This is a genomic window from Arthrobacter sp. NPDC057013, assembly GCF_042674585.1.
GTDB lineage: Bacteria > Actinomycetota > Actinomycetes > Actinomycetales > Micrococcaceae > Arthrobacter.
Map to the genome: position 1 here is coordinate 1 of NZ_JBHUSE010000008.1, position 55541 is coordinate 55541.

Sequence of the window (55541 nt, forward strand, 5' to 3'; positions counted from 1 at the left end):
GTCGAGATCGGCACGGTCGGCGGCGAGGAAGACGGTGTGGAGCACGAGATCAACGAGAAGCTCTACACCACGGTCGAGGACGCGCTGGCCACCATTGACGCCCTGGGCGCCGGGGAGAACGGCCGCTACATCACGGCGCTGACGTTCGGGAACGTGCATGGCGTGTACAAGCCGGGCGGGGTGAAGCTGCGTCCGGAGATCCTGAAGGACATCCAGGCCCAGGTGGGTGCCAAGATCGGCAAGGAGAACCCGTTCGACCTGGTGTTCCATGGCGGGTCGGGGTCCTCGGACCAGGAGATCGCGGACGCTGTCTCGTATGGCGTGATCAAGATGAACATCGACACGGACACCCAGTACGCGTACACGCGTCCGGTGGCGGACCACATGTTCCGCAACTACGACGGTGTGCTGAAGGTCGACGGCGAGGTGGGCAACAAGAAGACCTACGACCCCCGCGTCTGGGGCGCCTCCGCCGAAGCCGGCCTCGCCGCCCGCGTTGTCGAGGCAACCCAGCAGCTCGGCTCCGCCGGCAAGACCTTCTAATCATGTCCGACGAGTTCCGCAAGAACCTGCTGGGCCCCGAGCCCACGCTCCTGCCTGCCGAGACCGAGGTGTACCAGCACCTCGCGCTCGGCGCTGAGGCGCTGGACCTCGTGGAAAAGCACCCCACTTCGTCCCTGTTGTGGGCTGTCCTGGCCGAAGAGGCGTGGGCGGAAGGCCGCACCATCGATTCGTACGCCTACGCCCGCGTCGGCTACCACCGCGGCCTGGATTCGCTCCGCCGCAACGGCTGGCGTGGGGTGGGGCCCATCCCGTGGGAGCACGAGCCCAACCGCGGCTTCCTGCGGGCGCTTTACTCGCTGGGACGCGCCTCTGCCGCCATCAACGAGGCAGAGGAGCCCGAGCGCATCGAGAAGTTCCTCAATGACTCGGACCCGGCAGCCAAGGCAGCCATCGAGGCCAAGCAGCACAACTGAGTTAAATACGACGGCGGGCGGTCACCTTCTCCAAGGAAGGTGGCCGCCCGCCTCATTCGCGCTGGGCCCACGCCCGCAGAGTTCCCTGGCCGAGCTTGCGCGGCCAGGGGCGGGTGGGGACTAGCTGGCCTTCTGCAAGCCGGTGCGGGCCATGGCATCGGCGTAGGCAACCTGCATCTCGTCGAGGTACTGCTTCTGCCGTTCGGGGGATCCGGCGAAGGAGCGGCCGCTCAGCGAACGGACCTTGTAGGTCTTCAGTCCGCGGCGCCACAGCAGCGGAACTTCGGTCTTGAGCAGCAGGCCGGCGAGGCGGTTGGCCTCGGTGCCGTGGGCCACGATGACCGAGGCGCGGGGGACCAGGGCCAGGACTTTCAGCAGCGGCTTCAGTCCGGCCTGGATCTGGTCGGGGGTGAACTTGCCGTTCGGCTCGCCCGGCGTGTGCCACGGGTGGACGTTCCACGGCATGATGTATTCCGGCCGCAGGCCCAGCTTCCACTGGAGGCCCAGCATGCGGGTGGCGGCGTCGTCGTCGCCCGGCATGATGAAGCCGGTGGGCGAGGCCGTGCCGATGTTGGAGAAGAGGCTGATGATGCGGCATTCCTCGACGTCGTGTGCGGGGTCGACGTACGGCACCTGGGTGCCCGGCTTGGCGCTCTGCAGCGTATCGCAGAGCTCATTGACAGCGGCAACGTTGGGCTCGTAACGGCGCCTCAGAAGCTGTTCATGGAAGGATTCGGTAGCCAAGGCGGTCATATGGTGCTGTGTCTCCTGCAGGTGGGTCGCTCCGCCGCGCCGGAGGTCCGGCACGCCGCAGGCATGCCGAATGCGGCGTGGTGTGAAATGAGGTGGACCGGTACCTGACCGGTCCTCCCCAGTTTAGCAAGGCGTCCGAACCACGAGGCCCAGCCCCCGCGCGTCGCCGCGGCGGAGTCGCGCAGGTAAGGGCCCGCATGGCAGCAAATGAGGGCTAAATCACTTCCAAAGCCGTTTGGTGGCGATACGAGCGCCCTGTCCGAGAGCCTCGAGTTTGGCGACGGCGATCTGCGGATGGACGCGGCCGCCGAGGCCGCAGTCGGTAGAGGCGATCACGCTCTCGCGTCCGACGAGCTTGGCGAAGCGTTCGATCCGGTCTGCCACCAGCTCCGGATGTTCCACGACGTTGGTGGCGTGCGAAACCACGCCCGGAATGATGACCTTGCCCTCGGGCAGCTGGGTGTCTTCCCACACGCGCCATTCGTGCTCGTGCCGGACGTTGGCTGCCTCGAACGAGTAGCCGCCGGCGTTGATCTGCAGGACAGAGCTGATGATGTCTGCAAACGGGATGTCAGTGGTGTGGGGGCCGTGCCAGGATCCCCAGCAGACGTGCAGCCGGATCTGCTCCTCGGGCAGGTCGCGGAGGGCCCAGTTGGTGGCCTCGACCCGGAGCTGGATGAAATTGAGGTAGTCCTCGAGGCTGGGCTCCGGGTTGATCTGGTCCCAGCTTTCCGCCAGCGACGGGTCATCGAGCTGGACGGTCAGCCCGGCGTCGATGATCGCCTTGTATTCCTCCCGCATGGCGTCGGCGCAGGCGTAGACCAGTTCCTCTTCGGTCTTGTAGTACTCGTTGGCCACCCGTGCGCAGGAGCCAGGGGAGAGCGACGCGACGAATCCTTCGGTGAGCCCGGCTGCCTCCAAGCCGGTCCTGAGGTTGGTGACGTCCGACGCCACGAGATCCTGCCCGGTGTAGGTCAGTGGGCCGGCTATCTTGGGTTGGGCCACGCTCTTGCGGTGGGCGAGGATCCCGGAGGAGGGGTCGTTGTAGGCGTCATTGAACTTCTGCCGGTCCCGGCGGTCAGGGAACGAGGTCAGGACGATGTTGCCCGGCGTGGACCGGTGTACCTCGGCATCCGCCCAGCGGTCCACATTGGTGGGCTCGAGGCCGCCCAGGCGGGCGAACGAGTAGTTCCACCAGGCGCCGTAATCGACGCTGTTGGACATGGTGTGACCGTATTCCCCGTCGTTGGGGATGTCGATGCCGAGGTCCTTTTGGCGCTTAACGATGTCCACCACCGAGGTCTCCAGCAGGTCCAGGAACTCCGGCGTGATTCCGTCGGCTTCCCTTGCTGCGTTGGCGGCGATGAGTTCCGGGGTGCGGGGCAGGGATCCGGCGTGGGTGACGCGGATGTGGTCGGTGTTCAGTGACAAGGCAGGGTTTCCTTTCCATCGGTCCTGGCGGTAGCACCTTTACGGACGGCAGGGCGGGCCGGCGCTGCCTTTCGGTGGCAAGGTTGCTGCGGCGTCAGCGATCCAGGTCTCTCCGCCGCTCGGGATGGTCCTCTCACTTAAGTCCGGGGAGAGAGTGAGTGGCAAATCGCGGGCGGAATGTGTCGACCGATGCTGCCGCACGGTCGAACGCCAAAGCCATACTTTAGTCACCCGTCCGCTAAACTTGGGTGGTAAGAGCCCCGGAACTCTTGCGTCCCTTCCCCGGTCACCGCCGCGGGTTCGGGCGACGAACTCGGGGCATTCTCATGAACGGCGCCGCTGAGGCTTTCCATTTCGGTGGAGAAACCTGGGCGGCCCGAACGAATGGGGGAGGATCCCATGCCAGCAATCGTGATCGTCGGAGCCCAGTGGGGCGACGAAGGAAAAGGTAAGGCCACCGACCTGCTTGGCGGCCGCGTCGACTACGTAGTGAAGCCGAACGGCGGCAACAACGCCGGGCACACCGTCGTCGTAGGCGGTGAGAAGTATGAGCTTAAGCTCCTTCCGGCCGGCATCCTCAGCCCCAACGCCGTACCCATTATCGGCAACGGCTGCGTCGTCAACCTCGAGGCACTGTTCCAGGAGATCGACGGCCTTGAGGCCCGCGGCGCCGACACCTCGAAACTGCGCGTCTCCGCCAACGCCCACCTCGTCGCTCCGTACCACCAGGTGCTCGACAAGGTCACCGAACGCTTCCTCGGCAGCCGCGCCATCGGCACCACCGGCCGCGGCATCGGGCCCACCTACATGGACAAGGTTGCCCGCCTGGGCATCCGCGTCCAGGACGTCTTCGACGAGTCCATCCTGCGCCAGAAGGTGGAGGGCTCGCTGCGCCAGAAGAACGAGCTTCTGGTCAAGATCTACAACCGCCGCAGCATCGAGGTGGAAGAAGTGGTCAGCTACTTCCTCTCCTTCGCCGAGCGCCTGCGGCCCCTGGTCATCGACAGCACCCTCGTGCTGAACACCGCCCTGGACGAGGGCAAGGTGGTGCTCATGGAGGGCGGCCAGGCCACGTTCCTCGACGTCGACCACGGCACCTACCCGTTCGTCACCTCCTCGAACCCGACGGCGGGCGGCGCCTCGGTGGGTTCGGGCATCGGCCCCACCCGCATCTCGCGGTCCATCGGCATCATCAAGGCGTACACCACCCGCGTCGGCGCAGGTCCGTTCCCCACGGAACTCTTCGACGAGATGGGCATGTACCTGCAGAAGACCGGCGGTGAATTCGGCGTCAACACCGGACGCCCGCGCCGCTGCGGCTGGTACGACGCCGTCCTGGCCCGCCACGCCTCCCGCGTGAACGGCTTCACCGACTACTTCGTCACCAAGCTGGACGTCCTGACCGGCATCGAACAGATTCCCGTGTGCGTGGCCTACGACGTCGACGGCGTCCGGCACGACGAAATGCCCATGACGCAGACGGAATTCCACCACGCCAAGCCGATCTTCGAGTACTTCGAAGGCTGGACCGAGGACATCACCGGCGCCCGCACGCTGGCTGAGCTGCCCGAGAACGCCCGCAACTACGTGCTCGCCCTCGAGAAGCTGTCCGGCACGCGTTTCTCCGCGATCGGCGTCGGACCCGACCGCGACCAGACCATCGTGGTCAACGATTTGATCCTTGACTAAAACCGACTGACGCCGGAAGCGTCGGGCAACAAACAGCTCCGGCAAGCAGCTCCCGACGGCGGCGGGTCACCTTACGGTGGCCCGCCGCCGTCGTCGTTAATCCGCTCTTTCCGGGGGAAGGCACGCCCGGCTGAAAAAAGTTTCCGGAACCGCGTAACCTGCCGGCCCTCCCCGGCGATTACGTATATGTAAGCGCCGGGACGGAGGTTGTCCCCCATCGGCCTCGGTCCCGGCCTTCAATCAACCAAAGGATTTTTTTCTGATGAAGAGTGTTAGCAAGACCACCAAGATTGCTGTCGCAGCCGCCATCGTCGCTGTTGGAGGGTTCTCCGGCATCGGACTGGCCAACGCCGCCCAGGTTTCCAGCTCGCAGCATGCAGAGGTGACCCCCGCTACGCCCGCTACGCCGGCCGTTCCTGCCACCCCCGAGGTCCCGGCAGTTCCCGCCGTCCCGGCCACGCCGGCTACCCCCACGGTTCCCGCCGTCCCGTCCGCAAAGGTCAAGGCTGCCGGCGAAGCTGCTGACGCAGCCGACGCCGCAATGGAAGCTGACAAGGACAACGCTGCCGCCAACGCCAACGTCGCCGCCGGTGACAAGGCCGCGGGTGCCAGGGTAACCGCAGCAATCCCCGCCACCCCCGCTGTTCCCGGCGGCGCCGGCGTTCCGGCCACGCCGGCCGTTCCCGCCACCCCGGCTGTGCCGAACGTCGCTGACCACGTAGCCAAGCCGGCCGCGCCGTCCGCCGCTGCTGACGCTGACGTCAAGGCTGACGCTGCTGCCGACGTGTCCACCGGCAAGTAGTCCTCAGCACGCGAAACAGGGCGTTCCCCGAATAGGGGCGTGAGGTGTGCGGCGGTTAGGCTTAACCGCCGCACACCCGCAGTAAAGGGAAGGACCGTTCCTTGGCAGCTCAGCTGACCGACGACGAATTGTCAGCAGCCCTGTCTGGCGACCCTTCCGGCTTTAGCGCCGTTTACAGCATCATTTCCCCCGCCGTCCTGGGTTATTTCCGGGCCCGCGGCGTGGACGACGCCGAAGCCCTCACGCAGGACGTTTTCGTCGATGTCCTGCCCAAGCTCAGCAACGTGCGAGGCAGCCACTCCGGCCTCCGGACATTCATCTTCTCCGTGGCGCACGCCCGGCTCGTGGACTACCGCCGCCGGTCAGCGCGGACGCCGCAGCTCACCGAATTCGATCCGCTCACGGATGACCGGCTGTCGAGTTCCGCCGAGGACGAGGTCCTCGGTTCGCTGGGCAGCATGACCTCTGTACTGGCCATGCTCAACGAGGACCAGCGGGAGGTGCTGGTCCTGCGGATCGTCGCCGACCTTTCGGTTGAACAGGTGGCCGCCATCATGGACAAAACCCCCGGGGCCATCAAACAGCTCCAGCGCCGCGGACTCATCGCCCTGCGCGAACTCGTCAAGGAAAAGGACCACGCAGCATCATGAGTGTCACGCCGGCAGGCCGCGAAGAAGGAGAGATCCAGGCGATCCTCCTGGATTCCGGACTCGAAGACGACGCCGATCTCCGCGCGTCCCTCGAAGAACTGCGCGGGTTCGCCCAGGATTCCGCACCGCAGCCGCGGGCCGACCTGGCCGCGCTGCTCGCTCACGGGCCGTCCGCTGCCCGTGTCCCCGCGTCAGCCGTCCCCGCTTCTGACGTGACCCCCCAAGCTATGCGGCGCGCCTCGACGCCGGACGTCGCCAGCCTCGAACTGCACCGCCGCAACCGTCAGCGCCGGATGGGCTTTGTGGTGGGTGCCGCAGTGGTCGGTGCCATGGGGCTGGGGGCCGGCGCTGTCGCAGCCTCCAGTGAGGACTTCCGCAACAGCGTGGGCCACACCATTGTCCGGATCTTCCAGCCGACCAGCGAGACCACGGCGCCAACGCAGGTGCCCACATCGCCCGCCGACATTCCAGCGGCTCCGGCACCGACCGTTGCTGCGCCCAAGCCCTCCGTCACGGAAACGGCGGCACCGCCGTCGGAACCCGCGACGCCGGCCCAGACGGGTCCGGCTTCCTCAGATGCGTCGTCCTCATCGGCCGCGAACGGTTCCGCGTCTTCCAACGGAGCGGCCAAGGCCCAGACGCCGGGCCGCCCCAGCCAGCTTCCCACGGTCCCCGGAACGGGCGTCGCGCCCAAGCTTCCGGCCAAGCCGCTGCCGGCAGTGCCCACCCTGCCGGGCGGTGTGCCCACCGTTCCGGCCAAGCCGGTCCCCGGCACGCCCTAAGCCGGCACGCCCTAACCCGGTGCACTTCCCAAGCGAAGCAGCCGAGTTTTTGTCCACTTATTGGCCTCAAATGGCCCTTTAACTCGCGATACGTGGACAAAAACTCCTAAGGGAGAGGCGCCGGCTTAAGAGGGCCACACGGGCGTCAGAAAAGTTTTTGCAAAAAGTTTGGAATCGGCGTAACCCTTTGGGGTCCCCCGTCGATTACCAAGATGAGAGTGCCGGGCTGGAAGTTTGTCCCCCATCAAATTCCAGCCCGGCATTTTTTTATGCCCTCAACCTGCTGCCGGGCGGCTCGGCCCCCGGCCAGCCCGTGGCTAGGCCAGGACCTGGCGCTTCGAGGAGATCACTCCCGTATCGAACCCGGCCAGGTGAAGCCCGCCATGGAATCGTGCGTGCTCGATCTTCACACACCGGTCCATCACCACGTTCAGGCCTGCGGCTTCGGCTTCCTGCGCGACACCTTCGTGCCATGAACCGAGCTGCAGCCACAGGGTCTTGGCGCCGGCGGCCACGGCCTCATCCAGCACCTCAGGCAGGTCATCGTGCTTGCGGAACACGTCCACGATGTCCGGGCTTTCGGGCAGGTCTGCCAGCGAGGCGTAGGTCGGCTGGCCAAGGATCTCCTTGACCACCGGGTTCACGAAGTACACCTTGTACCGTGTCGAGGACTGCAGGTAGGTGGCCACGAAGTAGCTGGCGCGCGACGGCTTGTCTGAGGCGCCCACGATGGCGATCGACTTCGCCTCGCGCAGCAGGTTCAGGCGCTCGGGCGCCGAGGGGCCGGCCCAGGTTCTTGCGGTGGCGCTCATGCCCGTGCTCCAATCGTGCAGGAATCAGCAGCTTCTTCGAGGCCGGCGGCGTCATCCGCCGCCGCGCCCTGGGCTTCCGTAAGCGCCTGGTCCAGGTCCCACAGGATGTCCTCGAGGTCCTCCAGGCCCACCGAGATGCGGACCAGATCCTCCGGAACGCCGGCGGACTCCAGCTGCTCATCGCTGAGCTGCTGGTGGGTCGTGGAGCCCGGGTGGATCACCAGGGTGCGGGCGTCGCCCACATTGGCCAGGTGCGAGGCCAGCTGCAGGGACTCGATGAACTTCTGGCCGGCAGCACGGCCGCCCTTCACGCCGAAGGAGAACACGGACCCCGGCCCCAGCGGCAGGTACTTCTTCGCCCGTTCGAAATGCGGATGGGACGGCAGTCCGGAGAAGTTCACGTACGCCACGCGCGGGTCGGCCTCCAGCCATTCGGCCACGGCCTGCGCGTTCTTCAGGTGCTCGTCCAGGCGCTGGGGGAGGGTCTCCACGCCCTGCAGCAGCTGGAACGCGGCCAGCGGGGTCAGCGCCGGGCCGATGTCGCGCAGCTGCTCGCAGCGCAGCTTGGTGAGGAAGCCGTACTCGCCGAAGTTGCCCCACCAGGAGACGTTGCCGTAGGAGGCCACCGGCTCGGTCATGGTGGGGAACTTGCCGTTGCCCCAGTTGAACCGGCCGCTCTCCACAATCACTCCGCCCAGGGTGGTGCCGTGGCCGCCGATGAATTTCGTGGCGGAGTGGATCACGATGTCCGCGCCGTGCTCGATCGGCCGCACGAGGTACGGCGTGCTCAAGGTGGCGTCCACGACCAGGGGGATGCCGGCGTCGTGCGCCACATCGGCCAGGGCCGCAAGGTCCTGGACTTCCGACGACGGGTTGGCCACCACCTCGACGAAGATCGCTTTGGTGTTCTCCCGGATGGCCGCTGCGTAGTCGGCGGGATCGGTGCCGGGAACGAACGTGGTGTCCACGCCGAAGCGGCGCAGGGTCACGTCGAGCTGGGTGACAGTGCCGCCGTAGAGCTGGGACGCTGCGACAATGTGGTCGCCGGACTGGGTCAACGCTGCGAAGGTGATGAACTCCGCGGCCATGCCCGACGACGTCGCAACAGCCCCGATGCCGCCCTCCAGGGAGGCGATGCGCTCCTCGAACGCGGCCACAGTCGGGTTGCCGATCCTGGAGTAGATGTTGCCGTACTTCTGCAGGGCGAACAGGTTGGCAGCGTCCTGGGTGTCCTTGAAAACGAAGGACGTGGTCTGGTAGATGGGCACGGCGCGCGCGCCGTGCTCGGCGTCGGGTGTGCCGCCGGCGTGCAGGGCGCGGGTGCGGAATCCGAATTTGCGGTCAGCCACTAGACAGTCACCAGCCCGGTGGCTGAGCCCGCCGAAGCCACCGGCGTCTGGGACAGGTCCAGCTCGGTGCCATGCTTGCGGGCCAGGTCGGCCTCAAGTTCCCGGACGATGGGCAGGATGTCCTGGCCGAAGGCGGCGACCTCCTCCTGGAAGTGCAGGTAGCAGGTCAGGAACAGGTTCACGCCGATCTTCTTGTACTCGACGATGCGCTCGGCGATCTGCTCGGGGGTGCCGATCAGCTGCGTTTTGAAGCCGTCGTTGTACTGGATCAGGTCCTCGAACTTGGAGTCAGCCCACATGCCCTTGCCGTCCTTGGTGGACGCGCCGGCTTCCTGCACGGCGTCCCGGAAGCCCTGGACGGCCGGCTTGTGTGCCTTCTCCACGATCTCGCGGAGCGTTTCGCGGGCTTCCTTCTCGGAGTCGCGGGCGATGACGAAGCCGTTGAGGCCAAACCTCGGGGCGTCCAGCTGGCCGTCGGTGCCGCGCTTGGTTTCACCGGAGGCGGCGACCACGCCGGCAATGTTCTCCTTGAATCCTTCGATGTCCTTGCCGTTGGAGAAGTACCAGTCGGCGACGCGGCCTGCGGTGGCCTGGGCCGCCGTGGAGTTCCCGCCGAAGAAGATCTCCGGGTGGGCGCGGCCCGGAACGTCCACGGGGGCAGGGTTCAGGGTGAAGTCCGTGATGTTGTAGTACTTGCCGGCCTGGCTGTACTCCTTCTCGGTCCACAGCCCGCGCAGCACCCTGATGAATTCATCGGTGCGGACGTAGCGTTCGTCATGCTCCAGCCATTCGAGGCCAAAGTTGGTGAACTCGTTCTTCAGCCAGCCGGAAACGATGTTGACGGCGGCTCGGCCGTTCGAAATGTGGTCGGCGGTGATGATGTACTTGGCCAGCACGCCGGGGTGCCACATGCCCGGGTGGACGGCGGCGATCACCTTGAGGCGTTCGGTGGCGGCGAGCAGGGCGAGGCTGAAGGACGTCGCCTCATGCTGCTTGTCCGCCCCGTAGGATGCGGCGTAGCGGGTCTGGGTCAGGGCGTATTCGAAACCGGATTCCTCCGCGATGCGGGCCAGCTTCTTGTTGTAGTCGAAGTCCCAGCTGGTGCGCTGCTCAATGGTGGAGACCACCAGGCCGCCGGAGACGTTCGGCACCCAGTAGGCGAACTTCAGCGGTTCGGAAAGACGGGCTACGTTGCTGATGTCATTCATGAATTGTTCCTTTACTTCTGCCCGGAGTTGGGGTTTCCGGGGACGGCGGCAGCGCGGCTGTGTAGCGCTTTCTGGATACCGGCAATGGCCGGTTCGTTCTGGAGTGAGGTGGTGTCGCCCAGCGCGGTTCCCTCGAAAAGCTGGGTCAGCAGCCGGCGCATGATTTTGCCGCTGCGGGTCTTGGGTACGTCGGGGACAACGACGATGTCGCGTGGCTTGGCGATCGGGCCGATCTCCTTGGCAACGTGGTTGCGGAGTTCGTCTGCGGTTGCTCCCGTTGAAGCGCCGCCCTTCAAGACCACAAAGGCGACGACGGCGTGCCCCGTCTTGGGGTCGGCCACCGGACAGACGCCCGCTTCCACCACCTCGGGGTGCGTGACGAGGGCAGACTCGATCTCGATCGTGGAGAGCAGATGGCCTGAGACGTTGAGGGTGTCGTCCACCCGCCCCAGGATCCAGATGTCGCCGTCGTCGTCGTATTTGGCGCCGTCCCCGGCGAGGAACCAGCCCTGCTCCACGTACTGGCTCCAGTAGGAGTCGAAGTAGCGGCGCGGGTTGCCCCAGACCGTGCGCGCGATGGCCGGGCCCGGCTGGTCCACGACGATGAAGCCCTGCACGCCCGGAGCCGTGCGGTTTCCAGCCTCGTCCACCACCCGGGTGCTGACGCCCGGGAGCGGGCGGGCAGCACAGCCGGGCTTGAACTCGGTATCCGTGGGCGCGGGGGACATGATGGTGGCCCCGGTTTCGGATTGCCACCACGTATCCACGATGGGCGCGGTGCCGGCTCCGATGTTGTCGCGGAGCCACCGCCACGCCTCCGGGTTCACGGCCTCGCCCACGGTGCCAAGCAGTCGGATGGAGGAGAAGTCGTAGCTGTCCGGCACGCCGTCCGGGAACCAGCCCATGAGCGAGCGCACCAGCGTGGGCGCCGTGTAGTACTGGGTGACGCCGTAGCGCTCGATGATCTCGAAATGCCGGCCGGGATGCGGGGTGTTGGGCGTGCCCTCGAAAATCACCTGGGTGACGCCGTTGGAGAGCGGGCCGTAGATCTCGTAGGTGTGGGCGGTGACCCACGCGAGGTCGGCGGTGCACCAGTGCACGTCCTTGTCCCGAAGCGCGGGATCCGGGTTGCTGAACAGGTGCTCGAAGCTCCACGACGCTTGGGTGAGGTAGCCGCCCGAGGTGTGCACCAGCCCCTTGGGCTTACCCGTGGTGCCGGAGGTGTACATGATGAACAGGGGAGTCTCGGCGTCGAACGCCTCGGGCTCGTGGACGTCGGAGGCGGACCCGACGACGTCGTGCCACCAGACGTCCCGGCCTGCGGTCATGGGGACCGCGGTGAGGTCCGCGGCGTCGGTGGTGCGGTTGATGACCAGGACGCGCTCGATGGCGTTGTCCCCGGCGACCGCGGCATCAGCGTTGTCCTTGACCGGAACTGCGACGCCGCGTCGGAACTGGCCGTCGGTGGTCACCAGCAGTTTGGCGCCGGTGTCCTCGACGCGGAACCTCAGGGCCTCTGCGGAGAACCCGCCGAACACCAGGGAGTGGACGGCGCCGATCCGCGCTACGGCCAGGGTGATGATGACCGTTTCCGGGATCACGGGCAGGTAGATGACCACCCGGTCGCCCTTGGAGATTCCGAGGGACAGCAGGGCGTTGGCTGCCTTGGATACTTCTCGTTGCAGCTCGGCATACGTGATGGCGCGGCGGTCGCCCGGTTCGCCCTCGAAGAAGAGCGCCACCTTGTCCCCGCGTCCGGCAGCGACGTGCCGGTCAACGCAGTTATAGGCGACGTTCAGCTTGCCGCCGTCGAACCATTTGATCCCGGGTCCGCGGCCGGCTTCGACGTCGGCGGGAAGCCAGCTGTGCGCGGTGTGCCATGGCTTCTGGCTGCCGGTCTCCTGGCTGCCGGGAAGCCCGGCCCAGTCCAGGCGGAGGGCCTGTTCCTCCCAGAAGGCGACATTGCCGGGGTCGACAAGAGAGGTGGTGCCACTGTGACGCGCCGGCCCGCCGGTGGGGGCGCCGTGCACTGCGCCGTCCGGTGGCTCGGTCGAGGACCATCCCGAAGAGCCGGAAGAGGAGCCGGGCGCGTCACGCAGCCCTGCTTCGTCCGCCGTCGCGTCCGAAGTGGATTGTGGGATTGCCTCGGAAGGAATCCGGGCAAGGGTGGGCAGGGCAAAAGAATTCTCTGGGGTCATAACAGCACTCCATCGGTCCTGGCAGTAGCACCCCTAGTCCTCCGCCGGGACGGAGAAACAGTGACGTGGGAATGGTCGTCTCACGTCACCCGGGGTTGCTGCGGCTTCATCGATCCAGGTCTCTCGGCCGCTCGGGATGGTCATTACCTACTAGAGCCGGGATGCAGGATTTCTCAAAATCGACGTCCCGGTGGCTGTAATATTCGTTCATCCCCGCTGCGGACTTAGTTCAGCATCCAAATATTCGGAAAAGGCCGCAAAAAAACCGCGGGAGTAGAGTTGAGGCATGGCTCACGAAAACGATCCGGCGGTTATCGACCGACTCATGCGAACGAAGGGCACCTGGGCCATTGTGGGCCTGACCCGGAATGAGTGGCGTTCCGCGTACGACGTCTCGCTGTATGTCCGGGACCGGATGGGCATGGAGATCATCCCGGTCAACCTGCCCGGCGACGACGTGCACGGGGAGAAGGGCTACCGCTCCCTCGCCGAGATCCCCGCGGCAAAGCACCCGATCGACGTAGTGGACTGCTTCGTCAATTCGCAGAAGGTGGGGCCTGTCATCGATGAGGCCATCGCGGTCGGTGCCAAGGCAGTGTGGCTGCAGCTTGGCGTCTTCGATGATGCCGCCGTCGAGCGGGCAAAGGCCGCCGGACTGGATGTGGTGGTGAATTCATGCCCTGCCCGCGAGGGATGGCGGGTCGGCATTTAGCCGGTTCGGGGCTTCATCAGCTCCGGGTAGTGACGCTCCGTGACGTCCGGGTGCGCACGCATCCGGCCCTTGAGCATGTTCAGCCCGAACGAGGCGAGCATCGGGTTGGACGGGTCGTCGGAGATGCCGCGCACCTGCGCTTTCAGTTCCGCCGGGAGGGGCACCGGCTCAATCACCGCATCGAGCCGGGGTGACCAGAAGAACGGCACGGAGTAACGGTCCACACCGGGCGGCGGGGCCTTGACCCGGTGGATGGTGGCGGCCAGATAGCCCTCGGTGGCCACTTCGAGCATTTCGCCCAGATTCACCACCAGCGCCTCAGGGATTGGCTCCACCGGAGCCCAGGCGCTCGCGCCCGGCGGCAGCACTTCAAGCCCGCCCACTTCATCCTGGAGCAGGAGGGTCACAAACCCGTAGTCCGCGTGGGAGCCCACGCCCTGGTCGCCCGCGGCTTCCACCACGCCGCCGACGTAATGGACCAGCTTGCCCATCCAGGCCGGAGTATCCCTGAATGGTTCCTCGAAATAGTCCTCCGGCTGCTGAAGGGATACAGCGATGGCCCGCATGAGCTCAGCCCCCACATTGGACATGAGCCCGGCCCAGGCCATGGCTGCCTGCTTCAGCTCCGGCATCGACTCATCCGGCCAGAGGTTGGGGCCTTGGAGGAGCCAGTACGGCTGCTCGGGCGGATAGTCCTTCACCGGCTCCCGGTCGGGTGAGTAGTCGATCTGCTCGCGCGCATCCGCCCTTCCCTGCGTGACCTCCGTGCCCATCCGGGTGTAGCCGCGGAAATGCGGGGACAGCCGGTTATCCAGCTTCATCCGCTCTTCGAGCGGCAGGTCGAAAAAGCGCTTGATTGTAGCCAGCAGCTCCTTGGCCTGGCCGGGGGCGCCGCCGTAGCCGATGACCTGGAAGAAGCCGACGCGGTGCGTGGCATCGCGGAGCCCCTCAATAAATTCCGGGTTGAACGAGCCGTCGGCCCGGCGCGCGGAGCCGAGGTCGAGCACCGGGATGGTCTCCTGGGCAGCTGCCATGTTCGCAGACTAGCACCGCACGGAAAGGGTTTGTAGGCTCGCTGCATGGATCCCGCCGACCTGAGAAAAATCTGCCTGTCGTTTCCCGGCGCCTTCGAGGATTTCCCGTTCGGTCCTGAAACCTCGGTGTTCAAGGTCAGGGCGGCCGTGTCCGGCGGGGCCAAGCAGGATGCCAAGATGTTCGCGGCGTCGGCCATGGATCCTGATGACTGGTCGGTGAGCCTCAAGTGCGAGCCCGCCCTGGCCGAACAGCTGCGCGCCGTGCACCCGGAGATCACGGGGGCGTGGCACATGAACAAGACGCACTGGAACGGCGTCCGGCTGGACGGGTCCCTGCCCGACGACATGGTCCGGGACATGGTGGAGGATTCCTACGACCTTGTGGTTGCCTCGCTGAGCCGGAAACAGCGGGAGCAGTTGGGCTGGGCGCGGCAGGTGGGCAGTGACTGAGAAGCGCCTGGCACGCGGGGCCCTCACCTATGCGGAGATCGGTGCCACAGAGCACCGCCGGGCGCCGGCGGGCTACCGCCACGTGGCGTCCCGGACCTACCTCGGGGAGGGCGCGGACGTCTACCGCCGGGTGGCCCAGGGGATCCTGGCCTGGGAGCTGCAGCGCCGGTCCGGCCTGCGGGTGCGCGCCGAGTCCGGCGTCGTTGTTCCCGGCGCGCGCGTGGTGAGCGGATTCGGCGTCGGGCCCTTCCGCCTCAACGTGCCCTGTGAGGTGGTGTGGGTACACCGCCCGGTTCCGGGCGGCGGACCGCAGTCCGCCGGCTTTGGCTACGGCTCCCTGCCGGGCCATCCGGTGCGCGGCGAGGAGTCCTTCGAGGCCGAGATCGACGGCCAGGGCAGGGTCTACCTCAGCATCACGGCGTTCAGCCGGCCGGCCAACTGGTTCTACGCCGCGGGCGGCGCGCTGGCCCGCCGTGCGCAGCGCCTCATGACTTCCCGATACATTGAAGGTGCACGCCAACTCGCCGCAGGTGAAAGCTGATCAGGAGAGGTACATGCTGGACCAAAAGAGCCTTGACCTTTTGTGGAACTTCGAGGATCCCAAACTGTCCGAGCAGCGCTTCCGGGACGCGCTCGCCGACCCCCGGTACGACGCTGACGAGCGCGCCGAACTCACCACGCAGCTGGGGCGGGCCATCGGGCTCCAGGGCCGCTTCGAAGAGGCCGACGCGCTGCTCGACGCGATTGACGGGGACGAACCGACGGTGGGTATCCGGGTCCTGCTGGAGCGCGGGCGGGTCCTGAACTCGAGCGGGCAGTCGGCCATGGCGGTGCCGCTGTTTGAGCAGGCGGCCGAGCTCGGCGACCATCTGGGCGAGGAGTTCCTTGCGGTGGACGCGCTGCACATGCTGGCCATCGCCGACTCCGCCCATGCGGAGCTCTGGACCCGCAGTGCGCTGGAGTACGCATCGACTGTCCATGACGAGCGGACCAAGCGCTGGATGGTGGCGCTGCACAACAACCTGGGCTGGACCCTGCACGGTGCGGGCCGGCTTACCGAGGCACTTGTCGAGTTCCAGCTGGCCGAGCAGTGGGCCGAACGCGTCGGAACCCCGGCCCAGCAGAAGTACGCCCGCGAGGCCATCGAGGAGTGCGAGCAGGCGCTGGCCGCCCACTGACCCAATCAAACCAACGGAAGGAACCCCATGATATTTATCGTCGTCAAGTTCAAGGTCAAGCCGGACTGGTCCGACAAGTGGCTCGGCCTCGTGGCCGACTTCACCGAAGCCACCCGCCAGGAACCGGGCAACCTGTGGTTCGACTGGTCCCGCAGCGTGGACGACCCCAACGAGTTCGTCCTTGTCGAAGCGTTCAAGGACGATGCCGCCGGCGACCACGTCAACAGCGCCCACTTCAAGAAGGCGATGGAGGAGATGCCGCAGGCCCTCGCCGAGACCCCGCGCATTATCAGCCGGCAGCTCGACGGCGAGGGCTGGGACACGATGGGCGAACTTACCATCTAGATCCCGTCGGATGCTCCGTAACTGCCCTTTTGAGCCCTCAAAACGGCAGTTACGGAACAGCCGATAGCATTATGCGCATGTGGGTCGGCTGGATCGAGTTCGATATCCTCCTCGGCGACGTGCACAGCCTCAAGGAGAAGCGGTCCGTCGTGCGGCCGCTGCTGGCCGAGGTCAAACGGCGCTATGACGTCTCCGTCGCAGAGGTGGGCGACCACGAGCAATACCGCCGGGCGAGGATCGGGGCCGGTCTGGTTGCCGCGGACCGCGCGCACCTCGTTGAGGTGCTCACCGCCGTCGAACGCTTCGTCGCATACCGTCCCGAGCTGGAGTTGCTGAGCGCCCGGCAGCGGGAGATCCACAGCGAGGACTGACCGCCCAAAACGGCATTTACGGAGCACTCGATGGATGCTGTGGATAACTTCAGCGGCAGCGGAGTCCTTTCTGTTCTTATGTAGCCATGAAGACCGCACGCCCGTTGCCAAACAAATTCCAGGACAGGCCCTTTACCGTTGGTGAGGCGGCCCGCGCGGGCATTACCTCGAAGCGACTCCGGCACCGCTCGCTCACCGCGTTGGGCAGGGGCATCCGGGCAGAATGCCCGACGGCGGAACTGGCGTTGAGCGTAAGGGTCCGGCCCTTCATTGAGGTCAATGAGCGATGCGCCGCATCGCACCTCACCGCGGCGGAGCTCCTCAACCTGCCGCGACGACGGCAGAAAGGGGCATCCGAGATGTACGACGTCATCAGGCCCGAGGGGGCAGCCCACCTAAACCGGCCACACGTCATCGTGCACCGGATGAAGCTGTATGACGACGAAGTCACGGTTCTCGACGGGATCCCCGTCACAACGCCGGAACGCACCTGGCTGGACATGGCGGAAATGCTGAGCGTAGACGAACTGGTGGCCATGGGTGACAGTTGTGTGCGTGTCCCGCGTCCGGAATTGGAGGGCCGGGACCAGCCGCTATGCGGGCTGGAGGACCTCCAACGAATGATCGACAGGCACAAGGGTAAACGGGGGCTTCGCAAGGCGAAGGAGGCCATCAGGCTTATCCGGGTGGGCTCGGATTCACCGCAGGAGACTCTGCTCCGACTGGCGATCGTGCGCGCGGGACTTCCGGAGCCTGCACTGAACGTGCCGATATTTTCTGAAGACGGCAGGCGCCATCATGAGCCGGACCTGTCGTACCGGCAGTACCGCATCGGCATTGAGTATGAAGGGGAGCATCACGGTGACGAGCTCCAGATCGAGCGGGACATCGCGCGGTCGGAGCGGTACTCCGCTCTGGGCTGGACGGAAGTCCGCATCTCCAAGCGCCACATGCTCAATGATGGCAAGGAGGCCGTCGCCAAGGTCCGCAGCGCGCTGGTTCAGTCCGGCTGGCGGCCAGGCCGTTAAAAACGAGTGCTCCGTGACTGTCCTTCTGACTCGTCAAAAGGACAGTTACGGAGCACTCGATGCGATCTAGCCGAAGTACTTCGGCAGGGTGGCCTCGTGGGCTTCGCGGAGAGCGTCCAGCGAAAGGGTGTCCACGCCGTTGATCTCCAGCTGTCCGCTGGCTGCGTCCACCACGCCGATGCGCAGGTGCTCGAAGCCGCGGGCGGTGCACATGTCCTTGAAGCGGACTTCCTCGGAGCGCGGAACGCTCACGACGGCGCGGCCCTGGGTCTCGGAGAACAGCGCAGTGAAGAGGTCAACGCCGTCGCGGTCCAGGACATCCTGCAGCGCGATCCGGGCGCCCACGCCGTAGCGCAGCGACGATTCCACGAGGGCCGCGGCAAGGCCTCCCTCGGAGAGGTCGTGGGCCGAGTCCACCATGCCGTCGCGGGACGCATTGATCAGGATCTCGCCCAGAGCGCGTTCGGCCTCGAGGTCAACCTTGGGAGGAAGGCCGCCGAGGTGGCCGCGCAGGTTGGACCATTCCGAGCCGTCCAGCTCGTCGGCCGTGGTGCCCAGCAGGTAGATGGCTGCGCCATCTTCCCGCCAGCCCGACGGCGTGCGGCGGGCGACGTCGTCGAGCTTGCCCAGCACTGCCACCACCGGGGAGGGATGGATCGGCGTGGTGCCGGTCTGGTTGTACAGCGAGACGTTGCCGCCGGTGACCGGGATGCCCAGCACCATGCAGGCGTCGGAGAGGCCGCGGATGGCCTCGGCCAGCTGCCACATGACATCCGGGTCCTCGGGGGAGCCGAAGTTCAGGCAGTCGCTGACGGCCATCGGCACGGCGCCGGAGGTGGCCACGTTGCGGTAGGCCTCGGCCAGTGCCAGCTGGGCGCCGTGGTACGGGTCCAGGTAGGTGTAGCGGCCGTTGGCGTCGGTGGCCAGGGCCACGCCGAGGCCGGATTCCTCGTCCACCCGGACCACGCCGGCGTCATCCGGGAACGCCATGGCGGTATTGCCGCCGACGTACCGGTCGTACTGGTTGGTGATCCAGGACTTGTCACACATGTTCGGCGAGGCGACGAGCTCGGTGACGGCCGCGGCCAGCTCCGCCGGGGCGGAGGGGCGGCCGGCGTCCTGCACGGAACCGGTGAACTTGTCGCCTTGGACGGCGTCCTGCCACTCGGGACGGGCAAACGGGCGGTCGTAGACCGGACCGTCGTGCGCCACGGTGCGCGGGTCGACGTCGACAATGACTTCGCCTTCCCACGTGATGATCAGGCGTCCGCTGTCGGTCACCTCACCGAGCCAGGCGTATTCCACGGCCCACTTGTCCATGACGGCTTCGAACGCTTCGACGTTCTCCGGCGTCACGACTGCCATCATGCGTTCCTGCGACTCTGACATCAGGATCTCGCCCGGGGTCAGGGTGGGGTCGCGCAGCAGAACGGAGGTCAGTTCAACGTTCATGCCGCCGTCGCCGTTGGACGCGAGCTCGGATGTGGCGCAGGAGATGCCTGCGGCGCCGAGGTCCTGGATGCCCTCAACCAGCGAGCCCTTGAACAGTTCAAGGCAGCACTCGATGAGAACCTTTTCGGCGAACGGGTCGCCCACCTGGACGGCCGGGCGCTTGGACGGCTTGGTGTCGTCGAAGGACTCGGAGGCGAGCACGGAGGCGCCGCCGATGCCGTCGCCGCCGGTGCGGGCGCCGAACAGGACCACCTTGTTGCCCTTGCCCGAGGCGTTGGCCAGGCGGATGTCCTCGTGGCGCATGACGCCCACGGCGAGCGCGTTGACCAGCGGGTTGCCCTGGTACACGGAGTCGAAGACCATCTCGCCGCCGATGTTCGGCAGGCCCAGGGAGTTGCCGTAGCCGCCGATGCCCGCGACCGCGCCGTGCATGACGCGGGCGGTGTCCGGGTGGTCGATGGCGCCGAAGCGCAGCGGGTCCATCACGGCAACCGGGCGGGCGCCCATGGAGATGATGTCGCGGACAATGCCGCCGATGCCGGTGGCGGCACCCTGGTACGGCTCCACGAACGACGGTGAATTGTGGGACTCGATCTTGAAGGTCACTGCCCAGCCGTCGCCCAGGTTGGTGACGCCGGCGTTCTCGCCGATGCCCACCAGCATGTCCTTCTTCATCTCGTCGGTCACCTTCTCGCCGAACTGGCGCAGGTGGTTCTTCGAGGACTTGTAGGAGCAGTGCTCGCTCCACATCACGGAGTACATGGCCAGTTCCGCGCCGGTCGGGCGGCGGCCCAGGACCTTGACAATCTCGTCGAACTCGTTGCGCTTCAGGCCCAGCTCGGCCCAGGGCAGTTCGGTGTCCGGCGTCTTGGCCGCGTTCTCGACGGTGTCGATGTTGAACTTCTTGGTCTCGGTGATCGAGCTTGTAGAGATCTCGGTCATTAGTTCGCTCCCACAATCTTGTTCAGTACCGAGGTGAAGAGACCGAGGCCTTCGGTGTCGGACCCGCCGATACCGTCCAGCGACTCGGGGCCGAAGCCCACCTCCACGGCGTGCTCCGGGTGCGGCATGAGGCCCACCACGTTGCCGGCGGCGTTCGAGATGCCTGCGATGTCGCGGCGCGACCCGTTCGGGTTGAAGCCCACGTAGCGGAACACCACGCGGCCCTCGGCCTCCAGGGCGTCGAGGGTCTTCTCGTCCGCGATGTACTGGCCGTCCTGGTTCTTCAGCGGCACCGTGATTTCCTGTCCCGCGGCGTAGTCCCCGGTCCAGTAGGTGCTGTTGTTCTCGACCCGCAGCACCTGGTCGCGGCAGATGAACTTCAGGTGGTCATTCTTGATCATGGACCCGGGCAGCAGGTGCGACTCGGTCAGCAGCTGGAAGCCGTTGCAGATGCCGAGCACCGGCAGCTTGGCGTCCGAGTTGGCGGCGTCGATGATCCTGGACATCAGCGGGGCGAAGCGCGCGATGGCGCCGGCGCGCAGGTAGTCGCCGTAGGAGAATCCGCCCGGCAGGATGACGGCGTCGACGTCGCCCAGTTCGGAGTCACCGTGCCAGAGTTCCACGGGCGTGCCGCCCGCGAGCCGGACCGCACGGGAAGCGTCCCGGTCATCCAGGGTGCCGGGGAAAGTGACGACGCCGATTCGTGCACCTGCGAGCCTGCGAGCACCAGGAGCGTCGGCGGCGACGGCGACTGCCTCGCCGATCAGGGGAAGTTCAGTCATCTCAGGCCTCGACGACCTCGACGTTCACGACGTCCTCGATCACGGGGTTGGACAGCAGGGTTTCGGCGGCATCACGGGCCTGGGCCAGGATGTCCTCGGTCACCTCGCCGTCAACGGTCAGTTCGAAACGCTTGCCCTGGCGTACAGAGCTAAAGCTGGTGAAGCCCAGGCGGGGGAGTGCTCCCACGATGGCCTTCCCCTGCGGGTCCAGAATCTCGGGCTTGGGCATGACGTCGACAACGATCCGGGGCATCCGGTAACTCCTGTGCATGTGCATTGGGTAAGGGCGCAGCGGAGTGGTGCCGTCTCACGCCATTCCTGAAATTGCCTGGCCGGTTCAAATGGCAGGGCATTCAAAGGGCATGGTGTGGACGGGCGCTCCGCGAGCTTGCATGCCTATTCTACCGGCCGCGGCGCACCACTTCCGTATCCGATGCGGCGGACGTCCGGCGGACGCCGTAGGAAGGGAAGAACGACGCCGGGTCTGGCCCGCCGTGGGCAGCCTCAGTAGGATTGCGGAATGGCTGAGAAACCGAAATCCGTCTTGTTGCCGGTGATGGCCGCCGCCGTGTTCGCCGGCCTCGGCAGGATGGTGATCCAGAAGATCAAGGCCGACCGTAAGGCCCGCCTTGAGGGCGCCGGAAAGGACAGGGTGGCCGGTCCGGTGGACGAGAAGACGCGCCAGTGGATCAGCGAGGTGGTCCGCACACCGCGGCAGTAGTTGCCCGGCCGTACAACCCCTGCAGAACAGACTTTCACTCCGCAGGCGGGTGCCCATTCAGGGCGCCCGCCTGCTTTTTGACGCCTGTGTCGAACGTAATGACAAAAAAGTAAAAATTCGTCGAATGTGCGCTATGTCATATTCGGCTCTCAGTAGGTACTGTGGGGATCGGTCAGCGATTGCTGGGATCGACAGGACCTGTCATCTTCACGTGTCGTTGCCGCCTGCGCCCGGCAATGCAGCCGGCGCTGTTCCTTTATGAAAGGTTCAAACCACTCGTGAAATCAGCAGGAAAAAGCTTCTTCCGAAGCCGGGGGGCCCGGAAAGCAGCGGCACTGGTTGTCGGCTTGCCTTTGCTCCTTTCGTCATTCGGCGCGCTGCCGGCAACCGCGGCGCCGTCGCGGGTTTCGGTTCCGGCCGCACAGCATAAGAACGTCGACCCCAACGGCTACTCCGCCGGCCGCTACATTGTGGTCCTGACCGAGAAGCCCGCCGCCACCTACGAGGGCGGCACGCCGGGCCTGCAGGCCACGAAGCCACGGTCCGGCCGCAAGCTCGACGCCAACCGGGCGGAGGTGCGCAAGTACCAGGCCCACCTCGAGGCGAAGCAGGCGGCACTGGCCGGGAAGGAAAACGTGCAGATTCGCCGCAAGTACACGGCGGCGCTGAACGGCTTCAGTGCCACGCTCACCGCCGATCAGGCCGTGAACCTGGCCAAGGACCCCGGGGTTCTCGCGGTGGCACCCGACACCGAGCAGGCCCCGGATTACTCCACCACTGACTTCCTCAAGCTCAGCGGCGCCAACGGCACGTGGAACAGGCAGTTCGGCGGCAAGGCGGGCGCCGGCAAGGGTGTAGTGGTGGGAGTCATCGACTCGGGCTACACGCCGGGCAGCCAGTTCTTCGCCGGCAAAGATGTGGCGCGGCTGAAGGGCAATCCGCAGGTGGGCGTCCCCTACCGCACCGCCGGCGGCAACATCGCCATGCTGAAGGCGGACGGCAGCACCTTCGAGGGCGAGTGCCAGAAGGGCGAAAAGTTCAACGGAACAGCCTGCAATTCCAAGGTCCTGAGTGCCAGGTACTTCTCCGACGCCTTCGAGCAGTCCGTCGCCAAACCGGACCGGGCGCCGGAAGAGCTGATCTCGCCCGTGGACGTGGGCAGCCACGGAACCCACACGGCAAGCACCGCGGCCGGCAACGCTGACGTCGAAACCTTCGTTGACGGCCGCAGCTTCGGCCTGACCGGCGGCATCGCACCGGCCGCCAAGCTGTCCATCTACAAGATCTGCTGGGAAGACAACGACCCCAACACCGGCGGCTGCTACACCTCATCCGCCGTCGACGCCATCAACCAGGCCGTCCTCGACGGCGTCGACGTGCTGAACTACTCGATCTCGGGCACCACGTCCACCACCACGGACCCGGTGTCCATGGCGTTCCTGTCCGCCGCCTCAGCCGGCATCTTCGTGGCCACCTCCGCTGGCAACTCCGGCCCGGAGGCCAGCACCGTCAACCACGGCGAACCGTGGGTCACCACCGTTGCCGCCAGCAGCTTCTCGCAGGAACTGCAGGGCACCGTGGAGTTCTCCGACGGCAGCAAGTTCCGCGGCGCCAGCATCATGAACCGTGAAGTGGCCGGAGCAGGAGTGGTCCTCGCCGCCAACGCAGCATCCGGACAGGCCGCCGACCCTGCACTGTGTGCGCCCGGATCGCTCGATCCTGCAAAGATCGCCGGCAAGGTCGTGGTCTGTGACCGTGGTGTCTACGACCGGGTGGCGAAGAGCGCCGAGGTGGCGCGGGGCGGCGGCGTCGGCATGATCCTCGTCAACCTGACCGCATCCTCGCTCGACGCCGACAAGCACTCCGTCCCCACCGTGCACGTGAACCCGCCTGCCACGGAGACCATCAAAGCCAAGGTGGCGGCGAACCCGGCCATCACGGTTTCGCTGGTCAACAAGGACACCACGGGACTTCCCGCCGAGGCACAGCCGCAGATCGCCGGCTTCTCCTCCCGCGGACCCCTCCTTGCCACCGACTCCGACCTGCTGAAACCCGACGTTGCCGCGCCCGGCGTCGCCGTCCTGGCCGGCGTATCGCCGATCGGCGCGGGCGGCGACCAGTTCGGCTTCATGTCCGGCACGTCCATGGCGTCACCCCACGTGGCCGGCTTCGGTGCCCTCATCCTGGGCAAGAACCCCATCTGGTCCCCGGCTGCCGTGAAGTCCGCCATGATGACCACCGCAAGCGACGTCAAGCTCCCAGACGGCAGCAAGAACACGGACGTCCTCGCTACCGGTGCAGGGCAGGTCGATCCGGCCCGCGTCCTGGATCCGGGTCTCGTCTACGACGCCAGCACCGACGATTACCTGCGCTTCATCCAGGGCACCGGCATGGACCTGGGCATCCAGGGACTCGGCAGCACCCGGCCCCGTGACATGAACGTCCCGTCCTTCTCGCTCGGAAACCTGGCGGGCAGGATCGAGGTCACCCGCACGGTGACAGCGCTGACGCCGGGCGTGTACAGCGCCAGGGCCAGCGTGCCCGGCGTGAAGGTGACGGTAACGCCGTCGGTCCTGTCCTTCAACGCGGCAGGCGAGAAGCGCACGTTCAAGGTGGCGTTTGAAAACCAAAGCGCCAAGCTGGGGGAGTTCGCCGCGGGTTCGCTCACGTGGCGGGGCGCCAACAAGACGGTGACCTCACCGATCGCGGTCCGGCCGCAGTCGGTGGTGGCTCCCAAGAACATTGCGTTCACCTCCAAGGGGGCCAACGGTTCCGGGAACATCGGCATCGTCTCGGGTACGAACTCGCCCGTCAACGTCACGCTCGACGGCCTGTCGAAGGCCGACTCGTCTGCCATCGAGCTCGTGCCCGGTCCCTTCCGGTACGCGGCGGACGCCTCGAACTTCGTCAAGACCGTTGAAGTTCCGGCGGGCGTGCCGCTGGCCAAACTGTCCGTGATTTCGGCGGATGAGAACGCCGACTTCGACATGGTGGTCATCACCCCGGACGGACAGGGAATCGTCGTGGCCACCTCCTCGGCGAGCGAGTCTGTGTCGATTCCGAAGCCTGCCCCGGGTACCTACCAGATGTTCGTGAACCTCTACGACAGCCCCAACCAACAGGCAACCAAGGCCTCCGTGGATGCTGCGGTCCTGGGGGCCAATGAGGGCAACGCCGCCGTGACGCCTGACCCGGTCCGCCTAGCGAACGGGCTCAGCGGCAAGCTCGCCCTCAGCTGGAAGAACCTGGCTCCGGGCTCCTACATCGGACGGATCACGTTCGACGGGGCCAGTTCTCCGACGTTCGTGAACGTTGTGGTGGCGGAGGGCGGCGCAGTCGCGGTTGCACCGGCTTCGGAAGATCCGAAGAAAAAGAAGGAACAGGGGAAGGTCCAGAACGAGGACCTGACGCGGTCACCGGATAACTCCATCTAGGAAGGTCCCGGAACCGGGCTCCCGAAAAGGGCCCCGCAGCGAAGGCCGACGGGCGTGGCGCAAAATGCCAGGGTTCCGCCGGCCTTCGCTGTGCCATGCCTCTGTTCAGGCAGGCCGCATGTGCGCTTGGCCGGAGTTTTTGTCCAGATAATGGCCGCTAAACGGCCCGGAAGTCGCGATACGTGGACAAAAACTCTTCCCGGGGGATCAGATGGCGCCGCCCGTGGATCCTGCCACGCCGCCCAGGAGCGGGGACAGGGCCCGCCAGCGGGCAATTTCACAGCCGTCCGTCAGGGAAAACCGGGAGTTCACCGTGCGGCCGTTGAAGGTGCCGGTGACCACGGCAACCTGGGGGCCGCCGTACTGCTGGGTGCACAGCTTGGGCGGGCCGGGTTCGGGGAAGAAGATCCGTTCGCCGAAGCGCCCGACGGCGGCAATCGCCGCCGCTGGGTCCGGCAGCGTTGATTCCACCAGCTGGCCGGAACGGCAGACGAGGGCAAAGACGTGTTCGGGGCCGCCCGGCGTGTGGGTGAGGGCGACGGTCAGTTCGATGTCCGTGTCCGGGTGCAGGCCGGCGTCCGGGCCCCGGCCCGGGGACGCAGGTGTATCGCTCATCGTTCCGTCTCCGTTTCCAGGCTGTCGAAGAGCGGTGTGAGGGCGGCCAGGAGCCGGCCGCGCAGCTCCTGGGCCTCAGCCGAGAAGGCGCGCTGCTGCTCGGCGTATGCCGCCTTGCCGTCCGGGGTCTCAATCGGAATGGCCGGGTAGCCCCAGTCCGTGAGGTCATAGGGGGACGCCTGCATGTCCATGGCCCGCACCCGCCACGACAGCTCGAAGCAGTCCATCACGAGTGCGCTCGGCAGGGCCGGGGAGAGCTTGTACGCCCACTTGTAGAGGTCCATGTTGGCGTGCAGGCAGCCGGGCTGCTCCATGGTCCGCTGGTTCTCCCGGCTGGGGGACAGCTCGTTCAGGGGTATGGCGTCGGGTGTGTAGAACCGGAACGCATCGAAGTGCGAGCAACGGATCCTGTTGTCCTCAACCACTTTGTCCGTGCCTGCGCCGCCCAGCCGCAGCTTGAGGTACTCGTGGCGCAGCTCGAATTTCTCCTGCCGGTAGACCATGGCCCACTCATGCAGGCCGAAGCAGCCGAACTGTGCCGGCCGGGCGGCCGTCCCGGCGAGAATGATTCGGGCAAACACGAGGGTGTCGTGCCGTTCGGCCAGGAAAGCTTCACGGTCGAATGTCACCGCGGTGCTGCCGGCGGGGAGGCCCGCGCCGGCCAGCTCACCGCCGTCGAGCGTTTTGTAGTATTTCCAGTCCCGGCGGCCGGCAGCCTCCGCTCCAAAGAGCACCACGCCGTCCCCGGGGTGCCACCGCAGCAGTTGGCCGGGCTTTTGCGTGTAGTAGGTGAAGAGGAAGTCCTCCACTGGATGCTTCCGCCCTGCTGAGCGGCGGGCAAGATAGGGATCGGCGTACCGGCGCACCCTGCGCACGTGGGCCGCTTCCCGTTCCCTCCATTCGGCGGCGGAGAGAATCTGGGCGGCGGGGATCGTCAATGCCGTGCCTGCCACAGCGCTAGAGCGCCCCGCCAGCAGCACCGAGGATGTCCTTGGCCGCGTTCCAGGCACCGATCTGGCAGCCGTCCCGCAGTGCGAAGGAGGTCTCCACCGGCGTGCCGTTGACCTCGCCGGTCACCATGGCCACCTGCGGTCCGCCGTACTGCTGCGTGCAGGAGATGCCCTTCGGCGGAGCGGCGGCGTTCACGATGGCGGCGTTGTTCTTCAAGGCCGTGCAGGCTGCGGCCGCGTTGGGGTGCTGGCTCTCGGCCATCGGTGCGCCGTCCTTGCAGACCAGTGTGTAGTTGACGGCCTTGCCGTCCTTCGACGCCTTGACAGTGATGGACAGTTCGGCATCGCCTGCGCCGGGACCGGACGGCAGGGGAGAAGCGGAAGGGGGCGCGGGCGCTGGGACCGTCGTCTCGGCGTCGGGCGGTGTAGAGCCGGGCGTCGGGGTACTGGGAGTGCCCGTGCTTGGCGTCCCGGTGCCTGGTGATGAAGTCCCCGGTGATGAAGTCCCGGGGGAGGTGCTGGTGGCCCCCGGCGTGGCCGAAGGCTGGCCGGTTCCGTTGTTCGGGGTGCAGGCCGCGAGACCGCCTGTCGCTGCGAGGGCGAGCAGCACGGAAATCAGTTGCTTGCGCATGCCGGGTCTCCTCAAGTTTTTCCCATTCTACCGTCGGGGCCCCCGGCGGTCCGGTACAGGCGGATAACGGTACGCGGCAATTGCTAACGGAAGGGTATCGATTCTTGGGGGCGTCCGCGGTATGTTTCTGACATCAACGGGTGCGCGGCATAAACAGATAGTGATGACGCCCATGGGGGGCAGAGCGTCCAGTTCGTGGGACCGAAGGTCTACAGGTCCTGAACAAAGGAAGGCATCCCCCATGATCCCTCAGCAATCCACTACCCGCCCCGGACACAGCAGAAGGCTGCCGGCCATATTCGCCGCCGTCCTTGCCATGGTCATCGGCCAGGGCCTCACCGGACCAACGGTGGCGGCACCGGCACCGGCATCGGCGCAGTCAGCCGCGGCGCTGCCGTCCGCCCTGCAGCCGGCAGCATCCCCGCTCGACGACGGCCACTACATCGTGATGCTCAAGGACAAACCGCTGGCCACTTACTCCGGCGGCGTCCCGGGCATTCCCGGGACGGCGGTGCCGAAAGGGAAGAAACTGAACCCCTCCGGCCCCAACTCGCGCAAATACGACGCCCACCTGAAAGCCAAACAGCGGCAGGCGGCAGCGTCCACGGGCGTGACCATCAACAGGAGTTACACCTTGGCGCTCAACGGCTTCAGCGCAGTCCTCTCCGCCGCCCAGGCGAAGGCGCTCGCCGGTGACACCGACGTGCTGGCCGTGGTCCCGGACAGCATGCGCAAGCCGGACTACTCGAGCACGGACTTCCTCGGCCTGCCCGGCGGCGACGGCGTGTGGGACCGGCAGTTCGGCGGTACGGATGAGGCCGGCAAGGGCATCGTCGTCGGCATGCTGGACACCGGTTATACGCCCGACAACCCGTTCTTCGCCGGGGACACCGTTGACCCGCTGTCCGGCACCCCGGACGTGGGCGTGCCGTACCGCCTTCAGGGCAACGTGATCGCCATGCGCAAGGCCAACGGCGGCACCTTCGTGGGCGACTGCGTGGCCGGCGACTCGTTCGACGGCACGGAATGCAACAGCAAGGTCATCGGAGCCAGGTTCTACGACAAGGCCTACAAGGCGGCGGTTCCTCCGGCGTTCCGCTCCCCGAGTGAGAAGTTCTCGCCGCTGGACGTCAACGGCCATGGGTCCCACACGTCAAGCACCGCAGCGGGCAACAGTGACGTCACCCAGACCGCGGGCGGGCGCGACTTCGGCAAGAGCTCAGGCGTTGCCCCGGCGGCCAAGATCGCCGTGTACAAGGTCTGCTGGGAGGGCGCCATTCCCGAGGCTACCGGGTGCGTTGAATCAGACATTCTCAACGCCATCCAGGATGCCGTCCTCGACGGCGTGGACGTGCTGAACTTCTCCATCTCGGGAAACAACAGCTCCACTGTCGATGCCGTTTCCCTCGCGTTCCTCAACGCCGCGGCCGCCGGAATCTTTGTGGCCGCCTCCGCCGGCAACTCCGGCCCGACGGCCTCGACCGTCAACCATGCCGGCCCCTGGATCACCAGCGTGGCAGCCTCGACGTTCGACAACACATTGCGCGGAACCGCGGAACTGTCGGACGGAAGCAAGTTCGCCGGTGCAAGTGTCATGAGCAGTGAGGTGGACTCAAAGCCGATCGTGCTGGCCGTGGATGTGAAGACGGCCGCCGCCCTCGCTACGGATGCGGCGCTGTGCGCGCCGAATTCGCTGGACCCGGCCAAGGTTGCCGGCAAGATCGTGGTCTGCGACCGCGGCGTTGTGGCACGCGTTGACAAGAGCGCCGAGGTCAAGCGCGCAGGCGGCGTGGGCATGGTCCTGGTCAACCTGACGCCCGGCTCGCTCGACGCCGATCTGCACAGTGTGCCCACGGTCCATGTGGGCGACCCGAAGATCAAGGACGTGGTGAAGGCGACCCCCGGCATGACGGCAAGCCTGAAGGCGACCGACACCACCGGAGCGGAACCCCCGCCCGTGCCGCAGATTGCCGAATTCTCGTCGCGCGGACCCACCCTGGCGACCAACGGCGACCTGCTCAAGCCTGACGTTACCGCTCCGGGTGTGGCAGTGCTGGCCGCGGTTTCGCCGGTCGGGTTCAAGGGCGAGACCTTCGGGTTCCTGTCCGGCACGTCCATGGCGTCGCCGCACATCGCCGGCTCGGGAGCGCTGCTGCTAGGCAAGAACCCGACGTGGTCGCCGGCGGCCGTCAAGTCCGCCATCATGACCACGGCCTACGACCTGGTCGATGCAAAGGGCACCGACGTGCATGACGTCTTTGCCCAGGGTGCCGGCCATGTTGATCCCGCGCGGTTCGACTCCCCGGGACTCGTGTACGACGCGGGCATCAGGGATTGGATGGGCTTCCTCCAGGGACAGGGAATCGACCTTGGCGTCGCCCCCATCGCTGCGAAGGACGTCAACCTTCCTTCCGTGGCGCTGGGCGCCATGTCCGGCAGCCAGACGGTCACGAGGTCGGTCACGGCGGTGACCGCAGGAACGTACCGGGCGAAGATCAGCGTCCCGGGCATCACTGCCACGGTCAGTCCGGCAGAGGTAACGCTGGCTGAGGGTGAAAGCGCCACGTTCACCATCACGTTCACCACCGCAGGGGCTGCGCTGAACACGTACTCCACCGGATCCCTGACGTGGACTTCAGGCGACAACACGGTCCGCTCGCCGGTGGCGGTGCGGCCTGTGCCGTAGCGCTGTTGGTACGAGGTAGCGCTGTTAGTACGACGGCGGGACTCACCGCTGGCGGTGTGTCCCGCCGTCGTGCATTTACCGGCTGGACGCCGGGCAGGCACTGCCCGACGGGTGATCATTAGTGCACTAATCGTTCGTATATACTTGATAGTGGCAGTAGACCCGGAATGGAGTTGGGCAGCGTGGCAAAAGAGAACGGCGCACAGCGGTTCATGCGGGCGACCGGCAAGCTCAGGGCAGTGTTTGGTCCCGCCAACAGGAGTTCGCTGGTGCACGACATGACCGAGGAGAACCGCAAGCTGCTGGCGCAGCGCGAGGCCGAGACACAGCAGTGGGAAACCGTTCACCGCCCGGACGGCAGTACCTACGTTGTGCCCCGCAACCCTGACGACAAGTCCCTGCGGTAGCAGCCGCTGAACGCTCCGCCGATGCTCCAATCCCCGGCGATTGAAGGATTCCCGGCCGGGGTTCATTTCCGGGGTCCCGGCGTAAAATAAGGGCACTGGCAACCGAAGGGCAGACGCTCCGACGCCTTCAAGCAGGGAAGGGGGTGGGACTTGTGGCACATGTGCTCAGTGGCTTCATGAACCTGACAGACAGGCTCCGGTTCGTATTCGGCCCTGCCGCCGTAGGCGATGCAGCTGCTCCGGTGGTTCACCTGCACGACGATTATGAGCATGCTTCAGAGGATGATCTGGCCCAGTTCGAAGTCGAGACCGACTCGGAGGGGCACCACTATGCTGTCCGCAAGAACGATCTGGACAAGTGACGAGCCCTTTTTGAATTGGAGAAGCCCGGTGCGTTAAACGCACCGGGCTTCTTCTGCACTGCGGAGGCCCTAGCGGCCGGTGCCGCCGTAGACGGTGGCGACGGCTTCGCTGTCCAGGTCGAACGCCTTGTGGATGGCACGGACGGCGTCATCGAGCAGGTCGGCGTGGGTCACCACGGAGATGCGGATTTCCGACGTGGAGATCATGTTGATGTTGATGCCCGCGGCGGACAAAGCCTTGAAGAACGTGGCCGACACGCCCGGGTGGGAGCGCATGCCGGCGCCGATCAGCGAGAGCTTGCCGATCTGCTCGTTGTACTCGATGCTTTCGAACCCGATCTCGGTCTGTGCAGCACGGAGGGCGGCCAGGGCGTCGGCGCCCTCGACGATGGGCAGGGTGAAGGAGATGTCCGTCCTGCCGGTGCCGTGTGTGGAGACGTTCTGGACGATCATGTCGATGTTCGAGTGTGCGTCCGCGATGACCTGGAAGATCGCTGCTGCCTTGCCCGGGATGTCCGGTACACCAACGACGGTGACCTTTGCTTCCGAGCGGTCGTGTGCAACACCGGAGATGATTGGCTGCTCCAAGGCAACTCCCTCTTGAGTCGTGATCTTGTCATCGGCGCCGGGCAGGACCCAGGTGCCTTCGTTCTGGCTGAATGAGGAACGGACATGCAGCGGCACGCCGAACCGCCGGGCGTATTCGACGCACCGGAGGTGAAGGATCTTGGCCCCGGAGGCGGCCAGTTCCAGCATTTCCTCGCTGGAGATGCGGTCGATTTTCTGGGCTGACGGAACGACGCGGGGGTCCGCGGTGTAGATGCCGTCAACGTCGGTGTAGATCTCACAGACATCGGCCTCGAGGGCGGCGGCGAGGGCCACTGCCGTCGTGTCCGAACCGCCGCGGCCAAGGGTGGTGATCTCGTTGGTGGAGCGGGTCATGCCCTGGAAGCCGGCGACGATGGCAATGTGCCCCTTGTCCAGGGCAGTGCGGATACGGTGCGGGTCGACGTCGATGATCCGGGCCTTGCCGTGGATCCCGTCCGTGATCATGCCGGCCTGGGAACCGGTGAAGGACTGCGCGGACGCGCCGAACTTGTTGATGGCCATGGCCAGCAAGGCCATGGAGATGCGCTCACCGGCGGATAGGAGCATGTCCATCTCGCGGGCAGGAGCTGCGTCGGTGACCTGGGCGGCAAGGTCAAGGAGCTCGTCGGTGGTGTCACCCATCGCGGAGACGACGACGACGACTTCGTTGCCGGCCTTCTGGGCGTCGACCACGCGCCGGGCCACGCGCTTGATGCCGTCAGCGTCAGCCACCGAGGAGCCACCGAACTTCTGCACAATAAGCTGCGCGGTGACAGCAGCGTCTGCGAGCAGCTCCTGCGGCTGCGGTTCGGTTTTCACATCGGTACTGGGCATACTCATGCGTGCACCCTCACTGGATTCAATTGGAGTTCTGGAGGCCAGGCGGCCTTGCGGCACGGCGGCATACCCAGTTTATCGCTGTGGTCCGCCCGCTGTTGAATTGTGACCCCTTGCCGTCAGCTGAGGGCGTTCCGGCGGCCCTCGAAGGCCCTGCCCAGGGTGACCTCGTCCGCGTACTCGAGGTCGCCGCCCACGGGCAGCCCGGATGCGAGGCGGGTGACGGCGATCCCGATGGACTGCAGCATGCGCGCCAGGTAGGTGGCCGTGGCCTCGCCCTCGAGGTTCGGGTCGGTGGCGATGATGATTTCCTGGACGGCGCCGTCACTGAGCCGGTTGAGAAGTTCGCGGATCCGCAGCTGTTCCGGGCCGACGCCGGCGATCGGATTGATGGCGCCGCCCAGCACGTGATAGCGGCCCCGGAAGGAGCGGGTGCGCTCCACGGCCAGCACGTCCTTGGACTCCTCCACGACGCAGATGACGGAGGGGTCACGCCGCGGGTCGCGGCAAATGTTGCACAGTTCCTGCTCGGTCACGTTGCCGCACGCGGTGCAGAACTTAACCCGCTCCTTGACGGTGGTGATGGCCTCCACCAGCCGCTTCATGTCCTGGGGGTCTGCCTCCAGGATGTGAAACGCCAGTCGCTGCGCAGACTTCGGTCCCACACCGGGAAGGCGTCCGAGCTCGTCGATCAGCTCCTGAACTGCACCCTCGTACACGTTTTCCTCGATTGTTTGGTTGAAATTGGCCGGTGCCGCCAGTCGCGGCGCCGGAACGTTGCGGGCTAGTGCCGGGGGATCAGGGGGCTGCCGTCCAGTGACCGTTCTTCCACGAGCTTTCCGCCCAGAATACGCTCGACGGCGGCACGGCCAAAGACGCCCGATTCCTCGATGGTTTCGTCGTCCGCGCTGGGGATGTCCTGCACGTATGGCGCAGGTTCCTCCGTGCTCCGCGCAGGCGCCTTGGCCCGGCCCGCCTCGGCCTCCGGGCTGGTGGAGAGCCTCTGGTAGAGGCTCAGCTTGCCCCTGGCGGGAGCCTCCGATGCCGGCTCCGGGGCAACGGTGCGGGCAACGGCAACTTTTGGCCCGGCTTGAACTGTTGGCCCTGGCTGAACCGCCGGCCCTGCTTGAATCGCGGGTCCTGCTTGAATCGCGGGTCCTGCTTGAATCGCGGGTCCTGCTTGAATCGCGGGTCCTGGGCCGGGTGCGAACACGGGCACCCTGACCGGCTCGGCGTCGGTGGAAGCAGCCACGGCGGGCGCGCGGACACCCTGGGTTGGGGTGGGTGCCCCGTACTCGTTGCTGGCAGCGGCCGGGGCGGATGCCATGGCGTAGGCAGGCTCGAACTCCGGGGCACCGTGCCCGGCAGTATCCGGCGCACTCTCCGCAGGGGCGCTCTCAACCGGGACGCTCCCAGTTGTGGCGCCCTCAACCGTGGTGCCCGCCGCCGGGCCGCCGCTGTTAGGCGGCTGGGCGGTGGCCGGTGCATAAACGGGTGCAGTGGAGCCAGTCGACTCCTCGCCGCCGTGCTCGTCAGCTGCTTCCTGGTATTTGCCGACGTTGCTCTCGGAACTGAGAGCCCACACGCCGGGGGTCTGCTCCACAGCACGGGACCACGGATCGGCAGAGGTGACCGGAGCGGGCTGTCGGTCCGCCCGGACCGGGGCAGAAACCTCTGCACGGATTTGCGGCGCCGACGGTGCGGTCCCGACAGGCGCCTTGATCTCCGGCGACCTTATCTCCGGCGCTGCCGATGGTGCGGGGCTGCCCTGCCACTGGCGTGACGGCTCCCAGTCCATGGGAGGCTCTTCGTCCAACGGAGGTGCGTCCTCGTCGAGCGGAGGGCCCCAGTCGTCATCCGGATAGGAATAGTCGCCGGCTTGCTGCTGCAAACCGTGAGCCGTCTCCTGTACGGCAGCCTCGGTGGCCGGCTGCTGGGCGGCCGGCTGCTCGTCGGCGGGCGCGTCCGGTGCATTGCCTGATGCTCCAGCAACGCTGCCGGTGGCGGCAGGAACGGCGGAGGCCGATGGCGCAGAAGCGCTGGATTCGCCGGCAGCACGTCCGGCGCCCGCTGGGGCGGCAGTGTCAGACGGGGACGCCGTGATGTTTGGCCCTGACCACTGCGGAGCGGAAACCGCTGAGGCCGCCGACGACGGAGAAGCCGCTGCCGCCGGGCGTGCCGGGGCGGGCTCCGGCCGGGAGGGGCCGTCCGAGGCAGGGGTCAGGCCCCAATCGGCGTCGGTGGTGGCAGCCGGGATGTCCCGGCTAGTAGGCGCTTTTGGGTTTGGCTCAGAGCTCGCTGAGCTGCCGGCGCCTGCCACCGCGGTGATCTGGCAATCAATGCCGATTGTTTTGTGAATGGCCTGGCGCAGATTCTCCGAGTGGTCGGCCCTGCCGAAGGCGCCGGCCAGCCCCGAGGTGCTGAAGACGAGCGTCAGGACCTGGCCGTCGAACTGGCCCACTTGGGCGTTGGGCTCCACGAGCGCCCACGTGCTCCGCTTGATCTTTGCCAGGGTCTGCAGAACCTCGGGCCAGGCGCGGCGGAGAACCTCGACGTCGGCATGCGACCCCGCTGCAGATGCACCGGCAGAGGGGTTGCCCGCAGAGGCTGTGCCGGAAGAGGGCTGGGCGTGGGCCTCTTGGTGCTGGGGCTGTTGGTGTTGGGTCTGTTCCGGCCGCGGGGCGGACGCCGGCGGCTGTGAAGCCGCGGGGCGCTGGGCGGCAGACTCCGGGGCCTGGCCGCCGTGTGAGTCCGGGGCAGTGCGGCGGTTTCCTGCGGCGGCGTCATCCATGGGCCAGTCACCAGTGGTGATCCGCGGTGCCGCCAAGGCTTCCCGTCCGGGTGCGGCCTGCGCCGCAGATGCTTCCCGCCCGGGCGAGTCCTGACCGGCGGGTGCCGCATGAATGGTGGGCGGACCCACCTGCGGCGCGCTCTGCGCAGGGGGAAGTGCGTCAGGAGCTGGAGTTGATGCCGCACGAGCGGTAACCGGAGCCGGAGCCGCAGGAGCGGCAACCGTGGCCACAGCAGGCGCGGCGGCAGCCGGCGCGACAGGGGCCGCCCCAACCGCAGCGGCGGGAGCACCGGCGTCGGACCCGGCGTAGTTCAGGCGCCGCTCCACGCGGTCGATCCGGGCTGCAATGCCGCGCTCGGTCTGCTCGGAGCTGGGCAGCAGGATTCGGGCGCAGAGAAGTTCGAGGTGCAGGCGCGGCGAGGTGGCACCCGTCATCTCCGTCAGCGCGGTATTGGTGACGTCGGCGGCACGCGACAGCTCGGCCGCGCCGAGGTTGTGTGCCTGGCTCTGCATCCGGGCAATCTGGTCGGCCGGCATGCCGCGGAGGATTGCGTGGGCGCTTTCCGGCATGGCCTGCACGATGATGAGGTCGCGGAAGCGCTCGAGCAGGTCCTCCACGAAGCGGCGGGGATCATGCCCGGTTTGGATGACGCGGTCCACGGCACGGAAAACCGTGGCGGCATCGGACGCGGCGATCGCTTCGACGACGTCGTCCAGCAGCGAGGCGTGGGTGTACCCGAGCAGTGCCACGGCGAGTTCGTAATCAAGGCCGTTGGGTCCGGCGCCCGCCATGAGCTGGTCCAGCACGGACAGTGAGTCCCGCACAGAGCCCGCACCGGCGCGGATCACCAGCGACAAAACTCCGGGGGCCACGGGGACGTTTTCCTGGTGGCAAAGCTGCTCGAGGTAGGCCATGAGCGGCTCCGGCGGCACCAGCCGGAACGGGTAGTGGTGTGTACGCGAGCGGATGGTGCCGATGACCTTGTCCGGCTCGGTGGTGGCGAAGATGAACTTGATGTGTTCCGGCGGCTCTTCGACGATTTTCAGCAGGGCGTTGAAGCCCGCAGAGGTGACCATGTGGGCCTCGTCAATGATGAAGATCTTGTAGCGGTCCCGCACCGGGGCGTAGGTGGCGCGTTCCCGGAGGTCGCGGGCGTCGTCCACGCCGCCGTGGCTGGCGGCGTCGATCTCGATGACGTCGAGGGAGCCGGCCCCGCCGCGGGCAAGTTCGACGCAGCTGGGGCAGACGCCGCATGGCGTGTCCGTGGGGCCCTGCGCACAGTTGAGGCAGCGGGCCAGGATGCGTGCCGACGTGGTCTTGCCGCAGCCGCGGGGACCGGAGAAGAGGTAGGCGTGGTTGACGCGGTTCTTGCGCAGCGCCGTCATCAGCGGCTCCGTGACATGTTCCTGCCCGATAACGTCCGCGAACGAGTCCGGGCGGTACCTGCGGTAAAGGGCAGTTGTAACAGTCACAGGGAAAACCTACCTATAGGGACTGACATTAAATAAGAGACCCCTCATGCACCCGCCAGAGCCCATCTACCCTTGCTACCTTCCGGTCCTGGGGGAGTTCAACAGGATGACGCCACATGAGGGGCCGTCAGATACTTTACCCGAACTTTGGGCGTGGCCCGAATCGGCCCCGGCGGGGCGACGGCCGGGCAGCAGCGGGGCCGCGGCGCGGCGGCAGCTGGCACGCGCCGTCGTCCTAGCGGTGCCCGTTCACGGGCCAGCTCATGAACGCCGGCTCCTCATAGGGGTGGGCCCGGCGCAATCCCTGCACGACGGCGTCGAGCACGTCCTCTTCCACGATGCATTCGATCCGGACCTCGGGAACCTCTTCCGGCTCGCCGGCCTGACCGATGTATGGGCGGGCTGCGGGCAAGGGGGTAAAACGTCCCGTGCCCGGCGAGGTGAAGGAGCAGTGCGTGTAGTCACCCAGCCGGCCGGCACCGGCATCTCCGATGGCGGTGAGCACCGCCCCGGCGTGGGAATCGGGAACGTAAATGACGAGTGCATGCAGCGGGGACATGGCACCATTTTGGGCCGATTGGGAGATGCCGGAAAGTTCAGGTATTCTAGTATCTGCTTTTGGTTCAAGAGCAGCTGGAGAATTCGCCTAGCGGCCTATGGCGCACGCCTGGAACGCGTGTTGGGTTAACGCCCTCGGGGGTTCAAATCCCCCATTCTCCGCCATCGGAAAACCCGGTCCTGACGTTGTCAGGACCGGGTTTTCTGTTCCCGCAGAGCTGCGGAAGAGGTCACGCCACGCCGAGCCTCTGGAGCCGCTCATGGGCGGCGAGCCGGCTCGGGCTGGCCGGCCCCAGTGCAAGACGGACGACGGCGAGGGTCACCCGGGCGGCCAGCCTCACCGGCAGCGGCAGGGGACCAAGCCGGGCAGTCTGCAGTCCGAGCAGCCGGCGGTATTCAGGCTCCAGGCTCAGGACGGCAGCCTGGAACAGGATCCGGTACCCCGGTTTCAGCAAGGGATGCAGGGGTGGGTTCCGGATGAACGCAACCGTTTCCGCGACCCGTTCATCGCCGCGAAGAGTCCCGGCGGCAAGCGTTTCCCGGAGCTCCCGGTTGAGGGCGGTTTTGCTCTCCGGCGGGAACTCCACGCCCATCAGCCTGCCCGCCTCCGCCCATTCACGGACGTAGGCATCCGGGCCGCCGGGAATGGGGCCGTCCCACAGCTCGTGCGCGCGGAGAAACGAGTCCGTGAAGGTGTTGTGGACCCACCGCACCAGTTCCGGGTCGTTGGCAGAGTATTTCCGGATGGTGCCGCCGCCGTCGACATATGTGCCGTTGACGGACTCGTGCAGCCGCACCACCCTGGTGGCAGCCGCCTGGGCCTCCGCGGTGGACCCGTATGTGAGGGCGTGGATCCAGGCTGTGGTCCGGGCCAGCCGGCCCAGCGTGTCCTCACGGAAATTTGAATGGTCGTACACCCCGGCGAGGACTCCGGGGTGGAGACTCTGCATCAGCAGGGACCGGATACCGCCGACGATCGTGGCGACGCCGCCATGGACCGCCCACACCGCAGAACCGGGGAGGAAGTACCCGGCGTCGTCGCCCTCGGCAAACTTCCGCGCCCAGTCCGGAAGAGCATCCGGGCTGCCGGTCAGCGTGCGCTTCAGTTCGGCCTGCCATTCCGTCAGCAAAGTCCGCATATCCCATTCTCCCCCGCCGCATGCCGCGCGGTTAAGCCTATGAAACCGGACGCTTTGGCCCCCCAGTTTTAGGGGTTTCCCCTGCCTTTGGGCTGTGGCCACAATGGAGGACACGCTCGTCGAGATAGGAGTTTGGCGGGTAACCGATCCAGGAGAATTTTGTGGCAAATCATGGGGGACACAAGCACGCACCGAGGGTGATCGGCCCAGGCCGGATCGCCTTGCGGAGCCTTTCCGCGGCCGTGGTTGTCGGCTTCTCCGTCTTTGCCTTCGGGTTCCAGGGGCCCGCCGCCTCGATCCAGCAGCCCGTGGGTGCCGGCATCCCGATCGCCCCTCCCACGGGAATCGTGGGGCCGGAGCTCCTTGATCCGGACACCGCCGCGCCGGGGTATCCCATCAGCGGCTCCGGCATCGCCGCGCCCGCGAAGACTTCCACCGGACGCACGGTGTCGGGTTCCACCGTTAAGGCGACCAGGACGGGCACCCCCAAATCACCCGGTGTGGCCTCCTCCGCACTGCAGCGGCCCGCAGCCGGCTTCCTCATGGCACCCCTGGAAGTGCTCACCCCCAGCTCACCGTTTGGCCAACGGCGCAGCCCCATCACCGGCGAACTGGGCGAATTCCACTGGGGCCAGGACTTCGCCGCCGCCTGTGGCACGCGCGTCTATGCAGCCGATTCCGGCGTCGTCCGGGCCGCCGGGTGGCACCCGTGGGGCGGCGGCAACAGGGTGGAAATCGACCACGGCAACGGCCTGATCACCACCTACAATCACCTGCAGGGCATCGCCGTCGAAAAGGGCGACCATGTGAAGGTAGGCGAGATTATCGCCGAGGTTGGCACCACCGGATCCTCCACCGGCTGCCATCTGCACTTCGAGGTGATCAAGAACGGCCAGCACGAGGACCCGATGAAGTGGACCCTGCTGCCCATCCGGCAAACGGACCAACTGACCCCCGCCGTGTTCACCAGCTTCGAAGGCGGCGCCGCCACCACCTACGGGTGGGCCATCCCCAACATCCCCGGCAACAGCGGCCCGGGCAACACCGACGACGGCCTGACCCCGGTCACCGCAGCAGCAGTCGCCAATCCCCGCAGCCGCCCGTCAGCCTCGGCAGGAACCAGGCTGGTTGCCAGCTCGTCGACCTCCGGCTCCGCCTCCTCCCGTCCGTCGACGTCCAGCCCGGCGGCCACGCCCACGCCCACCCCCAAGCCGTCCGCACCGAAGCCGCCTACAACGACCAAGCCCAAGCCCACCCCGACGCCGACGCCGACACCGACCCCGACGCCCACTCCCACCCCAACGCCGACTCCTACACCCACCCCAACGCCGACTCCCACCACGCCGCCGGCGGACCCGGCTCCGGCTGACCCGGTTCCGGCTGACCCGACTCCCACCGACCCGGCGGTCCCGGCCGACCCCGCGCCGCCTGCACCCACCGAGCCGGCAGCACCCTCCGCGCCGATCACGAATTCCGAACCTGCCCCGACGGAAGTTGCCCCTGTCGAGCCCGCTCCGGCACCCGCACCGGATCCGGTCCCTACGCCCGCGGCCCCCGTCACCACGGCTCCGGCTGTGCCGGCGCCGGCGCCGGTTCCCACGTCGGAACCGGCAGCACCCGCGACTTCGCCAAGTGCCGCGCCAACTGAGGAAGCTGCCGCGGCAGCGGCGAAGGCCGCAGCAGAAGCTGTTCCGGCGACGGAGCCCACGGCAGCGCCGTAAACGGTGGCGGGCAGCCGCCGTCGGGCTGTTCGCTTGCCGGGGAAGCCAAATGGTGAGGAGGTCCAGGGAATGCAACGGAGACCAAAGCCGTTGTCATTACTGACAGCCATGTACCCGGCGAGAGAGCACGATGTGACTTCCCTCCAAACGATTCCGCCGATACCCGACGGAACACACCCGGGTTTCGGTTGCCCTGCCGGCGATGCCGCGCAGGCGGCGGATGCGTCCGCCGACGGCGGATGTGCCGGCTGTACCGGATCCGCTGGGTGGGTGTCCTGCCCGGCGAAGCCGCACGCCGTCGCCGTCCTTTCAAACCGTCCCACGCGAGGTAAGCCGGGCACGTTCCGGAAGAGTCTTCCGCCCGGAAACTACCGGGGAGGTTCCCCATATCTCTCTGTGCGGCGCAACCGCCGGGCGCATAGCCCACTGTCTGCCGGTTACCGGTGGAACGCGGCAAAATCACACCATGCGCGGCGAAACAACGAAGCGGTCATCGGACGGTGACCGCGCAAGGAAACGAAAGCGAGGAAGGTAGCCTGAGAGCGGCGGCGGTGTTGTAATTTTTCAACATGCCAACTCCCGTTTCCCCCCAGTTCGCTTTTTATCTGGTTGGATAGAAGGTACTGAGAGGGACACAGGAGGCGCCCCGCTTCCTAACTACCGCGAAGGCAGCAATGGAGCTCATCGAGGCCGAGCACCCCCGGCCACGCCATTTTCTACTCCACCTGAGTGACACCCATCTGTTGGGAGGTCCGGACCCCCTCTACGGCGCAGTTGACAGCGAAGCCCGCCTGATCCAGCTCTTCGATGAGGTTCAGGCCTCCGGCGCGCGCCCGGAAGCCGTGATTTTCACCGGCGACCTGGCGGACAAGGGCGACCCCGAGGCCTATGCCAAGCTCCGCGCTGTCGTGGAGCCTGCATGCCGGGACCTCGGGGCCCAGGTCATCTGGGCCATGGGCAATCACGACAACCGCGTCAACTTCCGCGCCGGCTTGTTCGACCAGCACGGCAACGACGACCCCGTCGACCACAGCTACTACGTCAACGGGTTGCGGGTCATCACCATGGATACGTCCGTGCCCGGCTACCACCACGGCGAGCTCAGCGACAACCAGCTGGACTGGCTCGCCGGGCAGCTGGAGACTCCCGCGCCGGACGGCACCATCCTGGCCCTGCACCATCCGCCGGTTCCGTCGGTCCTGGACCTGTCCGTGCTGGTGGAGCTCCGCGACCAGGCGTCCCTGGCAGCTGTGGTGCGCAACTCGGATGTCCGCAGCATTCTTGCCGGCCACCTGCATTACTCCACGACGGCGAGCTTCGCCGGCATCCCCGTCTCGGTGGCTTCAGCCACGTGCTACACCCAGGACCTGAATGTTCCGGTGGGCGGCACGCGCGGCCGCGACGGCGGGCAGGCCTTCAACCTGGTGCACGTCTACGAGCACACGGTGGTCCATTCGGTGGTGCCGCTGGGCGCCACCCCCACCGTGGGCGAGTATGTCAGCCCCGAGGAGACGGAACGCCGCCTGGCCGCAGCCGGGATCCGCATCCCCGAAGGGGCTAAACGGCCGATGCTGACCCGGAAGTAGGGTCCTTAGGTACAGGAAACCCCGCCGGATCTGGAAGGGCCAGATCGGGCGGGGTTTCTGTGTGCAGAGGGGCCTACTTTTCCCAGGGCGCCTTGATCGGGTAGTACTTCTCCAGGAAGTCCGTAACCAGCTCCGCCCGCTCGCCGGCCGGAACCTCCGGAAAACTGCCGTCATTGAGGCAGAAGAAGTCCATGTTGCGCTTGGTCAGCAGCTTGGGCAGGTACTTCAGCCCCGACCGGAGCGTGGTGTCCACGTACCGCACCTTGGCCGCCGTCTGGGTCACGGCCCGGCCGGTCAGCAGCGCGTAGTAGTGGTAGAAGGAATTCGTGACGGAGATGTTGTCCGCGGCGCGGAATGTGCTGGCGGCCGTGCTCGCGAACTCTGCCGGGAACTCCTGCTCCATCTGGGCCACGAGGCTCCGCCGCAGCGGCGCCGCCGTGTGCTCCAGGTGGCGGGTGGTGATCCGGCCGAAGCGGTTCCAGAGCAGCTTCCGGTTGACGCGGGCGGCGTTCTCGAAGCCGCTGCGCTCGGCGTCGTTGTCTCCCAGGCCGATGCGCGTCTCCGCTTCAATGAACTTGGTGATCCCGCCCGGCGTGAAGAACATGTCCGGACCAACCGGCCGCCCGAAGAACATGTCGTCGTTGGAGTAGAGGAAGTGCTCGGAGAGGCCCTCGATGTGGTGCAGCTGGCACTCCACGGCCTGCGAGTTGTGGGTGGGCAGCACCGACGGGTCGGCGAAGAACTCCTCGCTTCGGACGATGGTCACCGACGGATGGTCGTTCAGCCATTCCGGCGCGGGAGAGTCCGTGGCGATGAAGATGCGGCGGACCCACGGTGCGAACATGTACACCGACCGGAGCGCGTACTTGAGCTCGTTGATCTGCCGGTAGCGTGCCTCATGATCGTCGCCTTCGCCCACGACAGCGCCAGCCATCCGGGCACGGCGGGCGGCGATGTACTCCGGGGAGGTGCCGTCCACCCAGGAGAAGACCATGTCAATGTCGAAGCTGATGTCGCTTGCGTGGTCTGCGAACATGTTCTCGATGGTGGGCCAGGTGTGCCCGTAGCGCTCGACCGTTCCGCGGACAGCCTCGTGCGCCATCATGGTGCGGCGGGTCAGGGAGTTCTCGATCGGCAGGATCACTTCGTTGCCCAGGAAGCTCCACAGCTCCACCTGGACGCCTGCGGATGCGCCGAATTCAAAGCCTCCCTCAGGCTCAACCCGCGGGCGGTACAGCCGGAAGATGCGCGCCTGCCGGTTGACGGAGAGTTCGCCGTCGGCCACCAGGACGGACGTTTTCTTCTTCGCGTCCACGGTCATGGAGTAGAAAGGCTCGTTCCGGCAGGCGTCAACGAGGGCGCTCCGCAGCTTTTTGCGGTCCTTCCAGTCAAGGGCAATCACCGGGCGGTCGTTGTTGCCCCGGACCAGCAGGTAGTCCAGGCCGGCCCCGTCCAGCACGTTCCGCAGGAAGAGCAGGTCCTCCACCATGGCCTGGTAGGGCGTCCGGGTGTCGTTGATCAGCGCATACCTGCCTGACCGGCGAACGACGTCCGGGCGGTGCTTGAGGCGCGCCACAGCCGCCGGGGACGTTGCTTCCGCAAGCGCGGGTATGTCGTCCTCGGCTGCCTGACCGCCGTAATAGATGTCGTCCTGAACCGTTACGTCCGTGATGGCGTTTCTCCCAGCTGTTAGGGGTGAAGTCTTACTTGCATGATAGTCCTGCCGGGAAAACATGCCGGGCAGGCGGCAGCGGACTCAGCCCAGCAGCGCCTGCCGCCAGCTGGACAGGAACGCCGCCCCGGCGTCGTCGTGAATGACAGTCTCCGGCATGCCCAGGTCGACGGCGGTGAGAACGTCGTATGGTTTGGCCGGGACGCCGTCCGCAGGGCGGACGTCGACGTGCTTCACGGCGTGGTCGTTGTGGTGCAGCCAGTCGGCCATGGCATAGTCCGTGCGGGAGTCGCCCACCGTCCGCCAGGCCTGCGGCGTAATGCCCTGGGCCGCCAGCAGTTCCACGGCGCGGCTCGCGCCAAGGTCCTTGCCCAGCCGGACCGACTCAATGTCCGTGGAAATGATGGTGGGGTCCACGCGGTAGTCGATCTCGTCGTCGGAGTTCGGTGCGTGGTGTTCCAGCCGGACGACGCCGAAACCGTGGCGCTCCATGAGCTCCAGGGCCTCCGCGTCAAACAGCTTCTGCTCGGCGAGGTACTCACTGTTCGGCACGTCGATGTGCTGCTCCACCGACACCATGGCGCGCTTGGTTTCATCGAAGAACATGTGGGACGAGTAGTCCTCGGCCACCATCCGCCGGACATCGTCGCCGTAGGCCGCCGGCACGGCAAGCTCGTGGTCCACGTGGATGGGTCCGGGGCCGGCAGCCGTGTAGCTGAACCACACCGCGCCCTTTTCGCAGATGGCGTGGATCAGCGTTCCACTGGGCATTCCGGCTGCGATCATGGGCTCCATGACCTGCTCGCGGATGAACGTATCGGAGCGCCCGGTGTTGAAGATGACTGGAATTCCGGCGTTCGCGAGAGCAACCAGATCGGCGATGATTTCCGGTTTTACATCCCTGGTGACGGGGCTGGCGACCGGCCCGTCGACGTCCAGGAGAAGTGCCAGTGCGGGTGCCGACGGAGTGTGGGCGCCGAACCCGGTGGCGGGGTTGGCTGAAGGTGCAGTCATGGCTCCATTCTGTCAGCCGGCGCCGGCCAATCCGCCCAGGCGGTGGGCGGCGGCCGGCATGTGACACATAGTTACTGTTTGGCTACAACCTCCCGCGGCACGCTGATTCCACATTCCCTTGAACTGGCCAGTTGCATACGCTTACAGGGTGATATTCAAAGCTGTGGGCGAGGGACGCCCTTACCCCGACCATGGTTTCAGTACCCCCAAAGACTGGGCGGCGCTTCCGCCCCGTCCCGTGCGGCTGGATGAACTTGTGACCACCAAGCGGACCCTGGACCTTGAAGCGCTCCTTGCCGAGGACTCCACCTTCTTTGGCGACCTGTTTCCCCACGTGGTGCAGTACCAGGGCACCCTCTATCTTGAGGACGGCCTGCACCGGGCGGTAAGGACGGCACTCCACCAGCGCACCGCGATACATGCAAGGGTGCTTGTGATCGATGGCTAGAAAACCCAAAGACCTGACCGTTCTCCACGGTCACCGCGTCATTACCGGCCCCGAGCTCAGGGCCACGTTCGTCGAGGATGACGGGAACGCGGAAAACCCCGGCCGGCTGCGCCGCCGGATCCTGCACGGCGTGGTGCTGGTGCTGCTGCTGGGCCTCATTGTCGCGGGGATCATGGGCGCGATGGGGGTGATGAGCGGGCAGATCAAATTTCCGTCCGCCATCCAGGCCCAGGAGAAGTCCTCCGTTTGCCCGGCAACGACATTCGACTACACGCCGCCCGCCAAGGTGAAGGTGAACGTCCTCAACGCCACGAGCCGCAACGGCCTGGCCAAGGCGGCAGCCAATGAGTTCAAGGCCCGGAAGTTTGTTGTCGGCAATGTGGCCAACACGCAGACCGGCTACCGCGGCGTGGCGGCAATCGTCTCGGGTGCTGCCGGACAGTCGGCGGCCTTCACCGTGCAGCGGAATCTGCCCGGCTCCGATTACTTCCAGGACGGGCGCAAGGACGCCAGCGTGGATGTGATCCTGACCAGCGACTACCGCGGCCTGGTCAAGCCGCAGCTTGTTGACCAGACGCCGGGCCAGCTCAGCTGCCCGCGGGAAACCCGGCGCGTGGCCGACGATTCGCAGTGGCCGGTCATGCCCACCCAGGGCGCCAAGCCCTGAGTTTTTGGCCGGGTAAACCGTTCCCTGGTCCTTAGCCGGCCGCAGCGGCAGGGGGCTGCAGGCGCAGGGGGCGGCCGCCGTCGTCGAACCTTGCCCCGGCGCCCAACTGGATGAAGCGGACGGTCCGGGAGATCCTTTCCTCCAGGTCTTCGGAGGCGTCGCCGCCGCGGGCGGCGCTGGAGGAGAGCGTGCCGTGGATCAGCTGCGCCTGCTGCAGGGGATCGGCCATGGGGAAATAGCCCTGGTCCATGCCGTCGCGAAGAATGTCCTGCAGCATGTCGCTGAGCCCGTCCACGTGGTCCGCGAGCTTGGCGAACGACGCCGGCGACAGGACAGCACCCATGGCCGGTCCCGGGGGCAGATGGCGGCGGCTGAGATCCTCCACCTGGGCCCGCACGTACAGCGCGAGGCGGTCCACCGGATTGTCCAGCCGGGACAGTGACTCGCGCAGCCCGGACATGAACCGCTCCGTCTCCACGAGGGCGTAGGCGATCAGGAGCTCTTCGATGTCGGCGTAGTAGTTGTAGACAGCCGTGCGGCCGATCCCCGCGTGCCGGGCGACATCCGTCATGGTCAGCCCGGGCAGCCCGTGGGAGAACAGGAGCTCGCCGAACGCGTTCAGGATGCGGCGCTGGGTCTCGGCGCGTTGCGCAGCGTTGCTGGGGGCCGAAATCCGTGGCATAGGGACACTTTATCGTGATCTGTCACCAAACCGGTGCCGAGTTTTTGTCCAGATAATGGCCTCTTAACGCCCGCCAGGGGACGATATCTGGACAAAAACTCGGAGACTCAGATGGCAGTCCGGTCTGGCGGCGCAGCTCAGGCGGCGCAGTTCAGTCGGCGCAGCTCAGACGGCGCAGCCGTCCGGGCCGCACGCGTTTTCGTTCTCCGATGTGGCGCTGGCTTTGTCGGTTTTCTCGACGCCGACCATCACCAGCGGCTGCGACTCCTGCCAGGCCTGCTCCAGGGCCATGGTGAAACTCGCCGCGGGCTGGGCACCGGACAGACCGTACTTGCGGTCGATCACGAAGAACGGAACGCCGCTGATGCCCAGGGCGCGGGCTTCGGCGAAGTCACGGCGGACATCGTCGGCGTACTTGTCGGTGCTGAGCAGCTCGGCGACGTCCCCGGCGTCGAGCCCAAGCTCCGCGCCCACCGACGTGAGGTAATCGGGGCTGCCGATGTCCTTGCCGTGCTCGAAGTGGTCGCTGAGCAGCCTCTCCTTGGCAGCATCCTGCTTGTCGTGCGCGGCAGCCAGGTGGATCAGCCGGTGGGCCGTGAAGCTGTTGGCAACCACGACGGCGTCAAACCGGTAGTTGAGGCCCTCACCTTTGGCCTGGGCTGCTACATGCTCGAACATCTGGGTGACTTGGCCGGCGGCCATGCCCTTGCGCTTGCTGAGGTAGTCCAGCTCGGTGCCGTCGTAGTGCTCGGGCAGGCTCGGGTCCAGCTGGTAGCTGCGCCACTGCACCTCCACCTGGTCGCGGTGCGGGAATTCGGCAAGGGCGGACTCGAAACGGCGCTTGCCGATGTAGCACCAGGGGCAGGCGACGTCGGACCAGATCTCAATCTTCATGCTTGCGACAACTCCTGTGCTTTCCTGAGCATTCCTGCCAGGACAGTTGCTTTGGTCACGTACTCATTGCGGTGGATGGGGACCCGGCTGAGCCCTTGTCTGGCGGCAGGCGCGGCCCTATTGTTTGGACTAACTCCCGGCGGTCAGGCCGTACCTTCGTGGGAGGCAAAATGCGCATAGGACTGATATCGGCACCGTGGATCCCGGTGCCGCCGCCCGGCTACGGGGGCACTGAGCGGGTGGTGGACAGCCTTGCGCGCGGATTTGCCGCGGCCGGACATGAGGTCCTGCTGGCAGCCCCGTCCGACAGTACCTGCCCCGTTCCACTGGCCCCGCGGATGCGCCCCTCCGAACCGGCGGACATGGGGTTCGCGTTGTCGGAGCTGAGCCATATCGTCAGGGCCTACGACGGCATGGCAGGGGTCGACATCATCCACGACCACACCATGAGCGGACCGCTCTATGCCCACCGTCCGGCCGGAATCCCGGTGGTCACCACCATCCACATCCGCCTGGCCCAGCAGGCCGTGGACCTGTACAGCGCGGCCGGAAAGACCACGGGCATCATCGCCATCTCCCATGACCAGGTCAGCCGGTCGCCGGAGGTTCCGGTGACGAAGGTGATCCACCACGGCATGGACGTGGCGCCCGTTCCGGTGGGCCAGGGGACCGGCGGCTACCTGTGCTTCATCGGACGGCTGTCCCCGGACAAGGGGATCCTCGAGGCCATCCAGATCGCCCGTGCCGCGGTCATCCCGCTGCGCATCAGCGCCCGGATCCAAGGACCCGAGGAGCAGGCCTATTTCGACGACGTCGTCAAGCCGGCGCTGGGGCCCGACGTGGACTTCACGGGGCCGCTGTCCGACGCCGAAAAATACGAACTGGTGGGCGGCGCGCTCGCGTTCCTGAATCCGATCCAGTGGCCGGAACCGTTCGGGCTCGTGATGATCGAGGCGCTGGCCACCGGAACGCCCGTCGTCGGGACCCCTCTCGGCGCTGCGCCGGAAATCGTGGAGCACGGCGTCACGGGCTATCTGGGCAGCGTCGACCAGCTCGCCGGGTTCGCTGCCCAGGCCGCAGGTCTCAGCCGGGAAGCCTGCCGCGCCTCAGCGGAGCAGCGCTTCAGTTCGGCCCGCATGGTGGCCGACCACCTGGCGCTCTACGAGGAGATCCTCGGCGGACGGGCCCCGGGCGTGGTGGTCGAATGAGGCGAAGACGAGTTCCTCCTGTGCAGCTGCAGTTCGGTGATCCGGGACAGCACAGTTTCACCCATTGGAGGATCATTCCGGGGCGGAATCGGCGTCGTACTTCAGTCCGATCTGGCGGCGAATCTCGTCCATCGCGGCCATGACGGCGACGCTCTCGGCCGGTGGAAGAACGGTGCCCGCGGTGAGGCCGGCCCGGATGAGGCGTTCCATCTCGGCGGCCTGGTACTGCATGCCCCTGCCGGTCACCGGCTGGTGGAACCGCTCCAGGACGTTCCCCTGGTTGTCGTACCGGGTGAAGGACGTGGGGTTGTACCAGGTGGGTTCGATGTCGATCCATCCCTCGGTCCCGATAATGGCGGCGCGGTTGTTTGAGGCCGTGTCCAGGGCGCAGTCCACGAGTGCCTGCTGCCCGTCCGGATACTCGAAGATCGCCGCCGTTTGCCGGTCCACGCCCGTGGCCGTCATGGCAGCGCTGGCCCGGATGGTGTCCGGCCCGCCGAGGACGTCGAAGACTAACGACACCGGGTAGACGCCGAGGTCCAGGAGGGCACCGCCGCCCAGGGACGGATCGTTGAGCCGGTGCGCGGGGTCCTTGGGAAGGTTCTGGTTGTGGCTGGCTGTCACCTTCCTGATCTGCCCGAGTGAGCCCTCGGCGATGATCTCGCGGAGGCGCGCCATGTGGGGGAGGAAGCGGCTCCACATGGCCTCCAGCACCACCAGGCCCTGAGCCCCGGCCAGTGCCACCAGCTCCTGCGCTTCCCGGGCATTGACGGTGAACGGTTTCTCCACCAGCACGTGTTTGCCGGCGTTCAGGGCGAGCCGCGCGTGGGCGTAGTGGAATGTGTGCGGGGTGGCGACGTAGACGACGTCGACCTCCGGGTCCGCAACGAGCTCTTCGTAGCTCCCGTGGGCGGTGGGTATGCCGAACGTTTCGCTGAAGCGCTCGCTCGATTCGAGCGTGCGGGAGCCGGCCGCCTGCACCGTGAAGCCGTTGTCGACCAGGTCCTGGGTTTGCAGCCCGGCGATGAAGCCGGTGCCGAGGATGCCCCAGCGGATTGCTCCGTCGGAAGTGCCATTGCTTAGGGTCACGTGCTTAGTCCTTTGGTGAGTCAGTGATCGGATACGCAACACAGGCAAAGCGCCTCGAATCCGGCGACCAGCTGTTGACGTTGAGGGTACCTTGGCCGCCAAAAAGTGGCCACGTATGGAGTGGTGTGGTCCAGTCATCGGTTGATACAAGTACGACGTCGACGGGCAGGTCCGCCGGGTGGCCTTGGGTGCCGCTGGGGAAACGGATGTAGCTGGCCAGACGGCCATTGGGGGACAGATGCGGGAACCAGTCGACGGTGTCGCTCTCAAGGAGCCGCTCGGCGTCGTTGTTATTGACCCCGCTGCCGCCTGCGGGACGCACGCGTGCCAGCTGGGCGTGGCCGGGCCGGCTGGTGAAGGCCTCCGTATTGAAGTACAGCCACTCGCCGTCGGGGGAGTATTCGGGTCCGTCGCAGTGGCCGTCGACGCTGATCGGGGAAGAAGTGCCGCCGCTGGCGGGAATCGTCATGAGCCGGCCCGGCTGGGTGAAGTCGCCGGCCTCGATACTGACGTAGGCCAATTCCTCGCCGTCCGGGCTGACGCCGTGCAGGAAGTGGAAGGAGCCGTCGTCCTTGGTGATGCGGGTGGCCTGCCCGCCGGCGAGGGCAGCGCTGTAGATGTGGCCGTCATTGGCCGAGAGGAAGATGTGCTCACCGTCGGGGTCCAGGACATGGTCGTTGTTGAGGTCCGGGATCCCGGTGAGCGGGATCCGGCTGATGGTCCGGCCGGCAAGGTCAAGCGTCCAGAGCTTTCCGCCGCCGTTGAGGACCAGGGACGCGCCGTCGACGGTCCAGTTGGGAGCCTCCAGGAGGATGTCATCGGTGGCGTAAACAAGTTCGCGTTCTCCCGTGGAGGAGGCGATCCAGACCTCACACCGCTGGCCGGGCTGAAGCGTCCTGATCATTGGGCGTTCCTCTCTGATTCGGGATCCAGTTCCCTGATGCGGATGTTCCGCCACCGGCATTGGGCGCCCTTTCCCCACCGGGCTTCGCCGAACATGGCGTCGTTGTCGTGCACCTCCAGGGCGATGTGCCCCCTGCTGCCGAGAAGCTCGCCAGGCCGTTGCCGAAAAAGCCGCCGATCCCGCTGGGCGGGCGAGGCCCAGCTGGTCGAAGTGCTCCAGCACGCTCGGGCCGCTCGGATAGACGGTGCCGTAGATCCGCGGTGCGGGATGCCAGCCGGCCAGGCTCTCGCCGTCGAACAGCGGGACGAACTCGTGCATGGGCGGGATTCGTTTGGCGGTCCGTGGAGTTTTTGTCCAGATATCGGCCGCTAAAGGCCCTCTGACTCGCGATATCTGGACAAAAACTCCAATGGAAGTGGGGGTCAGTCCTTGCTGCTGAAGGCTGCGTCGAAGCTGGTTTGGGAGGCGGGGAAGTCGAACTTTTTGAGGGCTGCGAGGGCTTCGGGGGCGCCGTGGAGGCGGTCCATGCCGGCGTCTTCCCACTCAATTGAGATGGGGCCGGTGTAGCCGATCGCGGTGAGGGCGCGGAAGGAGGATTCCCAGGGGACGTCGCCGCGGCCGGCGGAGACGAAGTCCCAGCCGCGGCGGGGGTCGCCCCAGGGCAGGTGGGAGCCCATGACGGTGTTCCGGCCGGTGAAGCGGAGCTTGGTGTCCTTGCAGTCGACGTGGTAGATCCGGTCCTTGAAGTCCCAGATGAAGGAGACGGGGTCGATGCCCTGCCACATGAAGTGGGAGGGGTCCCAGTTCAGGCCGAACGCTTCGCGGTGCCCGATCGCCTCGAGGGTGCGGACGGTGGTCCAGTAGTCGTAGGCGATCTCGGAGGGGTGGACTTCGTGGGCGAAGCGGACGCCGCATTCGTCGAAGACGTCCAGGATGGGGTTCCAGCGGTCGGCGAAGTCCTGGTAGCCGGCGTCGATGACCTTCTCCGGCACGGGCGGGAACATCGCGACGTACTGCCAGATGGAGGAGCCGGTGAAGCCGACGACGGTGTCCACGCCGAGGGCTTTGGCGAGCCGGGCGGTGTGTTTCATTTCCTCGGCGGCGCGGGTGCGGACGCCTTCGGGGTCGCCGTCGCCCCAGACCTTGGACCCGACGATGGCTTCGTGGCGGAAGTCGATCGGGTCATCGCAGACCGCCTGGCCCTTGAGGTGGTTGGAGATGGCCCAGACCTTGAGGTTGTATTTGTCCAGGATGGCGAGTTTGGACTCGACGTAGCCGGGCTCGTCCCAGCGCCAGGCGTCCAGGTGGTCGCCGGAGACGGCGATTTCCAGGCCGTCGTAGCCCCAGCCGGAGGCGAGACGCGCGACTTCCTCGAAGGGGAGGTCGGCCCACTGGCCTGTAAACAGCGTGTACGGGCGGGGCATGTCAGGCTCCTTCGGTAGCGGTAGCGGTGTTGGCGGGCTGGACGAGTTGGATGGTGGCGCTCTTCGCTGCGGCGGACTCCTCGACGGCGGCCAGGACGCGCTGGACGGCGAGGCCTTCCTCGAACGACGGCGACGGCGCGTCCCCGGCGCTGATCGCGGTAAGGAAGTCGCGGATCTCGTGCGTGAAGGTGTGTTCCCAGCCGATGATGTGGCCCTGCGGCCACCACGCGTCCAGGTAGGGGTGCCCGGGCTCGTTGACCAGGATCCGGCGGAAGCCCTGTTCCCGCACGGGAACCGTGGCGTCCAGGAAACCGAGTTCGTTCAGGTTCTCCAGCTCAAAGAGGATGGTGCCCTTCTCGCCGTAGATCTCCAGCTTCAGGGAGTTCTTCTGGCCGGTGGCCACCCGGGAAACCTCGACGGAGGCGATGGCCCCGGAGGCGAGGGACAGCGTGGCCCAGGCGGCGTCGTCGACCGTCACGTCCTCCGGACCGTGCTTGCCGGGACGGACCGGCGTGAAGGTGTGCAGCCGGCCCGAGACCTCGGTGACCGCGTCGCCGAGGAGGAACAGCACCTGGTCAATCGCGTGCGAGGCGATGTCCCCGAGCGCCCCGGACCCGGCGGTTTCCTTGTTCAGCCGCCAGGTCATCGGTGACTCCGCGTCGGCGAGCCAGTCCTGCAAGTACGCCGCCCGGACGTGGCGGACCGTGCCGAGCCGGCCCTCAGCGATCAGTTCCCTGGCCAAAGCCAGCGCCGGGACGCGGCGGTAGTTGAACCCGACCATGGACTGCACTCCGCGTGCCCGGGCCGCCTGCGCCGCGGCGGTCATGGCTTCGGCCTCGGCGAGGGTGTTGGCCAGCGGCTTCTCCACGAGCACGTGCTTGCCTGCTGCCAGGGCGGCGACGGCGATCTCGGCATGCATCCAGCCCGGGGCGCAGATATCCACGATGTCGATGTCGTCCCGTTCCAGGACGGAACGCCAGTCGGTGGCGGACTCGGCCCAGCCGTACCTGGCGGCCGCGGCGGCGACCTGGCCCGCGTCCCGGCCCACGAGCACCTTCTGCTCGAAGGCCGGAACGTCGAAGAAGGACGCGACGTTCCGCCACGCGTTCGAGTGGGCCTTGCCCATGAACGCGTAGCCGATCATCGCCACACCCAGGGGGCGGTTGGCTCCCGGCGGTGTGCCGGGCGATGCGGAGGAAGTCATTGGTTGTTCCTAGAGGGTTGCGGTTTCCGGGGCCCAGTCCTCGGGGAGGGCTGCGGACGCGGGAGCGGAGCTTTCGACGTCGACGAACGTGCCGGACTCCATCGACTCGGAGATCGAGACCATGGTGTCCAGGACGTGGTAGGCGAGGTTGCCGGTGGCACGGTGCGGGACGCCGGCGCGGATAGACCGTGCCATGTCCAGCACGCCCATGCCGCGCCCGTTGGCCGGGCCGGTGGCGGGGATGACCGTCCAGTCCTCGTCGCCCGCGCGCCAGAGCTTGATGTCGCCGTCGAAATAGTTGGGGTCCGGAAGCGAAATGGTGGCCTCGGTGCCGGTGATCTCCACGAAGCCCATCCGCTGGCGGGGCGACTCAAACGAGAAGACGCTGTGCGAGGACGCGCCGCCCTCGAACTGGGCCATCGCGGAGACGTGGGTGGGGACGTCCACGGTGAATTCCTCGCCGGCCTTCGGACCCGAGCCGATGACCCGGACCTCCTTGGCCTTGGATCCGACGGCGGCCACCTTCCGGACTGAGCCGAAGGTCTGGACCAGGGCGGTGAGGTAGTACGGACCCATATCGAACAGCGGTCCGGCGCCGTACTGGAACAGGAAGGCGGGGTTCGGGTGCCAGGACTCTGGACCGGGGGTCTGGAACGTGGTCATCGCGGTCAGCGGCGTGCCGATGTCGCCACGCTCGATCAGCCGGCGGGCGGTCTGCAGCCCGGCGCCGAGGAACGTGTCCGGCGCGGTGCCGAGGCGGATGCCCGCGGCGTCCGCCGTCTTCAGCAGCCCCAGCCCGGACTCGCGGTCCAGCGAGAACGGCTTCTCCGTCCAGACGTGCTTGCCCGCGTTCACCACCGCCGTCGCGACCTCCACGTGCGCGGCCGGGATGGTTAGGTTGACGATGATTTCGACGTCGGGATGGTTCAGTGCGGCGTCCACGCCGCCCCACGCCGGAATGCCGTATTCCTTCGCCCGCGCCTCAGCCGCCTCCTCGAAGAGGTCGGCGATGACCAGGACCTTCAGGTCCGGAAAGACCGTCAGGTTATCCAGGTACTGCTTGCTGATGTTGCCGGCGCCGATGATGCCGACGCCGACCGGCCCCCGGAGGGAAGACGGGGTGAATGCGGTGCCGCTCATGCCTGTGCCCCTTCGGTGGTCTTGGCGGAGTTCAGGAAGGCCAGCGACTGGCTGATGCCGTCGAAGATGTCCCCGGAATAGTCGTCGAATTCCACGACGCCTACTTCCAGCGACTTCGCCGCGCTGATGACGTCCCAGACCGCGATCTTGCCCTGGCCGGCTGGCTGCTGGGCTTTGGTGTCGGTGTTCAGCGGGCCGTCCTTGATGTGGATGAACTTCACCCGGTCACCCAGCTTGGTCAGGATGTCCACCGGATCCTGGCCGCCCACGGCCACCCAGTAGGTGTCCACTTCCAGGACCAGTTCGGGATCGAGCAGCGCTTCGAAGTACTCCAGCGCGGTCTGGCCTTCGATGGTGGACTCGAGCTCCCACGCGTGGTTGTGGTAGCCGACGCGGATGCCGTACTCGGCGCCCTTCTTGGCGGCGGCGTTGAGCTTGGCGGCGGTGGCCTGGACGGTCTCCGCGTCCTGCCAGTGCTCGGCCGGGAGATAGGGGTCGATGACGGTGGTGATGCCGAGTTCCTTCGCGGCGGCGAAGATCTCGTCCTGGTCCTGGCTGAGCAGCGGCGCGTGGCCGGACGGGGCGGTCAGGCCGTTCTCCTTCAGCGCGGCGCCGAGCTCCTTGGCCGTGGCCACGAAGTTGTACGGCTCCACCTGCGTGAAACCGATCTCGGCAACCTTCTTGATGGTTCCGGGCAGGTCCTCCTGGATCGCGTTGCGGAGGGTGTACAGCTGGAGTGAGTAAGACATGTCGTTCCTTTGCGGGAGTTGGATTGTTCTCGAAAAAGGGTCAGGGCGGGCTAGCGGCCGGCGAGGGATCCGCCGATGCCCCCGACGCTGAAGTACTTGTTCAGGGTGGCGAAGACGATGACCGGCGGGAGCATCATGACCACGGCAAGGGCCATGACGGAGGTCCAGTCCGTGGCGTTCTGCTGGAAGAAGGACTGCACGCCCATGGGGAGGGTGAAGATCTCGTTGGAGCGAAGGAACACGATGGCCACGAGGTAGTCGTTCCAAGCCAGTAGAAAGGCAAAGATTGCGGTGGAGAGGATACCGGGCAGTGAGTTCCTGAGGACCACCCTGCCGAAAGAGCCGAAGACGGAGCAGCCGTCGATCCAGGATGCTTCCTCGAGGCTGATGGGGATGGAGTCGAAGTAGGCGGCCATCATCCAGGTGGCCACGGTCATGGTGGAGCCGACGTAGATGATGGTGATACCCAGCAGGTTGTCCACCAGGCCCATGCCGGCGAACAGGATGAACAGCGGGACCACGGAGGTGATGATGGGCAGGGACTGCATCACGAACAGCAGCAGGGAGTAGCCGGAGACTGCCTTGCTGCGGCCGCGGGAGAGGACGTAGCCGGCCGGTGCGGCCACGGCCACGGAAACCACCACTGTGGAAAGGGTGGTGATGAGGCTGTTCTGCAGCCACGTCGCGGCGAGGGTCCCGGAGAACACGTTGGCCAGGTTCTCGAAGGTCACTCCCGTAGCGGTACTGGTCGGTCCGGGGGTGAAGGCCAGGAGCACGGTGACCATGATGGGTACCAGGACGATCGCGGTGATGATGAGGATCAGGATGAACCGCCACCAGCGGCCGCGCTGGCCCGCATCTGACAGGGCGCGGCGTTTCGGGCCAGTGCCAGTGACTCCCAGAACCGGGCCGGATTGGGGATGGGCGTGAACTGCAGCGCTCATTATTCGACACTCGACTTTCGGATCTGGCGGTACAGGATGACGGAGATGACCACCAGGG

The 55541-nt window shown here is 66.6% G+C and carries 53 protein-coding genes, 1 tRNA gene and 1 other RNA gene (1 of these 55 running past the window's edge); 24 read left to right on the forward strand and 31 right to left on the reverse strand.

All coding sequences use genetic code 11. The features are described 5' to 3' along the window. Both ACFTSA_RS12380 and ACFTSA_RS12385 read left to right on the forward strand, forming a co-directional pair. Nucleotides 1-543, forward strand: a 543-nt coding sequence (locus ACFTSA_RS12380; RefSeq protein WP_377951608.1) for a class II fructose-bisphosphate aldolase, incomplete at its 5' end; no start/stop codon positions are given. A gap of 2 nt (nt 544-545) precedes the next feature. Then, nucleotides 546-977: a DUF3151 domain-containing protein gene (locus ACFTSA_RS12385; protein WP_377951609.1), complete on the forward strand. Its 432-nt coding sequence runs from the start codon at nt 546-548 to the stop codon at nt 975-977. A 120-nt stretch (nt 978-1097) separates the two neighbouring features. Here ACFTSA_RS12385 and ACFTSA_RS12390 read toward each other — a convergent pair whose 3' ends face one another. Together ACFTSA_RS12390 and ACFTSA_RS12395 are read right to left on the reverse strand one after the other, a co-directional pair. After that, nucleotides 1098-1730, reverse strand: coding sequence for a uracil-DNA glycosylase (locus ACFTSA_RS12390; protein ID WP_377951611.1), 633 nt, complete (start codon nt 1728-1730; stop codon nt 1098-1100). 219 nt (nt 1731-1949) lie between these two features. Then, nucleotides 1950-3161: a cobalamin-independent methionine synthase II family protein gene (locus ACFTSA_RS12395; RefSeq protein WP_377951612.1), complete on the reverse strand. Its 1212-nt coding sequence runs from the start codon at nt 3159-3161 to the stop codon at nt 1950-1952. Between the two features lie 399 nt (nt 3162-3560). Here ACFTSA_RS12395 and ACFTSA_RS12400 point away from each other — a divergent pair, with 399 nt between their 5' ends. The 4 genes from ACFTSA_RS12400 (at nt 3561) to ACFTSA_RS12415 (ending at nt 7084) form a co-directional block, all read left to right on the forward strand. After that, the gene (locus ACFTSA_RS12400) at nt 3561-4850 is read left to right on the forward strand and encodes an adenylosuccinate synthase (RefSeq protein ID WP_377951613.1); all 1290 of its coding nucleotides are present in this window, start codon (nt 3561-3563) and stop codon (nt 4848-4850) included. A 262-nt stretch (nt 4851-5112) separates the two neighbouring features. After that, a complete protein-coding gene (locus tag ACFTSA_RS12405; protein WP_377951615.1) occupies nt 5113-5652 on the forward strand; it encodes a hypothetical protein in 540 nt (179 codons plus the stop codon). A gap of 101 nt (nt 5653-5753) precedes the next feature. Continuing rightward, nucleotides 5754-6302, forward strand: coding sequence for an RNA polymerase sigma factor (locus ACFTSA_RS12410; protein ID WP_377951616.1), 549 nt, complete (start codon nt 5754-5756; stop codon nt 6300-6302). Continuing rightward, nucleotides 6299-7084 (forward strand): hypothetical protein, encoded by a 786-nt coding sequence (locus ACFTSA_RS12415; RefSeq protein WP_377951618.1) that lies wholly within the window; start codon nt 6299-6301, stop codon nt 7082-7084. The genes ACFTSA_RS12410 and ACFTSA_RS12415 overlap by 4 nt, the downstream gene beginning before the upstream one ends. Nucleotides 7085-7401: 317 nt before the next feature. Here the strand turns inward: ACFTSA_RS12415 and ACFTSA_RS12420 are convergent, their stop codons facing one another. From ACFTSA_RS12420 to acs, 4 genes are read right to left on the reverse strand one after another with little or no spacing between them, the layout of a single operon-like run. Further along, the gene (locus ACFTSA_RS12420) at nt 7402-7896 is read right to left on the reverse strand and encodes a CoA-binding protein (protein WP_377951619.1); all 495 of its coding nucleotides are present in this window, start codon (nt 7894-7896) and stop codon (nt 7402-7404) included. Next, nucleotides 7893-9245, reverse strand: a complete 1353-nt coding sequence (locus ACFTSA_RS12425; protein ID WP_377951621.1) for an O-acetylhomoserine aminocarboxypropyltransferase/cysteine synthase family protein — start codon at nt 9243-9245, stop codon at nt 7893-7895. Before ACFTSA_RS12425 ends, ACFTSA_RS12420 begins: the two co-directional genes overlap by 4 nt. Continuing rightward, nucleotides 9245-10453: a dimethylsulfone monooxygenase SfnG gene (sfnG, locus tag ACFTSA_RS12430; RefSeq protein ID WP_377951622.1), complete on the reverse strand. Its 1209-nt coding sequence runs from the start codon at nt 10451-10453 to the stop codon at nt 9245-9247. The genes ACFTSA_RS12425 and sfnG overlap by 1 nt, the downstream gene beginning before the upstream one ends. Before the next feature lie 11 nt (nt 10454-10464). Beyond that, complete coding sequence (gene acs / locus ACFTSA_RS12435; protein ID WP_377951623.1) at nt 10465-12651, reverse strand: acetate--CoA ligase; 2187 nt, start codon at nt 12649-12651, stop codon at nt 10465-10467. A gap of 286 nt (nt 12652-12937) precedes the next feature. Between acs and ACFTSA_RS12440 the strand changes: the two genes are divergently transcribed. Beyond that, entirely contained in the window at nt 12938-13363 is a 426-nt protein-coding gene (locus tag ACFTSA_RS12440) for a CoA-binding protein (RefSeq protein ID WP_377951624.1), read from the forward strand. Here ACFTSA_RS12440 and ACFTSA_RS12445 read toward each other — a convergent pair. Beyond that, nucleotides 13360-14397, reverse strand: a complete 1038-nt coding sequence (locus tag ACFTSA_RS12445; protein ID WP_377951625.1) for an isopenicillin N synthase family dioxygenase — start codon at nt 14395-14397, stop codon at nt 13360-13362. The two genes, ACFTSA_RS12440 and ACFTSA_RS12445, sit on opposite strands and share 4 nt — an antisense overlap. A gap of 45 nt (nt 14398-14442) precedes the next feature. On the opposite strand from ACFTSA_RS12445, the gene ACFTSA_RS12450 reads away from it, so the two are divergent. The 6 genes from ACFTSA_RS12450 (at nt 14443) to ACFTSA_RS12475 (ending at nt 17769) form a co-directional block, all read left to right on the forward strand. Beyond that, nucleotides 14443-14847 carry an MmcQ/YjbR family DNA-binding protein gene (locus ACFTSA_RS12450; RefSeq protein ID WP_377951626.1) on the forward strand — a complete coding sequence of 135 codons (405 nt, stop codon included), beginning with the start codon at nt 14443-14445 and terminating at the stop codon, nt 14845-14847. Further along, nucleotides 14840-15388 (forward strand): DUF1990 family protein, encoded by a 549-nt coding sequence (locus tag ACFTSA_RS12455; protein ID WP_377951627.1) that lies wholly within the window; start codon nt 14840-14842, stop codon nt 15386-15388. The genes ACFTSA_RS12450 and ACFTSA_RS12455 overlap by 8 nt, the downstream gene beginning before the upstream one ends. Nucleotides 15389-15401: 13 nt before the next feature. After that, complete coding sequence (locus ACFTSA_RS12460; protein WP_377951629.1) at nt 15402-16025, forward strand: hypothetical protein; 624 nt, start codon at nt 15402-15404, stop codon at nt 16023-16025. Between the two features lie 27 nt (nt 16026-16052). After that, complete coding sequence (locus tag ACFTSA_RS12465; RefSeq protein WP_377951630.1) at nt 16053-16370, forward strand: putative quinol monooxygenase; 318 nt, start codon at nt 16053-16055, stop codon at nt 16368-16370. Between the two features lie 77 nt (nt 16371-16447). Continuing rightward, a complete protein-coding gene (locus ACFTSA_RS12470) occupies nt 16448-16741 on the forward strand; it encodes a DUF503 domain-containing protein (protein ID WP_377951631.1) in 294 nt (97 codons plus the stop codon). Nucleotides 16742-16827: 86 nt separating this feature from the next. Then, entirely contained in the window at nt 16828-17769 is a 942-nt protein-coding gene (locus ACFTSA_RS12475; protein ID WP_377951632.1) for an endonuclease domain-containing protein, read from the forward strand. Between the two features lie 66 nt (nt 17770-17835). Here the strand turns inward: ACFTSA_RS12475 and purL are convergent, their stop codons facing one another. From purL to purS, 3 genes are read right to left on the reverse strand one after another with little or no spacing between them, the layout of a single operon-like run. Continuing rightward, nucleotides 17836-20163: a phosphoribosylformylglycinamidine synthase subunit PurL gene (purL, locus tag ACFTSA_RS12480; protein WP_377951633.1), complete on the reverse strand. Its 2328-nt coding sequence runs from the start codon at nt 20161-20163 to the stop codon at nt 17836-17838. Further along, nucleotides 20163-20945 (reverse strand): phosphoribosylformylglycinamidine synthase subunit PurQ, encoded by a 783-nt coding sequence (gene purQ / locus ACFTSA_RS12485; RefSeq protein WP_377951635.1) that lies wholly within the window; start codon nt 20943-20945, stop codon nt 20163-20165. Before purQ ends, purL begins: the two co-directional genes overlap by 1 nt. 1 nt (nt 20946) lies before the next feature. Next, on the reverse strand, nt 20947-21198 hold the full coding sequence (purS, locus tag ACFTSA_RS12490; protein WP_003798434.1) for a phosphoribosylformylglycinamidine synthase subunit PurS: 252 nt from the start codon (nt 21196-21198) through the stop codon (nt 20947-20949). A 267-nt stretch (nt 21199-21465) separates the two neighbouring features. On the opposite strand from purS, the gene ACFTSA_RS12495 reads away from it, so the two are divergent. Together ACFTSA_RS12495 and ACFTSA_RS12500 are read left to right on the forward strand one after the other, a co-directional pair. Continuing rightward, nucleotides 21466-21666: a hypothetical protein gene (locus ACFTSA_RS12495; protein WP_377951636.1), complete on the forward strand. Its 201-nt coding sequence runs from the start codon at nt 21466-21468 to the stop codon at nt 21664-21666. A 353-nt stretch (nt 21667-22019) separates the two neighbouring features. After that, nucleotides 22020-25100, forward strand: coding sequence for a S8 family serine peptidase (locus ACFTSA_RS12500; RefSeq protein WP_377951829.1), 3081 nt, complete (start codon nt 22020-22022; stop codon nt 25098-25100). 207 nt (nt 25101-25307) lie between these two features. On the opposite strand, the gene ACFTSA_RS12505 is transcribed toward ACFTSA_RS12500, so the two are convergent. Genes ACFTSA_RS12505 through ACFTSA_RS12515 form a run of 3 tightly spaced genes read right to left on the reverse strand, consistent with a single transcriptional unit; the run spans nt 25308 to nt 27296 of the window. Then, nucleotides 25308-25715 (reverse strand): serine protease inhibitor, encoded by a 408-nt coding sequence (locus ACFTSA_RS12505; protein WP_377951637.1) that lies wholly within the window; start codon nt 25713-25715, stop codon nt 25308-25310. Further along, on the reverse strand, nt 25712-26653 hold the full coding sequence (locus ACFTSA_RS12510) for a 3-methyladenine DNA glycosylase (RefSeq protein WP_377951638.1): 942 nt from the start codon (nt 26651-26653) through the stop codon (nt 25712-25714). Before ACFTSA_RS12510 ends, ACFTSA_RS12505 begins: the two co-directional genes overlap by 4 nt. Before the next feature lie 19 nt (nt 26654-26672). Continuing rightward, the gene (locus tag ACFTSA_RS12515; protein ID WP_377951640.1) at nt 26673-27296 is read right to left on the reverse strand and encodes an SSI family serine proteinase inhibitor; all 624 of its coding nucleotides are present in this window, start codon (nt 27294-27296) and stop codon (nt 26673-26675) included. A gap of 241 nt (nt 27297-27537) precedes the next feature. Here ACFTSA_RS12515 and ACFTSA_RS12520 point away from each other — a divergent pair, with 241 nt between their 5' ends. The 3 genes from ACFTSA_RS12520 to ACFTSA_RS12530 all read left to right on the forward strand — a co-directional run bounded on the left by ACFTSA_RS12520 (nt 27538) and on the right by ACFTSA_RS12530 (nt 30751). Beyond that, a complete protein-coding gene (locus ACFTSA_RS12520; RefSeq protein WP_377951641.1) occupies nt 27538-29982 on the forward strand; it encodes a S8 family peptidase in 2445 nt (814 codons plus the stop codon). 167 nt (nt 29983-30149) lie between these two features. Next, nucleotides 30150-30389: a hypothetical protein gene (locus ACFTSA_RS12525; protein ID WP_377951642.1), complete on the forward strand. Its 240-nt coding sequence runs from the start codon at nt 30150-30152 to the stop codon at nt 30387-30389. Nucleotides 30390-30565: 176 nt separating this feature from the next. Further along, complete coding sequence (locus ACFTSA_RS12530; protein WP_377951643.1) at nt 30566-30751, forward strand: hypothetical protein; 186 nt, start codon at nt 30566-30568, stop codon at nt 30749-30751. Nucleotides 30752-30820: 69 nt separating this feature from the next. On the opposite strand, the gene ACFTSA_RS12535 is transcribed toward ACFTSA_RS12530, so the two are convergent. From ACFTSA_RS12535 to ACFTSA_RS12555, 5 genes are all read right to left on the reverse strand, one after another. After that, entirely contained in the window at nt 30821-32179 is a 1359-nt protein-coding gene (locus ACFTSA_RS12535) for an aspartate kinase (RefSeq protein ID WP_377951644.1), read from the reverse strand. A gap of 116 nt (nt 32180-32295) precedes the next feature. Beyond that, nucleotides 32296-32895 (reverse strand): recombination mediator RecR, encoded by a 600-nt coding sequence (gene recR, locus ACFTSA_RS12540; RefSeq protein WP_111902426.1) that lies wholly within the window; start codon nt 32893-32895, stop codon nt 32296-32298. Nucleotides 32896-32960: 65 nt separating this feature from the next. Then, entirely contained in the window at nt 32961-36440 is a 3480-nt protein-coding gene (locus tag ACFTSA_RS12545; RefSeq protein WP_377951645.1) for a DNA polymerase III subunit gamma and tau, read from the reverse strand. Nucleotides 36441-36472: 32 nt separating this feature from the next. After that, nucleotides 36473-36569: signal recognition particle sRNA small type (gene ffs, locus ACFTSA_RS12550), an RNA gene on the reverse strand. A gap of 106 nt (nt 36570-36675) precedes the next feature. Then, on the reverse strand, nt 36676-36999 hold the full coding sequence (locus ACFTSA_RS12555; RefSeq protein WP_377951646.1) for a hypothetical protein: 324 nt from the start codon (nt 36997-36999) through the stop codon (nt 36676-36678). A 76-nt stretch (nt 37000-37075) separates the two neighbouring features. Here ACFTSA_RS12555 and ACFTSA_RS12560 point away from each other — a divergent pair. Continuing rightward, nucleotides 37076-37163, forward strand: a tRNA-Ser gene (locus ACFTSA_RS12560). Between the two features lie 65 nt (nt 37164-37228). Here ACFTSA_RS12560 and ACFTSA_RS12565 read toward each other — a convergent pair. Continuing rightward, nucleotides 37229-38137 carry an oxygenase MpaB family protein gene (locus ACFTSA_RS12565; protein ID WP_377951647.1) on the reverse strand — a complete coding sequence of 303 codons (909 nt, stop codon included), beginning with the start codon at nt 38135-38137 and terminating at the stop codon, nt 37229-37231. A 161-nt stretch (nt 38138-38298) separates the two neighbouring features. On the opposite strand from ACFTSA_RS12565, the gene ACFTSA_RS12570 reads away from it, so the two are divergent. Both ACFTSA_RS12570 and ACFTSA_RS12575 read left to right on the forward strand, forming a co-directional pair. After that, complete coding sequence (locus tag ACFTSA_RS12570; RefSeq protein WP_377951648.1) at nt 38299-39858, forward strand: M23 family metallopeptidase; 1560 nt, start codon at nt 38299-38301, stop codon at nt 39856-39858. A 674-nt stretch (nt 39859-40532) separates the two neighbouring features. Then, nucleotides 40533-41444 carry a phosphodiesterase gene (locus tag ACFTSA_RS12575; protein WP_377951649.1) on the forward strand — a complete coding sequence of 304 codons (912 nt, stop codon included), beginning with the start codon at nt 40533-40535 and terminating at the stop codon, nt 41442-41444. Nucleotides 41445-41517: 73 nt separating this feature from the next. Here ACFTSA_RS12575 and ACFTSA_RS12580 read toward each other — a convergent pair whose 3' ends face one another. Both ACFTSA_RS12580 and ACFTSA_RS12585 read right to left on the reverse strand, forming a co-directional pair. Next, nucleotides 41518-43179, reverse strand: a complete 1662-nt coding sequence (locus tag ACFTSA_RS12580) for a stealth conserved region 3 domain-containing protein (protein ID WP_377951651.1) — start codon at nt 43177-43179, stop codon at nt 41518-41520. 21 nt (nt 43180-43200) lie between these two features. Further along, nucleotides 43201-44130, reverse strand: a complete 930-nt coding sequence (locus ACFTSA_RS12585; protein WP_377951652.1) for a hypothetical protein — start codon at nt 44128-44130, stop codon at nt 43201-43203. A gap of 148 nt (nt 44131-44278) precedes the next feature. On the opposite strand from ACFTSA_RS12585, the gene ACFTSA_RS12590 reads away from it, so the two are divergent. Together ACFTSA_RS12590 and ACFTSA_RS12595 are read left to right on the forward strand one after the other, a co-directional pair. Further along, nucleotides 44279-44578: a type II toxin-antitoxin system VapB family antitoxin gene (locus ACFTSA_RS12590; protein ID WP_043417724.1), complete on the forward strand. Its 300-nt coding sequence runs from the start codon at nt 44279-44281 to the stop codon at nt 44576-44578. After that, nucleotides 44571-45245 (forward strand): LytR C-terminal domain-containing protein, encoded by a 675-nt coding sequence (locus ACFTSA_RS12595; protein ID WP_377951653.1) that lies wholly within the window; start codon nt 44571-44573, stop codon nt 45243-45245. Before ACFTSA_RS12590 ends, ACFTSA_RS12595 begins: the two co-directional genes overlap by 8 nt. A gap of 31 nt (nt 45246-45276) precedes the next feature. Here ACFTSA_RS12595 and ACFTSA_RS12600 read toward each other — a convergent pair whose 3' ends face one another. Together ACFTSA_RS12600 and ACFTSA_RS12605 are read right to left on the reverse strand one after the other, a co-directional pair. Further along, entirely contained in the window at nt 45277-45927 is a 651-nt protein-coding gene (locus tag ACFTSA_RS12600; RefSeq protein ID WP_377951654.1) for a TetR/AcrR family transcriptional regulator, read from the reverse strand. Nucleotides 45928-46092: 165 nt separating this feature from the next. Next, nucleotides 46093-46821, reverse strand: coding sequence for a DsbA family oxidoreductase (locus ACFTSA_RS12605; RefSeq protein ID WP_377951655.1), 729 nt, complete (start codon nt 46819-46821; stop codon nt 46093-46095). A 170-nt stretch (nt 46822-46991) separates the two neighbouring features. Between ACFTSA_RS12605 and ACFTSA_RS12610 the strand changes: the two genes are divergently transcribed. Further along, nucleotides 46992-48029, forward strand: a complete 1038-nt coding sequence (locus ACFTSA_RS12610) for a glycosyltransferase family 4 protein (protein WP_377951657.1) — start codon at nt 46992-46994, stop codon at nt 48027-48029. 72 nt (nt 48030-48101) lie between these two features. Here ACFTSA_RS12610 and ACFTSA_RS12615 read toward each other — a convergent pair whose 3' ends face one another. The 8 genes from ACFTSA_RS12615 to ACFTSA_RS12650 all read right to left on the reverse strand — a co-directional run. Next, nucleotides 48102-49118, reverse strand: coding sequence for a Gfo/Idh/MocA family protein (locus ACFTSA_RS12615; protein WP_377951658.1), 1017 nt, complete (start codon nt 49116-49118; stop codon nt 48102-48104). 4 nt (nt 49119-49122) lie between these two features. Then, entirely contained in the window at nt 49123-50022 is a 900-nt protein-coding gene (locus tag ACFTSA_RS12620; RefSeq protein ID WP_377951659.1) for a TolB family protein, read from the reverse strand. Nucleotides 50023-50444: 422 nt separating this feature from the next. Continuing rightward, entirely contained in the window at nt 50445-51446 is a 1002-nt protein-coding gene (locus ACFTSA_RS12625; protein WP_377951661.1) for a sugar phosphate isomerase/epimerase family protein, read from the reverse strand. Between the two features lies 1 nt (nt 51447). Then, nucleotides 51448-52650: a Gfo/Idh/MocA family protein gene (locus ACFTSA_RS12630; RefSeq protein WP_377951662.1), complete on the reverse strand. Its 1203-nt coding sequence runs from the start codon at nt 52648-52650 to the stop codon at nt 51448-51450. Between the two features lie 9 nt (nt 52651-52659). Further along, a complete protein-coding gene (locus ACFTSA_RS12635; protein WP_377951664.1) occupies nt 52660-53790 on the reverse strand; it encodes a Gfo/Idh/MocA family protein in 1131 nt (376 codons plus the stop codon). Further along, nucleotides 53787-54539, reverse strand: coding sequence for a sugar phosphate isomerase/epimerase family protein (locus ACFTSA_RS12640; protein WP_377951666.1), 753 nt, complete (start codon nt 54537-54539; stop codon nt 53787-53789). Before ACFTSA_RS12640 ends, ACFTSA_RS12635 begins: the two co-directional genes overlap by 4 nt. Before the next feature lie 50 nt (nt 54540-54589). Then, entirely contained in the window at nt 54590-55483 is an 894-nt protein-coding gene (locus ACFTSA_RS12645) for a carbohydrate ABC transporter permease (RefSeq protein ID WP_377951668.1), read from the reverse strand. Then, a protein-coding gene (locus tag ACFTSA_RS12650; protein ID WP_331569942.1) for a sugar ABC transporter permease crosses the window boundary here: on the reverse strand, nt 55483-55541 show its final stretch. The gene runs 904 nt beyond the window's last position; only the last 59 of its 963 coding nucleotides appear in the window; its start codon lies beyond the right edge, outside the window; the stop codon is at nt 55483-55485. The genes ACFTSA_RS12645 and ACFTSA_RS12650 overlap by 1 nt, the downstream gene beginning before the upstream one ends.

Excerpts from the sequence above, each read along its gene's own strand:
- ACFTSA_RS12595 (WP_377951653.1), top strand. The coding sequence starts at position 44,571 with ATGGCTAGAAAACCCAAAGACCTGACCGTTCTCCACGGTCACCGCGTC.
- ACFTSA_RS12630 (WP_377951662.1), bottom strand. The coding sequence starts at position 52,650 with ATGACTTCCTCCGCATCGCCCGGCACACCGCCGGGAGCCAACCGCCCC.
- ACFTSA_RS12460 (WP_377951629.1), top strand. The coding sequence starts at position 15,402 with ATGCTGGACCAAAAGAGCCTTGACCTTTTGTGGAACTTCGAGGATCCC.
- ACFTSA_RS12620 (WP_377951659.1), bottom strand. The coding sequence starts at position 50,022 with ATGATCAGGACGCTTCAGCCCGGCCAGCGGTGTGAGGTCTGGATCGCC.
- ACFTSA_RS12585 (WP_377951652.1), bottom strand. The coding sequence starts at position 44,130 with ATGACTGCACCTTCAGCCAACCCCGCCACCGGGTTCGGCGCCCACACT.
- ACFTSA_RS12610 (WP_377951657.1), top strand. The coding sequence starts at position 46,992 with ATGCGCATAGGACTGATATCGGCACCGTGGATCCCGGTGCCGCCGCCC.
- ACFTSA_RS12580 (WP_377951651.1), bottom strand. The coding sequence starts at position 43,179 with ATGTTTTCCCGGCAGGACTATCATGCAAGTAAGACTTCACCCCTAACA.
- ACFTSA_RS12440 (WP_377951624.1), top strand. The coding sequence starts at position 12,938 with ATGGCTCACGAAAACGATCCGGCGGTTATCGACCGACTCATGCGAACG.
- ACFTSA_RS12600 (WP_377951654.1), bottom strand. The coding sequence starts at position 45,927 with ATGCCACGGATTTCGGCCCCCAGCAACGCTGCGCAACGCGCCGAGACC.
- purL (WP_377951633.1), bottom strand. The coding sequence starts at position 20,163 with ATGACCGAGATCTCTACAAGCTCGATCACCGAGACCAAGAAGTTCAAC.
- ACFTSA_RS12400 (WP_377951613.1), top strand. The coding sequence starts at position 3,561 with ATGCCAGCAATCGTGATCGTCGGAGCCCAGTGGGGCGACGAAGGAAAA.
- ACFTSA_RS12405 (WP_377951615.1), top strand. The coding sequence starts at position 5,113 with ATGAAGAGTGTTAGCAAGACCACCAAGATTGCTGTCGCAGCCGCCATC.
- ACFTSA_RS12465 (WP_377951630.1), top strand. The coding sequence starts at position 16,053 with ATGATATTTATCGTCGTCAAGTTCAAGGTCAAGCCGGACTGGTCCGAC.
- ACFTSA_RS12635 (WP_377951664.1), bottom strand. The coding sequence starts at position 53,790 with ATGAGCGGCACCGCATTCACCCCGTCTTCCCTCCGGGGGCCGGTCGGC.
- ACFTSA_RS12390 (WP_377951611.1), bottom strand. The coding sequence starts at position 1,730 with ATGACCGCCTTGGCTACCGAATCCTTCCATGAACAGCTTCTGAGGCGC.
- purQ (WP_377951635.1), bottom strand. The coding sequence starts at position 20,945 with ATGACTGAACTTCCCCTGATCGGCGAGGCAGTCGCCGTCGCCGCCGAC.
- ACFTSA_RS12645 (WP_377951668.1), bottom strand. The coding sequence starts at position 55,483 with ATGAGCGCTGCAGTTCACGCCCATCCCCAATCCGGCCCGGTTCTGGGA.
- ACFTSA_RS12515 (WP_377951640.1), bottom strand. The coding sequence starts at position 27,296 with ATGCGCAAGCAACTGATTTCCGTGCTGCTCGCCCTCGCAGCGACAGGC.
- acs (WP_377951623.1), bottom strand. The coding sequence starts at position 12,651 with ATGACCCCAGAGAATTCTTTTGCCCTGCCCACCCTTGCCCGGATTCCT.
- ACFTSA_RS12450 (WP_377951626.1), top strand. The coding sequence starts at position 14,443 with ATGGATCCCGCCGACCTGAGAAAAATCTGCCTGTCGTTTCCCGGCGCC.
- ACFTSA_RS12520 (WP_377951641.1), top strand. The coding sequence starts at position 27,538 with ATGATCCCTCAGCAATCCACTACCCGCCCCGGACACAGCAGAAGGCTG.
- purS (WP_003798434.1), bottom strand. The coding sequence starts at position 21,198 with ATGCCCCGGATCGTTGTCGACGTCATGCCCAAGCCCGAGATTCTGGAC.
- ACFTSA_RS12535 (WP_377951644.1), bottom strand. The coding sequence starts at position 32,179 with ATGAGTATGCCCAGTACCGATGTGAAAACCGAACCGCAGCCGCAGGAG.
- ACFTSA_RS12495 (WP_377951636.1), top strand. The coding sequence starts at position 21,466 with ATGGCTGAGAAACCGAAATCCGTCTTGTTGCCGGTGATGGCCGCCGCC.
- ACFTSA_RS12555 (WP_377951646.1), bottom strand. The coding sequence starts at position 36,999 with ATGTCCCCGCTGCATGCACTCGTCATTTACGTTCCCGATTCCCACGCC.
- ACFTSA_RS12420 (WP_377951619.1), bottom strand. The coding sequence starts at position 7,896 with ATGAGCGCCACCGCAAGAACCTGGGCCGGCCCCTCGGCGCCCGAGCGC.
- sfnG (WP_377951622.1), bottom strand. The coding sequence starts at position 10,453 with ATGAATGACATCAGCAACGTAGCCCGTCTTTCCGAACCGCTGAAGTTC.
- ACFTSA_RS12475 (WP_377951632.1), top strand. The coding sequence starts at position 16,828 with ATGAAGACCGCACGCCCGTTGCCAAACAAATTCCAGGACAGGCCCTTT.
- ACFTSA_RS12505 (WP_377951637.1), bottom strand. The coding sequence starts at position 25,715 with ATGAGCGATACACCTGCGTCCCCGGGCCGGGGCCCGGACGCCGGCCTG.
- ACFTSA_RS12525 (WP_377951642.1), top strand. The coding sequence starts at position 30,150 with ATGGAGTTGGGCAGCGTGGCAAAAGAGAACGGCGCACAGCGGTTCATG.
- ACFTSA_RS12625 (WP_377951661.1), bottom strand. The coding sequence starts at position 51,446 with ATGCCCCGCCCGTACACGCTGTTTACAGGCCAGTGGGCCGACCTCCCC.
- ACFTSA_RS12415 (WP_377951618.1), top strand. The coding sequence starts at position 6,299 with ATGAGTGTCACGCCGGCAGGCCGCGAAGAAGGAGAGATCCAGGCGATC.
- ACFTSA_RS12470 (WP_377951631.1), top strand. The coding sequence starts at position 16,448 with ATGTGGGTCGGCTGGATCGAGTTCGATATCCTCCTCGGCGACGTGCAC.
- ACFTSA_RS12575 (WP_377951649.1), top strand. The coding sequence starts at position 40,533 with ATGGAGCTCATCGAGGCCGAGCACCCCCGGCCACGCCATTTTCTACTC.
- ACFTSA_RS12605 (WP_377951655.1), bottom strand. The coding sequence starts at position 46,821 with ATGAAGATTGAGATCTGGTCCGACGTCGCCTGCCCCTGGTGCTACATC.
- ACFTSA_RS12530 (WP_377951643.1), top strand. The coding sequence starts at position 30,566 with ATGAACCTGACAGACAGGCTCCGGTTCGTATTCGGCCCTGCCGCCGTA.
- ACFTSA_RS12640 (WP_377951666.1), bottom strand. The coding sequence starts at position 54,539 with ATGTCTTACTCACTCCAGCTGTACACCCTCCGCAACGCGATCCAGGAG.
- ACFTSA_RS12565 (WP_377951647.1), bottom strand. The coding sequence starts at position 38,137 with ATGCGGACTTTGCTGACGGAATGGCAGGCCGAACTGAAGCGCACGCTG.
- ACFTSA_RS12385 (WP_377951609.1), top strand. The coding sequence starts at position 546 with ATGTCCGACGAGTTCCGCAAGAACCTGCTGGGCCCCGAGCCCACGCTC.
- ACFTSA_RS12445 (WP_377951625.1), bottom strand. The coding sequence starts at position 14,397 with ATGGCAGCTGCCCAGGAGACCATCCCGGTGCTCGACCTCGGCTCCGCG.